The organism is Pseudomonas sp. RW409 (assembly GCF_003184125.1).
GTDB lineage: Bacteria > Pseudomonadota > Gammaproteobacteria > Pseudomonadales > Pseudomonadaceae > Aquipseudomonas > Aquipseudomonas chlororaphis_I.
This window is the reverse complement of sequence record NZ_QHHP01000021.1, coordinates 169569-225306: the sequence shown is the minus strand read 5'-3', so window position 1 is coordinate 225306 and position 55738 is coordinate 169569. Positions and strand designations below refer to the sequence as shown.

Below are 55738 nucleotides of genomic sequence, written 5' to 3'. Positions count from 1 at the left end.
GGCTGCCAGCTGGGCGGGCGTTTTTGCAGGAAGGCGCGCAGGCCTTCCTGGCCTTCGGGGCTGACGCGGATGCGGGCAATGGCGTTTTCGCAGTAGCGACGCAGGGCCGGGGTCAGGGCGCCGTTGCCGACTTCGCGCAGCAGGTCTTTGCTGGCGCGCATGGCGCACGGGCTGTTGAGCAACAGGTTGTCGATCCACGACGCCACTTGTTGCTCCAGCTCGGTTGCCGGGTAGCTTTCCGACAGTAGGCCGATTTCCCGGGCCCGCTGGCCGCTGAAGCGCTCGGCGGTCAGGGCATAGCGGCGTGCCGCGCGTTCGCCGATGGCCTGCACCACGAACGGGCTGATCACCGCCGGGGCCAGGCCGATGCGGACTTCCGACAGACAGAACTGCGCATCGTCGGCGCCGATCGCCATGTCGCAGCAACTGATCAGGCCCAGGGCGCCACCAAAGGCCGCGCCTTGCACCACGGCCAGGGTCGGGATCTTCAGCTTGGCCAGGTTGTACATCAGCTCGGCCAGCTCGCGGGCGTCGTCGAGGTTGGTGTGGTAGTCGAGTTCGGCCGACTGCTGCATCCAGGCCAGGTCGGCGCCGGCGCTGAAGTGCTTGCCGCGGCCGCGCACCAGCAAGAAGCGCAGGGCCGGATCGCTTTGCACCTGATCCAGGGCGAGGATCAGTTCGCGGATCATTTCGGCGTTGAAAGCGTTGTTCTTTTCTTCACGGCTGAGCCACAGGGTGGCGAAACCACGCGGGTCTTTCAGCAGTTCCAGGGTGTTGAAGTCGTTCATGTCGATTGCGCTCCGGGTCACATGCGGAACACGCCGAAGCGGCTCTGTTCGATAGGGGCGTTGAGGGACGCGGACAAGGCCAGCGCCAGCACGTCGCGGGTCTGCGCCGGGTCGATGACGCCGTCGTCCCACAGCCGGGCGCTGGAGTAATACGGATGGCCCTGGTGCTCGTACTGATCGAGGATCGGCTGTTTGATCTCGGCTTCCTGGGCGGCGCTGAAAGTCTGTCCGCCACGTTCGGCCTGCTCGCGCTTGACTTGCACCAGCACCCCGGCGGCCTGCTCGGCGCCCATCACGCCGATCCGCGCGTTGGGCCACATCCACAGGAAACGTGGGTCGTAGGCACGGCCGCACATGCCGTAGTTACCGGCGCCGAAGCTGCCGCCGATGATCACCGTGAACTTCGGCACCTTGGCGCAGGCCACCGCGGTCACTAGCTTGGCACCGTGCTTGGCGATGCCGCCGGCTTCGTATTTCTGCCCGACCATGAAGCCGGTGATGTTCTGCAGGAACAGCAGCGGGATGCCGCGCTGGCAGGCCAGCTCGATAAAGTGCGCGCCTTTCTGCGCGGCCTCGGCGAAGAGGATGCCGTTGTTGGCGAGGATGGCGATCGGATAGCCGTGCAAGTGAGCGAAGCCGCACACCAGGGTGGTGCCGAACAGTGCCTTGAACTCATCGAAGACCGAACCGTCCACCAGCCGCGCGATGACTTCGCGCACATCGAAGGGCTGCTTGGCGTCCGCCGGAATCACCCCGTACAGCTCGTCGCTGGCATACAGCGGGGCGATCGGCGTGCGTTGCTGCAACTCGCCCTGCTTGCGCCAGTTGAGGTTGGCGATGCTGCGCCGGGCCAGCGCCAGGGCGTGTTCGTCGCTGTCGGCGTAGTGGTCGGCGACACCTGAGATCTTGCAGTGCACATCGGCGCCGCCAAGGTCTTCGGCGCTGACCACTTCACCAGTGGCGGCCTTCACCAGCGGCGGGCCGGCGAGGAAGATGGTGGCCTGTTCGCGGACCATGATCGCTTCGTCGGCCATGGCCGGCACGTAGGCGCCACCGGCGGTGCAGGAACCCATGACCACGGCGATCTGCGGGATGCCCTGGGCGCTCATGTTGGCCTGGTTGAAGAAGATCCGCCCGAAGTGCTCGCGGTCGGGGAACACCTCGTCCTGGCGCGGCAGGTTGGCGCCACCGGAGTCCACCAGGTAGATGCAGGGCAGGCGGTTCTGCTGGGCGATGGCCTGGGCGCGCAGGTGTTTTTTCACGGTCAGCGGGTAGTAGGAGCCGCCTTTCACCGTGGCGTCGTTGGCCACGATCATGCATTCGACACCCTCTACCCGGCCGATGCCGGCAATCACCCCGGCGGCCGGCACGTCTTCGCCATACACCTCATACGCCGCCAGTTGGCTGATTTCGAGGAAGGGCGAGCCCGGGTCGAGCAGGCGGTTGATACGCTCGCGCGGCAGCAGCTTGCCGCGCGAGGTGTGCCGTTCCTGGGCCTTGGCGCCACCGCCTTGCTGGACCTGGGCGAGCAGGGTGTGCAGGGCATCGACCTGGGCCAGCATGCTGGCAGCGTTCTGCGCGAACTCTGGTGATTTCGGGTTGAGCTGAGACTTCAGAATCATTGGGGCTCCCAGCGCAGCTCGAAGCGACAAGCTTCAAGCTGCAAGAGTAAATCGGCGTTACGGCAGCTATGGCTTGCCGCTTGTAGCTCGCAACTTGCAGCTGCTCTTACTTCGTCTCGTTAAAGAGTTCGCGACCGATCAGCATGCGGCGGATCTCGCTGGTGCCAGCGCCGATTTCATACAGCTTGGCGTCGCGCAGCAGGCGGCCGGCGGGGAATTCGTTGATGTAGCCGTTACCGCCGAGGATCTGGATCGCGTCCAGGGCCATCTGGGTGGCGCGTTCGGCGCTGTAGAGGATCACCCCGGCGGCGTCCTTGCGCGTGGTCTCGCCACGTTCGCAGGCCTGGGCCACGGCATACAGGTAGGCGCGGCTGGCGTTGAGCTGGGTGTACATGTCGGCGACCTTGCCCTGGATCAGCTGGAACTCGCCGATGCTCTGGCCGAACTGCTTGCGGTCGTGGATGTAGGGCACCACCAGGTCCATGCAGGCCTGCATGATCCCGGTCGGGCCGCCGGAGAGCACCACGCGCTCGTAGTCCAGGCCGCTCATCAGTACCTTCACGCCGCCATTGAGCACGCCGAGGATGTTTTCTTCCGGCACTTGCACGTCATCGAAGAACAGCTCGCAGGTGTTGGAGCCGCGCATGCCCAGCTTGTCGAACTTGTTGCTGCGGCTGAAGCCTTTCCAGTCGCGCTCGACGATGAACGCGGTGATGCCGTGCGGACCCTTTTCCAGGTCGGTCTTGGCGTAGATCACGTAGGTGTTGGCGTCGGGACCGTTGGTGATCCAGGTCTTGCTGCCGTTGAGCACGTAGTGGTCGCCGCGCTTGTCGGCGCGCAGTTTCATCGAGACCACGTCGGAGCCGGCGTTGGGTTCGCTCATGGCCAGGGCGCCGATGTGCTCGCCGCTGATCAGCTTGGGCAGGTATCGGCTTTTCTGTTCGTGGTTGCCGTTGCGGTTGATCTGGTTGACGCAGAGGTTGGAGTGGGCGCCGTAGGAGAGGGCGACCGAGGCCGAGCCGCGGCTGATTTCTTCCATGGCCACCACGTGGGCCAGGTAGCCCAGGCCGGCACCGCCGTATTCTTCCGGCACGGTGATGCCCAAGAGGCCCATGTCGCCGAACTTGCGCCACATGTCGGCGGGGAACAGGTTGTCGATGTCGATCTGTGCCGCCCGTGGCGCCAGCTCGGCCTTGACGAAGGCCTGCACCTGGTCGCGGAGCATGTCGATGGTTTCGCCGAGGGCAAAGTTCAGGGTCGGATAGCTCATGGGGGCACCTTCAAACTTGTTTTTATGTAAGGGAGTCGGGCTGTGGAGAGCGGCTGATTCAGCTCTCACCTTTACGTTAACGTAAGCCTGCGACGGGTGGCTGTCAATCACCCTTTACGTAAACGTCAACTTGCGCGAATCTGTAGGAGCCGAGCTTGCTGGCGATGAAGGATCACGCGGTCGTATAGCGACATCGCGGCGCTCCAATCGCGGGCAAGCCTCGCTCCTACAATAAAGACAATAGGGGGTCATCATGGATCAACCCGCACCCGCGCCGGGGCGCAGCTACACTCGCGGCACCCAGGACAAAGCCTTGCTGGCGCTGACCATCGGTCAGGCGTTCGATCGCACGGTGGCGTCATACCCTCGGGGCGAAGCCCTGGTGGTGCGTCATCAGCAGCTGCGCTACAGCTGGCAGCTGCTGGCCGAAACCGTCGATTTGCATGCCCGGGCGCTGCTGGCCCTGGGGCTCAAGACCGGCGACCGGCTGGGCATCTGGGCCCCCAATTGTGCCCAGTGGTGCATCAGCCAGTTCGCCAGCGCCAAGATCGGCGCGATCCTGGTGAACATCAACCCGGCCTACCGCAGTTCCGAGCTGGAATACGTGCTCAAGCAGTCCGGTTGCCAGTGGCTGGTGTGCGCCGGTGCGTTCAAGACCTCCGACTACCACGCCATGTTGCAGGGCCTGGCACCCGAGCTGGCGCAGCAGTCCATCGGCCAGCTACAGAGCGAACGCCTGCCGGATTTGCGCGGCGTGATCAGCCTCGACGCGCAGCCGCCGTCGGGTTTTCTGCCCTGGTCGCAGCTGGCCGACCTGGGGGCCGGCGTCAGTGTCGAAGCGCTGCGCGAACGCCAGGACAGCCTGGACCCCGACCAGGCGGTGAATATCCAGTACACCTCCGGCACCACCGGTTTCCCCAAGGGCGCGACCCTCAGCCACTACAACATCCTCAACAACGGCTATATGGTCGGCGAGAGCCTGGGCCTGGGCCACGAGGACCGTCTGGTGATTCCGGTGCCGCTGTACCACTGCTTCGGCATGGTCATGGGCAATCTGGGCTGCGTGACCCACGGCACCACCATGATCTACCCCAACGATGCCTTCGATCCGCTGCTGACCCTGAGCGCCGTGGCCGAGGAAAAGGCCACCGGGCTGTACGGCGTGCCGACCATGTTCATCGCCATGCTCGACCAGCCACGGCGGGCCGAGTTCGACCTGTCGAGCCTGCGCACCGGGATCATGGCCGGGGCCACCTGTCCGATCGAGGTGATGCGCCGGGTGATCAGCGAGATGCACATGAGCGAAGTGCAGATCGCCTACGGCATGACCGAAACCAGCCCGGTGTCGTTGCAGACCGGCCCGGCGGACGACCTCGAACTGCGCGTGACCACGGTCGGCCGCACCCAGCCGCAGCTGGAAAGCAAAATCATCGACGAGGCGGGTAATATCGTGCCGCGCGGCACCATCGGCGAGCTGTGCACCCGCGGTTACAGCGTGATGCTGGGCTACTGGAACAACCCGCAGGGCACGGCTGAAGCCATCGACCAGGCCGGCTGGATGCACACCGGCGACCTGGCGACCATGAACGAGCAGGGTTACGTGTGCATCGCCGGGCGCAACAAGGACATGATCATCCGCGGCGGCGAAAACATTTATCCGCGCGAGCTGGAGGAGTTTTTCTTCACCCATCCGGCGGTGGCCGACGTGCAGGTGATCGGCATTCCATGCTCGAAGTACGGTGAAGAGATTGTCGCCTGGATCAAGTTCCACCCCGGCCACAGCGCCAGCGAGGAGGAGCTGCAGGCTTGGTGCAAGGAGCGTATCGCTCACTTCAAGACGCCGCGTTACTTCAAGTTCGTCGAGGAATTCCCGATGACCGTGACCGGCAAGATCCAGAAGTTCAGGATGCGCGAGATCAGCATCGAGGAGTTGCGCGGGCGTTCCTGAGCCTATTCGAGCAGGCTCCCGCAAATACGTGCGGGAGCGGCTCGCGAGCCGTTTTAGAGGCCGCGGTCGAATCAGCAGAGGGGAGGGAAGCAGGAAGGCCGGAAAGCACAAAGGGGAGCCGAAGCTCCCCTTTAATTTTGTCGTTGCGTGCTCTTTTTTTATTATTGAGGGGCGGTCTGTTGTTGTTTTTGGCAACCGTTACCCTTTACCGCTGTTTTTGGCGATCCCCATCCGGGATCAAGAGCAAACGTATTTTTTTGAGCGCTGATCTATTTTCTCGCTTGAGCGACCAACCAGTTCGGGAGCTACCTTGGGGTAGTTTTATTGTTCTCTGCCCGGTTGCGGGTGGCTCTTGTTGTTGAAGACACCCTGGAAAACACATCCTCTCCAAAAAAATCTGTTAGCTGCGTCTCTGCCGTGTTGTTTTTGTTATGTCAGAGTCGTTTCGTCTTATTTTTATTAGCTTTGCTGCTTTTTATTCTTGTTATGCCAGAGATATAGCAGAAGCCATGCCAACTTTTTAAAATCCTTTAAAATCAATGGCTTGATAAAAACGGCATTTCATCTGTACCGCTAGAAAATCGACAAACTGTTTCCGTGTTACCCGTTTCGAGCGTGCGCCAGAGCAGTCGGTAACACCCTGAAACAGGCAACCCCCTCAACCTGGGTAACGGGCCTTGGCGACGCGCGAGCCGGTGGGCCGCCCCAGCACGGAGCAGATCTGCTGGCCGGCGAGGATCAGGCGCTCCATGTCGATACCGGTTTTGATGCCCAGCCCATTGAGCAGGTACAGCACGTCCTCGCTGGCGACGTTACCGCTGGCGCCCTTGGCGTAGGGGCAGCCGCCGAGCCCGGCGATGGAGCTGTCGAACACCGCGATGCCTTCCAGCAGGCTGGCGTAGATATTGGCCAGGGCCTGGCCGTAGGTGTCGTGGAAGTGCCCGGCGAGCTTGTCCCGCGGGACATGGGCGGCCACCACCTCGAACATCCGCCGGGTAGCGCCGGCGGTGCCGGTGCCGATGGTGTCGCCCAGGGACACTTCGTAGCAGCCCATGCTGTACAGCTCGCGGGCGACCACGGCGACCTGTTCCGGCGCCACCTCGCCTTCGTAAGGGCAGCCCAGCACGCAGGACACGTAACCGCGCACGGTAACGCCATGCTGTTTCGCCGCCTCCATGATCGGCACGAAGCGCTCCAGGCTCTCGCTGATGGAGCAATTGATGTTGCGCTGGGAGAAGGACTCGGAGGCGGCGGCGAACACCGCGACCTCCTTGACCCCGGCGGCCACGGCATCTTCGAAGCCGCGCAGGTTCGGGGCGAGGGCGCCGTAGGTCACTCCCGGCTTGCGCTGGATCTGCGCGAACACCTCGGCGGACCCGGCCATCTGCGGCACCCATTTGGGCGAGACGAAACTGCCGACTTCTATATAGCCGAGCCCGGCCGCGCTCAGGGCATCCACCAGTTGCACCTTGTCGGCGACGCTGATGGGCTGGGCTTCGTTCTGCAAACCGTCGCGAGGACCGACTTCGACCAGGCGCACATGGGTGGGGAGGGACATGGGGCTTTACCTTTTATATGTAGGGCCGCTGATGTAGCCGCTGCCGCAGGCTGCGCTCGGCGACGAAGTCGACGCAAAACCAGGCGCTACGGTCTGTCTGGCGGATTGTCTGTGTTACTGGTGCGGCCGCTTTGCGGGCGATCGCAGCCTGGGGCGGTTACTGCACGGCGCTTTTCTGATTCTGGATGGTCTGCTCCAGCGCCTGGGTGCAGCGCTCTTCCGCGGTGTCCAGCTCCAGCTTCATCTGTTCGATGTCCAGCAGCTGTTGTTCCAGCTGCTCACGGCGCTCGGCGATTTTCGCCAGCATGCTGTGCAATTGCTTCAGATTGCCGCTGCTGGGGTCGTAGAGTTCGATCAGCTCGCGGCACTCGGCCAGGGAGAAGCCGATGCGCTTGCCGCGCAGGATCAGCTTCAGGCTGACCTTGTCCCGTGGCGAGTAGATGCGTTCCTGGCCACGGCGTTCGGGGGCGAGCAGGCCTTGTTCTTCATAAAAGCGGATGGCCCGGGTGGTGATGTCGAGCTCGCGGGCGAGGTCGGAAATGCTGTAGGTCTGGCTGCTCATGGGGGCACTCGAAAAAGGTCTTGGCGTTAAGCTAATTCGAGGTTGACGTATACGTCAAGCAAGATGAAACCCTATCCGTAGGAGCGAGGCTTGCCCGCGATGGGTACGCTGAGGTTTCCCTGAACCACCACGTTCTTCCTTATCGCGGGCAAGCCTCGCTCCTACAGATTACTTTTCGAGTTTTTTCTCGTGGGCCGTCACCTGCTGGCACAACTCGATCATCTGCTCGCGCATCCAGCGGTTGGCCGGGTCCTGGTCGGTGCTTTCGTGCCAGTAGAGGTGGGTTTCCAGCGGCGGCACGTCGTTGACCGGCAGGTTGAACGCCTGCAGGTCATGGCGCCGGGCGAAGCGCTCGGGCACGGTCATGACCATGTCGGTCTGTTGCAGCACTTGCGAGGCCATCAGGTAATGCTGGGAGCGCAGGGCGATCTTGCGCTGGATGCCCATCTTGCCCAACGCCAGGTCGACATAACCCAGGCCGCTGCGGCGACTGGAAATGTGGATATGGGTCAGCGACAGGTAGTCGTCGAGGCTGAGTTTTTCCTTGTTCGCCAGCGGGTGGCTCTTGCGCATGGCGCAGACGTAGCGGTCTTCCATCAGCTTGACGTGGCGGACCTGCGGGTCGGTGTTGAGCGGGGCATCGACGGCGAAATCCAGGCGGCCGGCGGCCAGTTCCTTGGTGGTTTCCCGGCGCTTGGACAGGAAGCTCTCGATGATCACCGTCGGGGCCAGGCGCCGCAGGCGCTGGAACAGCGGCGGCAGGATCACCGCCTCGGTCAGGTCGGTCATGCTGATGCGGTAGGTCTTGACCGCCTGCAAGGGATTGAAGATGCGGCTTTCCTGCACCGACACCCGCAGCAGCGACAGGGCGTTGCGCACCGGGCCGATGATGTTCTGCGCCATGGGCGTGGGCACCATGCCCTGGGCGGTCCGCACGAACAGCGGGTCGTTGAAGGTCTCGCGCAGGCGGGCCAGGGCGTTGGAGACAGCAGGCTGAGTGATGCCGACGATCTGCCCGGCGCGGGTCAGGTTGGCTTCGGTGTAGATCGCGTCGAAGACGATGAAAAGGTTGAGGTCGACCTTGCTCAGATTCATTGCGCTGCACTCTTATTGTTAGGGTCGGGAGGGATGGGTTGATGGCCTGCCTGATCAGTCAATCATATATCGGTGATGAATGTTAATACACGCCGAGAATAGGCTAGGTAAATTTTCGTAAGCTGTTCTAGCATCGGTTCCATGCCCTCAACCACCTTGCCAAGAAGGTAGCTGCCCATGGATTTCGCCTATTCACCCAAGGTTCAGGAACTGCGTGAGCGCGTGACCGCGTTCATGGACACTTATGTCTATCCGGCTGAAGCCGTGTTCGAGCGCCAGGTCGCCGAAGGCGATCGCTGGCAGCCGACGGCGATCATGGAAGAGCTCAAACTCAAGGCCAAGGCCGAGGGCCTGTGGAATCTGTTCTTGCCCGAGTCGGAACTCGGCGCCGGCCTGACCAACCTCGAATACGCGCCGCTGGCGGAAATCATGGGCCGTTCCCTGCTGGGGCCGGAACCCTTCAACTGCTCGGCACCGGACACCGGCAACATGGAAGTGCTGGTGCGTTACGCCAATGAAGAGCAGAAGCAACGCTGGCTGGAGCCGCTGCTGCGCGGCGAGATCCGCTCCGCCTTCGCCATGACCGAGCCGGACGTGGCATCGTCCGACGCCACCAACATGGCCGCCCGCGCCGTGCGTGATGGCGACGAATGGGTGATCAACGGCAAGAAGTGGTGGACCTCGGGGGCCTGCGACCCGCGCTGCAAGATCCTGATCTTCATGGGCCTGAGCAACCCGGACGCACCGCGCCACCAGCAGCACTCGATGATCCTGGTGCCGGTCGACACCCCCGGGGTGAAGATTGTCCGGCCGCTGCCGGTGTTCGGTTACGACGACGCCCCCCACGGCCATGCCGAAGTGCTGTTCGACAACGTGCGGGTGCCGTACGAGAACGTGCTGCTGGGCGAGGGTCGTGGCTTCGAGATCGCCCAGGGCCGCCTTGGCCCGGGCCGGATTCACCACTGCATGCGCTCGATCGGCATGGCCGAGCGCGCACTGGAGTTGATGTGCAAGCGTGCGGTGAGCCGCACCGCGTTCGGCAAGCCGCTGGCGCGCCTGGGCGGTAACGTCGACAAGATCGCCGATTCGCGGATGGAGATCGACATGGCGCGCCTGCTGACCCTGAAGGCGGCGTACATGATGGACACCGTCGGCAACAAAGTGGCGAAAAGCGAAATCGCCCAGATCAAGGTGGTGGCGCCGAACGTGGCCTTGAAGGTGATCGACCGGGCCATCCAGATTCATGGCGGGGCCGGGGTCTCCAACGATTTCCCGCTGGCCTACATGTACGCCATGCAACGCACCCTGCGCCTGGCCGACGGCCCGGACGAAGTGCACCGCGCGGCTATCGGCAAGTTCGAAATCGGCAAGTACGTGCCCAAGGAAATGCTGCGCAGCGGGCATTAAAAACGATCGCGGGCAAGCTCCCGTAGGAGCGAGGCTTGCCCGCGATAACGTCCCCGGTTAGGCCGCGAACTTCCCCCTCAATACACCCAGACCTCCACCCGCCGATTCTTGATCCGTCCCTCGTCCGCGGTATTGGCCGCGACCGGCATCTGCGCGCCAAAACCGCGGATCTCGCGCAGCACCACACCGTTTCTCACCAGTTCCCGGCGCACGGTCATCGCCCTCAGCTTGGACAGCAGCGCCGCGCGTGCCGGATCGTTCTTGGCGTCGCCGAAGCCGACCAGGGTCACGCGCTTGGCTAGTTTGTCGTGGCGCTTGAGAAAATCCAGGACCCGTGTCAGATCCTGGTGCGCCTTGTTGTCGAGGGTGGCGCTGCCTTCCTCGAAGCGAAAGTTCACGGTCAGGCGCTGCGCCTGCCGGGCGATGGCCTGGTACCCCTCGGGCATCTGCGGGGCGGGGGTGACGCTCATGGCCAGCACCGTCTGCGCAATAAAACCGTTGGCCGCGACTATCGCCTGGCCCCTGGCGCTCTGGGCGAAACGCACCAGGGCGCGGGCCCAGGGGTTTTGCTCGTCGGGTGGCAGGTAGAAGTACAGGCGCCGTGACAGCGGGTAGTCCTCGGTGGCGATCAGGCTGTCGAGGGGCAACATCGGTTGCGAGCCGCCGTCGACGATCGCCACGGCCTTGGCCTGGCGCACATAAGGCAGGCCGATAAAACCGATACCCTGGGGATCGTGGCTGACCGCGTCGGAGAGCTGCTCGCTGGACTCGAAGCGTTGCGCCGTGGCGCTGAGGTTCTTGCCGCGGTGGGCCAGCACCAACTCCTTGAAGGTGTCGTAGGTGCCGGAGCGGTCATCGCGGGCGTACAGGTGAATGGCGCCATCGATGCTGCCCAGTTCTTCCCAGGTTTTCACCTCGCCGCTGAAGACCCGCGCCAGTTGTTCGGTGTCCAGCCGCGTCAGCGGGTTTTGCGGGTGGAGGATGATCGCCAGGCCGTCGATGGCGATCACCTGTTCGGCGTCGGGGTCTTTCAGGTCGCCGAGGGCTTCCAGTTCCACCAGTTCGCTGTCCTTGATCGGTCGTGACGCGGCAGCGAGGTCGGCGCTGGCGTTCTTCAACGCGGCGAAGCCGGTACTGGAGCCATGGGCGGCGATCTCGACGAAAACGCGCCGGCCCTGGGCATCCTGGCCGGTCACCCGACGCTCGTTGTCTTTGCTTGAGGCCTCGATCCGGATGTCGAGCAAACCCTGTTCCTGCATCAGGCCCTTGACCAGGGCCGGGACCAGCGCGGCACCGATGGTGTTGGAACCCTGGATGCGCAGCACCGGCTGGTCGCCGCCGGCCAGGGGCAGGGCGGCGAACACCGACCAGGGCAGGGCGTAGCAAACGAAGCCGACCAGCAGCAGGCAGAGGGTTCGGCACCAGAGGTCCCGTTCACTGACGGTACAAACGCGTGACATGCGGCAATGGCCTTCTATGGCGGGAGCGAGTGCGGCGAGATTAAGTCAGGGAGGTGACGGAGATATGACGGTTGATGCGGGTAATCAGAGTCTTCTCGTGGCTTTTCGGAATGCTCTTAAAGACCCGGCACGGCTGGCTCAGTACAGTTGAAAACTTTGTCTGGAGGGGAATTGGCGCAAGCCGATTCTCGTCTTCACCAGGCGTCGATGCAGCCCTGGCTGCAATTTGCTTGTGTCAAAGGAGTATGAAATGAGTGGCTGGTTCGAGCTGAAGCAATATGGCAGCGGAGGTTTCAGGTTCTTGCTGAAGTCCAAGGACGCGCAGACCATGCTTCAAAGCGACCGTTACCCTTGTCGTGAGAGTGTCGAGGCAGCCATTGCGCTGTTGCGCAAGCACTGCACGTCCCCGGGTAGTTACGAAAAGAAGATCGCCCCTGGTGGCAAATCCTACTTCAATCTCAAGGCCGGCAAGGAGGTGATCCTGGTCAGCCACCTGTATGACTCGGAGCCGACCCGTGAGTCCGCCATCGAGGCCATCATGCAGGCCGGCACCAGCACCCGGGTCGAGTTGTGTTGAGACGCTGAAGCCATAAAAAAGCCCATCGCAGGATGGGCTTTTTTGTGCCTGGCGATCAGCTCAGTTCGAGCCAGATCGGTGCGTGGTCGGAAGGCTTTTCCATGCCGCGCAGGTCGTAGTCGACCCCGGCATCCTTGATCCGTGGCAGCAGGCCGCGGGAGGCCATGATCAGGTCGATGCGCAGGCCGCGCTTGGGCTCGTCCTCGAAACCGCGGCTGCGGTAGTCGAACCAGCTGAAGCGATCGACCACCTCGGGATTGAGGTGACGGAAACTGTCGACCAGGCCCCAGTTCTTCAGGCGGTCCATCCACTCGCGCTCTTCCGGCAGGAAGCTGCACTTGCCGGTTTTCAGCCAGCGTTTCATGTTGTCCGGGCCGATGCCGATGTCGCAGTCTTCCGGGGAAATGTTCACATCACCCATGACCACCAGCGGCTGCTCGTTGCTGAAACGGGTTTCCAGCAGGTGCTGCAGGTCGCTGTAGAAACGCTGCTTGGCCGGGAACTTGGTGGGGTGGTCGCGGCTTTCGCCCTGGGGGAAGTAGCCGTTCATGATGGTTACCTGGGCGCCGTTGGCGTCGACGAAGGTGCCCCAGATAAAACGCCGCTGGGCGTCTTCATCGTCACCGTCGAAGCCTTTGTACAGGTCCAGTGGCGCCTGGCGCGAAAGCAGGGCGACGCCGTAGTGGCCTTTCTGCCCGTGGAAATTCACGTGATAGCCCAGCGCCTGGACTTCGGCCAGGGGGAACTGGTCGTCTGATACCTTGGTTTCCTGCAGGCCGATGATGTCCGGTTGATGCTTTTCGATCAGCGCCGCCAGCTGATGAGGGCGGGCGCGCAGCCCGTTGATGTTGAACGAGACGATCTTCATGGTCGGCAGTCCTGGCAAAACTGCGATGCTAGCCGACAAGTCGCGCGGCGGCCAGCGTGGCGGCGTGGCGGCTGCGCTGCTAAGGTCCATGAGCAGCGCAGCGTAGTGGAACGATCGCGGGCCTGGAAGGCTCGTAGCTATGAAGCGCATCAAGAACTGGCACATGTTCGCCGCCATTCAGCGCGGCCACTTCAAGCCGGCCCCAGGGGGGAGACCCATCGCCATGCCTGAAACCTCGACTGCCATCGCCGACATTCATATGCTCGACAGCGGCTACGCGCGCGAAGCCCGTTCCCTGCTGTACCAGGCTTATCGCCACGAGCCGACCTTCGCCTATCTGTTCGAGTCCGAACGCCCGGGTTACGAGCAGCGGGTGCGGGCCACGGTGCGGGAGCTGGTCAAGCAGCACTTTATTCAGGACCTGCCGGCCATTGGCCTGCTGGTCAACGACCGGCTGATCGGCATCGCCCTGATCGCGCCACCCCAGCGTCGCCTGGGCATTACCGAGAGCTGGGCCTGGCGCTTGCGCATGGTGCTCAGTACCGGTTTCCGTTGCACCCGGCGTTACCTGGACTATCACGCGGCAGTGCTGGGTTGCCTGCCCACCGACTCGGTGCACGTCCTGCCATTGCTGGGCGTGCACCCGCAGTTCCAGGGCAGGCATTTCGGTGAGCAGTTGCTGCAGGCGGTGCACAACTGGTGCGCGGTGGACGAGCATTCCCAGGGCGTGGTGCTGGACACCGGCAATCCGCGTTACCTGGCGTTCTATGAGCGCCAGGGTTACGAAGAGATTGGCGAGATCGCTGTCGGTCCGATCCGTGAGCACGTTTTCTTTCACGCCAACCCGCAGGTTCTGCAAAGCGCGACCGGCTGAACAGAACTTTCCTCACATTTGTGCGCTCTATCGGGCTCCCTGCTCGTGATAGCATTCGCGCCTATGAAGTTTTCAGGAAGATTCACCAGCGGCTTGTTGCTGCTGTTCACAAGCTGTGCGGTACTGGCGCAAAGCGAATTGGACGTCAGGGTCAAACCCTCCAACGATGAACTCAAGGCCAATGTGGAAGGCTACATTGGCGGGGTGGGCGATCGCGACGAGGAGGCGCTGCTGCGCTTCAGTCGTGGCGCCGAGGAGCAGGCCCGCAAGGCCGCCCAGGCCCTGGGCTACTACCAGCCGCAGATCAGCAGCGAAGTCAAAGGCGGCGAAAAGCCGCGTTTGGTGCTGAATATCGATCCTGGCGAGCCGGTGCACCTGCGCAACGTCACCATCCGGGTCGACGGCCCAGCGGCCTCCCTCAAGGGCTTTCGTGTGCCCAAAAGTGATCAGCTGAAAAGCGGCGCGGTCCTCAATCACGGTCATTACGAAGACGCCAAGCGGCTGATCCAGAACCAGGCGTCGCGCTACGGCTTTTTCAGCGGGCGTTTCACCCGACAGAAGCTGGCCGTGGACCCCCAGGCCGGGGTGGCGGACATCGAACTGGTGTACGAAAGCGGTCCGCGCTACGCCCTGGGCAAGGTCAGTTTTGCTGGCGATACGCCGTTCGACGAAGACCTGCTGCAACGCATGGTGCCGTTCAAGGCCGGCACGCCCTACGATTCCGAACTGATCGCCGAACTCAACCAGGCGCTGCAATCGAGCGGCTACTTCGAAGGCGTGCGGGTCGACGCGGCGCCGACCGCGGCCGCCGCCGAGGTGATTCCGGTGGCGGTCCAGCTGGAAACCCGCAAGCCGCGCACCATGGGCCTGGGCCTGGGGTTTTCCACCGACGTCGGGCCGCGGGCCAAGGCCAACTGGACCCGGCACTGGGTCAATGCCCAAGGCCACAGCTATGGCTGGGAGGCGGAAATCTCCGCGCCGCGGCAGAACGTCGGCCTGTTCTACGACATACCGCTGGACCCGCCGCTGACCGACAAGCTGCGTTTTGCCGGCGGCTACCAGAACGAAGAAATCTCCAATACCGACACCCTGAGTAAACTGCTCACCCTCGGTCCCGAGTGGCACAGCAAGTTGCCCAGCGGCTGGCAGCGGGTCATCTCGCTGAAGTGGCAGCGCGAGGAATACCGCCTTGGCGACGACTCGGGCCTGAGTACCCTGTTGATGCCCGGCATCAGTTATTCCTACCTGCGCAGCGATAACCGCATCGACCCGCACAATGGCTATCGCCTGCAATTCGACAGCAAGGTGGCCAAGGAAGGGCTGGGCTCGGACACCAACCTGCTGTATGGCACCGTGCTGCTCAAGGGCCTGACCACGGTGTGGGACAACCACCGGTTTCTTGGCCGGGTGCAGTTCGGTGGCAGCGCCACCAACGGTTACAAGAAGGTCCCGCCATCGCTGCGCTTTTTCGCCGGTGGCGATCAGAGCGTGCGTGGTTACGATTACCAGAGCCTGTCGCCGGAGAACTCCGACGGCGACCGGATCGGCGGGCGCTACATGGTGGCCGGCAGCGTCGAGTACCAGTACTCCATCGCGGAAAAATGGCGCCTGGCGACCTTTGTCGACCAGGGCAACTCCTTCGACAAACTTGAACTGCCGAACCTCAAGACCGGGGTCGGCGTCGGTGTGCGCTGGATCTCCCCGGTGGGGCCGATCCGTCTCGACCTGGCCCGTGCGCTGGACGACGACGGCGGCATTCGCTTGCACTTTTCCATGGGGCCAGAGCTGTGAAGCGTGGTTTGAAGATCGCGGCGCTGGCGCTGCTTGTACTGGTGGCGGTGCTGATACTGGCGCTGGCTTCGATACTCGGCACCCAGGCCGGCAGTCGCTGGGCCCTGGGCCTGGTGCCGGGCTTGACGGTGGAGAACTTCGCCGGCCGCCTGGGCGGGCAGTGGAGCGCCGATCACCTGTTGTGGCAGCAAGACAGCAGCCGGGTCGAACTCCAGGCGCCGAAATTCGCCTGGTCGCCGGCGTGCCTGATGCGCATGACCCTGTGCATCGAGCAACTGGACGTGGAGCAGGTCAGCCTGCAATTCCCGCCGGGTGCGGAAGAAGAAAGCAGCGGCCCGATCAGCCTGCCGGATCTGCAACTGCCCCTGGCTATCGAGCTGGGTCAGGTGCGGGTCGGCAGCCTGCAGTTCAATGGCGCCGAGGAGCTCAAGGGCCTGCAACTGGCGGCGCAGTGGACGGCCAAGGGCTTGCAGATCGACTCGGTGAGCCTGCAACGCGACGACCTCAGCCTCAAACTTTCGGGCTTGTTGTCGCCCAGCGGCGACTGGCCATTGAGCGCCACCGGTACCCTGACCCTGCCGGCGCCCGGCAGCGAACCCTGGGCGCTGGCGCTGAAGGTCGACGGCGACCTGTTGAAGACCCTCAAGCTTGCGGCCGACAGCAGCGGTTATCTGCAAGGCCGGTTGAGCGGTGAGCTGCAACCGCTGGCGGAGAACCTGCCGGCCGAGGTGCGGATCACCGCCGATGGCTTCAAGGCCAGCGCCGATCTGCCCGATACCCTGATGCTCAATCAGCTGGAACTGACCGGCAAAGGTGATCTCAAGGCGGGTTACCAACTGCTGGGCAAGGCCACCTTGCCGGCCGAGCAGGGGCCGGTGGCACTGGCGCTGCAAGGCAAGGTCGACGCCAAGGGCGCGCAGATCGCCGCGCTGGACCTGACCGCCAACGACAAGCAAAACCTCAAGTTGACCGGCCAGCTGGACTGGAGCCAGGGCCTGAACGCCGAAGCCAAGCTCGACTGGCTGGATTTCCCCTGGCATCGCCTGTACCCGCTGATCGAAGAACCCGCGGTGGCGGTGCGCCGTTTCAATGCTGAAGTCGCCTACCGCGATGGCAACTACCTGGGCAACTTCAAGGGCGACCTCGATGGCCCGGCGGGGGCGTTCAGCCTCAGCAGCCCGTTCAGCGGCGACCTGACGAAAATCTTCCTGCCCCAGTTCAAGCTGGCGGCCGGCCAGGGCAAGGCCGAAGGCCACCTGAACCTGCAATTCGCCGACGGCATCGCCTGGGATACCGCGCTGGATCTGTCGGCGATCAACCCGGCGTACTGGGTCGCCGAGCTGCCGGGTACGTTAGCTGGACCGCTGCGCAGCCAGGGCGAAATGAAGAACGAGCAACTCAAGCTCAACGCCGACCTCGACCTCAAGGGCAAGTTGCGCGGCCAGCCCGTGGTGCTGCAGGCCAAGGCCGATGGCGCTGGAGAGCAGTGGAACCTGAGCGCCCTGGACATCCGCCTGGGCGACAACCACATCAACGGTTCCGGCCGCCTGCAACAACGCCTGGCCGGGCAGCTCGATATCAAGCTGCCACGCCTTGGCCAGCTGTGGCCCGAGCTGCGTGGCCAGCTCAACGGCCGCCTCGATGTGGCCGGCACCCTGAAGGCGCCGCAGGGCAAGCTCGACCTGCAAGGCCAGCAGTTGGTATTCGCCGACAATCGCCTGCAGAGCCTCAAGCTCGATGCCAACCTGGATAGCGCGCAACGGGCGCGGATCGACCTCAAGGGGGCCGGCATCCAGGTCGGCGAAACCTCGCTGGGGACGCTGACGGCCAGCGGCCAGGGCGATATCAAGAGCCAGAAGTTGCAACTGGACCTGCAAGGCCCGCAGCTCAAGCTGGCGCTGGGCCTGGACGGCAAGCTGGACCAGGGCAACTGGCGCGGACGCCTGGCCAGCGGCGATATCCAGACTGGTGGCCAGGACTGGAGGCTGCAAGCCCCGGCGAAGCTCGAATACCTGGCCGACGGCAAGCTCAATTTCGGCGCCCATTGCTGGGCCAGCGGCGATGCCAGCCTGTGTGGCGAGGATCAGCGGCTGATGCCCGAGCCCAAGTTGCGCTACCACCTCAAGCAGTTCCCGATCGACAGCCTTGCGCAGTGGCTGCCCAAGGACTTCGCCTGGAAGGGCCGGCTCAATGCCGATATCCAGCTGGACGTACCGGCCGGCGGCCCGCAGGGGCGGATCCTGCTGGACGCCAGCGGCGGCACCTTGCGGGTCAAGGAAAAGCAGCAGTGGCTGGACTTCCCGTACCAGACGCTGAAACTCGACACCACCCTCAACCCCAAGCGTATCGACACGCAGCTGGCGTTCAGTGGCGGCAAGCTCGGTGAGCTGATGCTGCAGGCGCAGATCAATCCGTTGCCGAAAAACAAGCCGCTGTCCGGCGAGTTCCGCCTCAGCGGCCTGGACCTGGCGGTGGCGCGGCCGTTCGTGCCGATGGTCGAGAAGCTCGCCGGCACCCTCAATGGCAGCGGGCGCATCTCCGGTGGACTGCTGGCGCCGCAGGTCAACGGCAGCCTGGCGCTCAGCGGTGGCGAAGTCTCCGGTCCCGAATTGCCCATCAGCCTCCAGGACCTGCAATTGCAGGCGCTGATCGCCGGTGAAAATGTGCAGTTGAGCGGTGGCTGGAAGAGCGGCAAGGCCGGGCAGGGCAGCCTGAACGGCAATATCGCCTGGGGCCAGGCGCTGGTGGTGGACCTGAGCCTGAAAGGCTCGCAGCTGCCGGTCACCGTCGAGCCCTATGCGGTGCTGGACGTGGCGCCGGACCTGAAGATCTCGATGAAGGACGACAAGCTGGCGATCGCCGGCAAGGTCCACGTGCCCAAGGGCGAAATCACCGTTCGCGAATTGCCGCCATCGACGGTCAAGGTGTCGGACGACACGGTGATCATCGGCCACCAGACCGAGGAGGGCAAAGCGCCGATGGCCATGGCGATGGACATCGACGTGGTGGTCGGCGAAGACAAGCTCAGCTTCACCGGTTTCGGCCTGACCGCCAACCTGCAAGGCCACGTGCACATCGGCGACAACATGGACACCCGTGGCGAACTGTGGCTCAACGACGGCCGCTACCGCGCCTACGGCCAGCGCCTGACCGTGCGCCGGGCGCGCCTGCTGTTCGCCGGGCCGATCGACCAGCCGTACCTGGACATCGAGGCGATCCGCCAGACCGATGACGTGATCGCCGGGATCCGCCTCAGTGGCAGCGCCGAACAGCCGACCACGCAGATCTTCTCGGAGCCGGCGATGAGCCAGGAACAGGCGCTGTCCTACCTGGTGCTCGGGCGTCCCTTGAGCACCACCGGCGAGGACAACAACATGCTGGCGCAAGCCGCCCTGGGCCTTGGCCTGATGGGCAGCTCGAACATCACCGGCGGGCTGGCCAAGAACCTGGGGATCGAAGACTTCCAGCTCGACACCCAGGGCAGTGGCAACACCACCAGCGTGGTGGCCAGCGGCAATATCTCCGAGCGCCTCAGCCTGCGGTACGGGGTGGGGGTCTTCGAACCGGCCAACACCATCGCCCTGCGCTACAAACTGAGCAAAAAGGTCTACCTGGAAGCGGCCAGCGGCGTCGCCAGCTCGCTGGACATCTTCTACAAGCGCGACTTCTGATAGCGGTCGGCAAGCCCGTCCCCTTTGGCGAGGGGACGGGCTTTCGCCACCCCTCCAACCGGTATTCCTCCCCCCGATTTTCGACGTCAAGGCTTTCCCATTAATTAGCTTGATAGTGAGCATGCTAATTATTGTTTGGATATTGGCTGCCTAGGCAGTAACATCTCGACATACTTTCGCTGCCTAGGCAGCTAACAGGTGGTCAGATGAAGCACTTCACCCCAGACGATTTCCACAATTGCCACCTTGGGCTCTTGCTGGGCCGCGCGGCCCTGCTCAAGGACCGGATCATCGACACCCACATGGAACCCCACGGCATCACCGCCGCGCAGTTCAAGGTGCTGATCATCATGGCCCAGTTCGGCGTCGACACCCCGGCCGAGCTGTGCCGCTACCTGTCCCTCGACAGCGGTTCCATGACCCGCATGCTCGATCGCCTGGAGCAGAAGGACTTCCTCGCCCGCCAACGTTCGGAGCACGACCGCCGCCAGGTGCGCCTGGTGCTCACCGAGGAGGGCCAGAAGCTCGCCGACTGCCTGCCGCACATCGGCGCCAACGCCATGAACGAACTGGCGGGCGCCATCACCCCCGAAGAGTTGAAAACCCTGGAACAGATCCTCAAGAAAATTTTGCTGGCGGCCGGTGACCCGATCACCGTGTTGCGGGTAGGTGATAAGTAAATGAGCAGTAAAACCTTGCGTACCCGTTTCAGCCTGGTACTGCTGGCCATGAGCCTGGCCGGATGTGCCAACTACAGCGGCCTGACAACCGAAGGGGTGAGCCTCGATGCCAAATCCCTCAAGGCCGGACAATCCCTGAGTGGCGTGACCCTGTCGCCGGCGGCCTGGCCGAAGAGCGACTGGTGGAAGAGCCTGGGCGATCCACAGCTCGATGGCCTGATCCGCGAAGCCCTGCACGACAGCCCCGACATGCAGATCGCCAGCGCCCGCGCGCACCAGGCCAGCGCGGCGGCCTATGCCGCGGATGCGGCACGCATGCCGACCCTGGATGCCAGCGGCAGTGTCAGCCGCTCGCGCCTGTCTCGCTCGCAGGACCCGAGGGGGCAGGGCGACAACTACAGCACCCTGCGCAGCCTGACGGGCACCTTCAATTACACCTTCGACCTCTGGGGCGGCCAGCGCGATACCTGGGAAGCCGCCCTGGGCCAGGCGCGCGCCGCCGAGATCGATCGCCAGGCCGCGCAACTGACCCTGGCCGCCGACGTGGCCCGGGCCTACAGCGACCTGGGGCAGGCGCATATCGTCCATGACCTGGCCACTGAAGACCTCAAGCGCACCCGGCAGATGCTCGAGCTGAGCCAGAAGCGCCTGAGCTCGGGCATCGACAGCCAGTATCAGTACCAGCAGACCGAAAGCCTGGAGGCCAGCTCCGAAGCCAGCCTGATCGACGCCGAGAAAAACCTGCAGAGCGCCAAGATCGCCCTGGCGGTATTGCTCGGCAAAGGCCCCGACCGGGGCAACGAAATCGCCCGGCCGAAAGTCCTCCAGGCCAGCGCGGTGGCGTTGCCATCGGTGCTGCCGGCGGAACTGCTGGGCCGCCGTCCGGACCTGGTGGCCGCGCGCTGGCGGGTCGAGGCGGCGAGCAAGAGCATCGACGCCGGCAAGACCAACTTCTACCCCAACCTCAACCTGAGCGCTGCCGCCGGCACTCAAGCGTTGCTGGGGGATGCGATGTTCGGATCGGCCAGCCGCTTCTTCAACATCGCCCCGACCGTGTCGCTGCCGATCTTCGACGGTGGCCGCCTGCGCGCCGACCTGGATGCCCGGGACGCCGACTACGACCTGGCCGTGGCGCAGTACAACAAGAGCCTGGTGAATGCCCTGGGGGATGTCAGCGACACCATTTTCCAGCTGCGTGACATCGGTCGGCAGATCGCCGCCCAGCAACACGCCACCGACATCGCCCAGGACTCCTACGACACCGTGGTCCAGCGCTACGGCTCGGGGATCGGCAATTACCTGGACGTGCTCAGCATCGAGCAGCAATTACTGCAGGCCCAGCGTCAGCTGGCGACCCTGAATGCCCAGCAGATCGACCTGTCGATCCAGCTGATGCAAGCCCTGGGCGGTGGTTTCCAGACCGACAATCTGGCCGCGGCCACCCCGACCCCAGCCTCGCGCAATCAATAATTCAAGGTACTCATCATGGCCACTGTCGAAACCAACAACGCTCCTGAAAATACGCCGGACAGCGCCAACCCGCGCAAACGCAAGGTCATGCTGCTGGGCCTGGTGGCGCTGATCGCCCTGGGCGGGCTGGGGGTCTTTGCCTGGTATGAACTCTACGGACGCTGGAATGAAAGCACCGACGACGCCTATGTGAACGGCAACGTGGTGGAAATCACCCCGCTGGTCACCGGCACGGTGGTCAGCATCGGCGCCGACGATGGCGACCTGGTTCATGAAGGCCAGGTGCTGATCAACTTCGACCCCAACGATGCCGAGGTCGGCCTGCAAAGCGCCGAGGCCAACCTGGCCCGCACCGTGCGCCAGGTGCGCGGTTTGTACAGCAACGTCGACGGCATGCGCGCCCAGGTGGCGGCGCAGAAGGCCGAAGTGCAGAAAGCCCAGGACAACTTCAACCGTCGCCGGACCCTCGCCACCAGCGGGGCGATTTCCCAGGAAGAACTGTCCCACGCCCGCGATGACCTGACCTCGGCGCAGAACGCCCTGGCCAATGCCCAGCAGCAGCTCAACACCACCAACGCGCTGGTGGACGACACCGTGGTCTCCAACCATCCGGACGTGCAGTCGGCCGCCGCGCAACTGCGCCAGGCCTACCTGACCAACGCCCGCAGCACGCTGATCGCCCCGGTGACCGGTTATGTCGCCAAGCGCACCGTGCAACTGGGCCAGCGGGTACAGCCGGGCACCGCGTTGATGGCGGTGATCCCCCTGGACCAGCTGTGGATCGACGCCAACTTCAAGGAAACCCAGCTGCGTGACATGCGCATCGGCCAGCCAGTGGACATCGAGGCCGATATCTACGGCAGCGAGGTCAAGTACAGCGGCACCATCGACAGCCTGGGCGCCGGTACCGGCAGCGCCTTCGCCCTGTTGCCGGCGCAGAACGCCACCGGCAACTGGATCAAGATCGTGCAGCGGGTGCCGGTGCGCATCCACGTGAATGCCGAAGAACTGGCCAGGCACCCACTGCGGGTCGGCCTGTCGACGGTGGTCAACGTCGACCTGCACGACCAGAGCGGCCCGGTGCTGGCCCAGCAATCGCCACAAAAGGCGTCGTTCAGTACCAACGTCTACGACCGCCAGTTGAGCGAGGCCGATGCCCTGATCGCCCGCCTGATCCACGACAACAGCGCCGCCATCGGCAAGACCGCGCAGCGTTGATTCGCCGATCCCTCTGCTGCGGCCGTTAGCGGCCGCGGCGCCAGCCTCGCTTCATAGGATTCGCGATGAGCAATAACGCCTCTTTCACGCCGCCCAGCCTGTTGCTCAGCACCATCGGCCTGTCGCTGGCGACCTTCATGCAGGTGCTCGACACCACCATCGCCAACGTGGCCTTGCCGACCATCTCCGGCAACCTCGGGGTGAGTTCGGAGCAGGGCACCTGGGTGATCACCTCGTTTGCCGTGAGCAACGCCATCGCCTTGCCGCTGACCGGCTGGCTGAGCCGGCGTTTCGGCGAAGTGAAGCTGTTTATCTGGGCCACCCTGCTGTTCGTGCTGGCCTCGTTCCTCTGCGGGATTTCCACTTCCATGCCCGAGCTGGTGGGCTTTCGGGTGCTGCAAGGGGTGGTGGCCGGGCCGTTGTACCCGATGACCCAGACCCTGTTGATCGCGGTCTACCCGCCAGCGAAAAGGGGCATGGCCCTGGCGCTGCTGGCGATGGTCACGGTGGTGGCGCCGATTGCCGGGCCGATTCTCGGCGGCTGGATCACCGACAGTTACAGCTGGCCGTGGATCTTCTTCATCAACGTACCGATCGGCCTGTTCGCCGCCTGGGTGGTCAAGCAACAGCTGAAGGCACGGCCGGTGGTGACCAGTCGCCAGCCGATGGACTACATCGGCCTGCTGAGCCTGATCGTCGGTGTCGGCGCCTTGCAGATCGTGCTCGACAAGGGCAACGACCTGGACTGGTTCGAATCCAATTTCATCATTATCGGTACGCTGATTTCGGTGATTGCCCTGGCGGTGTTCGTGATCTGGGAAATGACCGACCGCCATCCGGTGGTCAACCTGCGGCTGTTCGCCCACCGCAACTTCCGCATCGGCACCATCGTGCTGGTGGGCGGTTATGCCGGCTTCTTCGGCATCAACCTGATCCTGCCGCAGTGGTTGCAGACCCAGATGGGCTATACCGCGACCTGGGCCGGCCTGGCGGTGGCGCCGATCGGTATCCTGCCGGTGCTGATGTCGCCTTTCGTCGGCAAGTACGCGCACAAGTTCGACCTGCGCTTGCTGGCCGGGCTGGCGTTCCTGGCGATCGGCCTGAGCTGCTTCATGCGCGCCGGGTTCACCAACGAAGTGGACTTCCAGCACATCGCCCTGGTGCAGCTGTTCATGGGCATCGGCGTGGCGCTGTTCTTCATGCCGACCCTGAGCATCCTGATGTCGGACCTGCCACCGCACCAGATCGCCGATGGCGCCGGCCTGGCCACCTTCCTGCGGACCCTCGGTGGCAGCTTCGCCGCTTCGCTGACCACCTGGATCTGGATCCGCCGGGCGAACGAGCACCATGCCTACATGAGTGAACACATCAGCACCTTCGAGCCGGCCACCCGCGATGCCCTGGGCACCCTGGGCGGTGCCAGCAACCAGGCCTACGCGCAGCTGGACCAGGTGCTGACCGGCCAGGCGTACATGATGTCCACCGTGGACTACTTCACGCTGCTGGGCTGGAGCTTCATGGGCCTGATTCTGCTGGTGTGGCTGGCCAAGCCGCCGTTCACGGCCAAGGCCGGGCCGGCGTCGGCGGGGCATTGATATCGCGGTGGGGCAGAGGCGTTATCGCGAGCAAGCTCGCTCCTACAAAAAGGTACGTCCCTCTGTAGGAGCGAGCTTGCTCGCGATAGAACGTGCAGCGTTCGCCTGGAAGGCCCCGGAAGACCCTCCGGGCCTTATCGCAGCCTGCGGCAGCGGCTACAGGCTCGAGCGGGGCAACGCCAACGGCGACGGGACGAAGTCGAAAGCTGCCAGCTGGAAGCCCTGTTCATCCACCTGCAAGGCCCAGCCCTGGCGGTCCCAGTCGCCCAGCACGATGCGCTTGGCGGCCTGGTCGCCGATCTGCAACTTGTGGATGGCCGGGCGGTGGGTGTGGCCGTGGACCAGGGTCCGCACTTTGAACTCCTGCATGATCCGCGGCACTTCGTCCGGGGTCACGTCGACGATGTCGTTGGCCTTCATGCGGGTTTGCGCGCGGCTTTCGTTGCGCAGCTTGCGCGCCAGCTTGTGCCGGGTGCGCAGCGGCAGGTGCCTGAGGATCCACAGCGAAACCGGGTTGCGCAGGTAGCGGCGCATGCGCATATAGGCTTCGTCACGGGTGCACAGGCTGTCGCCGTGCATCAGCAGCACCGGCTCGCCGTAGAAGTCGACCACGCTCGGGTCCTTGAGCAGGGTCGCGCCCGCGGCCTTGCAGAAGGCCTTGCCGAGCATGAAGTCGCGGTTGCCATGCATCAGGAAAACCTGCGTGCCGCTGTCGCTGAGCTCGCGCAGTGCCTGGCAAATGGAAAGCTGGTAGGGGGTCATGGCGTCGTCGCCGATCCAGACCTCGAAGAAATCTCCCAGGATGTACAGCGCTTGCGCCGAGCGGGCACGCCCGCCCAGTAAATCCAGAAACGCCCGGGTAATGTCCGGGCGTTCCTCTTCCAGATGCAAATCTGAAATCAGCAGTATCACTCAACGATCTCGGCTTTCTCGATGATCACGTCTTCTGCCGGTACGTCCTGGTGGCCGGCCTTCATGGTGGTGGCCACGCCTTTGATCTTGTCGACCACTTCGGTGCCGGCGACCACTTTGCCGAATACCGCGTAGCCCCAGCCCTGGACGGTCTTGCCGCTGTGGTTGAGGAAGCTGTTGTCGGCGACGTTGATGAAGAACTGCGCGGAAGCCGAATGCGGCTCCATGGTGCGGGCCATGGCGACGGTGTACTTGTCGTTGGAAAGACCGTTGTCGGCTTCGTTCTGGATGCTTGGACGCTTGTCTTTCTTCTCTTTCATGCCTGGCTCGAAACCGCCGCCCTGGATCATGAAGTTACCGATGACGCGGTGGAATACGGTGTTTTCGTAATGACCGGCTTTAACGTATTCGACGAAGTTGGCCACGGTGACCGGGGCTTTCTCGGCGTTCAGTTCCAGCACGATGTCGCCGTGGTTGGTGGTCAGTTTGACTTGAGTCATGATCGGTACTCTTTATAAGGAGGAGCGTTTTCAAGGAATTCCCGGGTTCCGGGAGGCGGGCCTGGGGCCCGCGGGTCGGAACCGCGCTGGCAAAAATCCGCCAAGGTGCGCAGTTTAGCGTGCCGGGCGTGAAATTCGAGGCTGTTTTTTCATTTGCGACGGATTAATCGCGGCAGATTTAAAGCCCGCTCTGTCAGGGGCTTGACCGCATCGGCTATGATATCCGTTTTGATTTATCAGGCCGCACCGGCCGCGCACTTGTACGTTCAAGGATCCTATGAGCAAGCCCACTGTCGACCCTACCTCGAATTCCAAGACCGGACCGGCCGTGCCGGTCAACTTCCTGCGCCCGATCATCCAGGCGGACCTGGACTCGGGTAAGCACACACAGATCGTGACCCGCTTCCCGCCGGAGCCCAACGGCTACCTGCACATCGGTCACGCCAAGTCGATCTGCGTGAACTTCGGGCTGGCCCAGGAATTCGGCGGCGTCACCCACCTGCGCTTCGACGACACCAACCCGGCCAAGGAAGACCAGGAATACATCGATGCCATCGAAAGCGACGTCAAGTGGCTGGGCTTCGAGTGGGCCGGTGAAGTGCGCTACGCCTCGCAATACTTCGACCAGTTGCACGAATGGGCGGTGGAGCTGATCAAGGCGGGCAAGGCCTATGTCGACGACCTGACCCCCGAGCAGGCCAAGGAATACCGTGGCAGCCTGACCGAACCGGGCAAGAACAGCCCGTTCCGCGACCGTTCGGTGGAAGAGAACCTGGACCTGTTCGCCCGCATGAAGGCGGGTGAATTCCCGGATGGCGCACGCGTGCTGCGGGCCAAGATCGACATGGCCTCGCCGAACATGAACCTGCGCGACCCGATCATGTACCGCATCCGCCATGCGCATCACCACCAGACCGGCGACAAGTGGTGCATCTACCCGAACTACGACTTCACCCACGGCCAGTCGGACGCCATCGAAGGCATTACCCACTCGATCTGCACCCTGGAGTTCGAAAGCCACCGTCCGCTGTACGAGTGGTTCCTCGAGAACCTGCCGGTGCCGGCGCAGCCGCGCCAATACGAGTTCAGCCGCCTGAACCTGAACTACACCATCACCAGCAAGCGCAAGCTCAAGCAACTGGTGGACGAGAAGCACGTCAACGGCTGGGACGACCCGCGCATGTCGACCCTGTCGGGCTTCCGGCGTCGTGGCTACACGCCGAAATCCATCCGCAACTTCTGCGAGATGGTCGGCACCAACCGTTCCGACGGCGTGGTGGACTTCGGCATGCTCGAATTCAGCATCCGTGACGACCTCGACCACAGCGCCCCGCGCGCCATGTGCGTGCTGCGTCCGCTGAAGGTGGTGATCACCAACTACCCGGAAGGCCAGGTCGAGAACCTCGAACTGCCGCGCCACCCGAAAGAAGACATGGGAGTGCGGGTACTGCCGTTCGCCCGTGAAATCTACATCGACCGCGACGACTTCATGGAAGAGCCGCCAAAGGGCTACAAGCGCCTGGAGCCGGCCGGCGAAGTGCGCCTGCGCGGCAGCTACGTGATCCGCGCCGACGAGGCGATCAAGGATGCCGACGGCAACATCGTCGAGCTGCGTTGCTCGTACGATCCGGACACCCTGGGCAAGAACCCGGAAGGCCGCAAGGTCAAGGGCGTGATCCACTGGGTGCCGGCCGCCGCCAGCGTCGAGTGCGAAGTGCGCCTGTACGACCGTCTGTTCCGTTCGCCGAACCCGGAGAAGGCCGAAGACAGCGCAAGTTTCCTGGACAACATCAACCCTGACTCCCTGCAGGTCCTCACTGGTTGTCGTGCCGAACCCTCGCTGGGCAACGCACAGCCGGAAGACCGTTTCCAGTTCGAGCGCGAAGGTTACTTCTGCGCGGATATCAAGGACTCGAAACCGGGCGCACCGGTATTCAACCGTACCGTGACCCTGCGCGACTCCTGGGGTCAGTGATCAGTTAAGGAACTCCTTGTGCTAACGATCTACAACACGCTCACCAAGAGCAAAGAAGTCTTCAAGCCGCTCGATGGCAACAAGGTGCGCATGTACGTGTGCGGCATGACCGTGTACGACTACTGCCACCTGGGCCACGGTCGCAGCATGGTCGCCTTCGACCTGGTGACCCGCTGGCTGCGTTTCAGCGGTTACGACCTGACCTATGTGCGCAACATCACCGACATCGACGACAAGATCATCAATCGGGCCAACGAGAACGGCGAGTCGTTCGAAGCGCTGACCGAGCGCATGATCACGGCGATGCACGAAGACGAAGCGCGCCTGAACATCAAGAAGCCGGACATGGAGCCGCGTGCCACCGACCATATTGCCGGCATGCACGCGATGATCCAGACCCTGATCGACAAGGGCTACGCCTACGCGCCGGGCAACGGCGACGTGTACTACCGCGTGGCCAAGTTCATGGGTTACGGCAAGCTGTCGCGCAAGAAGATCGAAGACTTGCGCATTGGCGCGCGCATCGAAGTCGACGAGTCGAAACAGGACCCGCTGGACTTCGTGCTGTGGAAAGCCGCCAAACCGGGCGAGCCGAGCTGGGAATCGCCATGGGGCGCCGGGCGTCCGGGCTGGCACATCGAATGCTCGGTGATGTCGACCTGCTGCCTGGGCGAGACCTTCGACATTCACGGCGGCGGCAGCGACCTCGAGTTCCCGCACCATGAAAACGAGATCGCCCAGAGCGAGGCGGCCACCGGCAAGACCTACGCCAATGCCTGGATGCACTGCGGCATGATCCGCATCAATGGCGAGAAGATGTCCAAGTCCTTGAACAACTTCTTCACCATTCGCGACGTGCTCGACAAGTACCATCCGGAAGTGGTGCGTTACCTGCTGGTGTCGAGCCACTACCGCAGCGCGATCAACTACTCGGAAGACAACCTCAAGGACGCCAAGGGCGCCCTGGAGCGTTTCTACCACGCCCTCAAGGGCCTGCCGAGCGTGCCGGCCGCCGGTGGCGAAGCCTTCGTCGAGCGTTTCACCGAGGTGATGAACGACGACTTCGGCACCCCGGAAGCCTGTGCGGTGCTGTTCGAGATGGTGCGCGAGATCAACCGTCTGCGTGAGAGCGATCTCAATGCGGCGGCCGGTCTGGCGGCGCGCCTGCGGGAACTGGCGGATGTGCTGGGTGTGCTGCAACTGGAAGCCGACGACTTCCTGCAGGCCGGTGCCGCCGGCCGGGTCGACGCGGCGCAGGTCGAATCGCTGATCCAGGCGCGCCTGGCGGCCCGTGCCAACAAGGACTGGGCCGAGTCCGACCGCATCCGCGACCAGATCACCGCCATGGGCGTGGTGCTGGAAGACGGCAAGGGTGGGACTACTTGGCGTCTGGCTGACTGATCGCGGTACTGGCTACAAACAGAAACCCGCCTTGTGCGGGTTTTTGTTTGCTTGCCATTTGGGGATGGAGGGGGCGGGGGATCAATCCTCCTGCTGACGCAATCTTTTATAGAGGGTATTGCGACTCACCCCCAGCCGTCGCGCCAGCTGGGAAATGTTGCCGCCCACGGCCTTGAGCTGGCGGTGCAGGTCGGTGCTGTCTTCCAGGGCGATGTCGCCGGGCGGTTCGTGGCTGGCGGCTGGCTCCATGTCCAGGTCGACAAAAAAGTCGTCCGGCAGGTGCTCGGCGCGGATCGGCTGGTCTTCGGCCATGGCCAGCGCCACCTGCATCACGCTGCTGACCTGGCGCAGATTGCCCGGCCAGGAGTGGCGCTCGAACAGGTCCTGGACTTCGCGGCTGAGCCCGGCCCATTGGCCGGGCTCGCGGTGCTGCTCCCAGATGCGCTTGAACAGCGCCTGCTTGTCGCTGCGTTCGCGCAGGGGCGGCAACTCCAGGGTCAGGCCGCCGATGCGGTAATACAGGTCCTCGCGGAAGCGCCCGAGTTGCACCTGTTCGCGCAGGGAGCGGTTGGTCGCCGAGATGATGCGGATGTCCACCGGGAACAGTTCGCTGCTGCCCACCGGCTGCACGCAGCGCTCCTGCAGCACCCGCAACAGGCGGGCCTGGGTAGGCAGGGGCATGTCGCCGATTTCGTCGAGGAACAGCGTGCCTTTGTCAGCCTTGCGGATCAGGCCGATGCTGCCTTTCTGGTTGGCGCCGGTGAAGGCGCCTTTTTCATAGCCGAACAACTCGGACTCCACCAGTTCGGCGGGGATCGCCGCGCAGTTGACGGCGATGAATGCCTGTTTGCTCCGCGAGCTGGCCTGGTGCAGCGCCTTGACGAAGACTTCCTTGCCGACGCCGGTTTCGCCGTGGATCAACAACGGAATGTCCTTTTCCAGCAGCCGTTCGGCCTGGCGCACGGCTTTCTCTACGCGGCTGTCGCCGAAGTGCAGGGTGTTCAGGCCGATGGCATCGGCGTTGGCGGGGGCCGGGCGGGCAGGCGCTTCGGCGAAGACCCGGGCCTGGATCGGCACCTGCCTTGGACGCTTGAGCAGGCAATGGAAGCGGTTGCGTCCGGCGGCCTGCAGGGCGAAGGGCAGGCCTTCCGGCTGGTTGAGCAATTCCAGCAGGGACACCTTGAACAGGCTTTCGATGCCGACCCGCGACAGGCTGATGCCCAGCAGGTTGTCGGCGCGGCGGTTGGCCGAGAGCACCTGGCCGCTTTCATCGAAGATCAGCAAGCCGGCCCACTGGCTGTCGAGGTTGTTCAGGCCGGTGTTGAAGGTCAGCTGGAAATGCCGGCCTTCGAACAGGTTGAGGATCAGCCGGTTCTCCACCGTCTGGCTCATCATCTTGACCATGCCCAGGGTGTGGGAGGGCGGCAGGTAGCTGTCGCTGGAGACATCCAGCACCGCGATCACCCGGCGCTCGGCATCGAAGATCGGCGCGGCCGAGCCGGTCATGAAGCGGTTGGCCTTGAGAAAGTGTTCATCGTGCTCGATATGCACCGCCTGCTCGCAGGCCAGGGCGGTGCCGATGGCATTGGTCCCGCTGCAGTGTTCCAGCCAGCTGGCGCCGGCACTGAAACCACGGGCCAGGCTCGGCTCGATAAAACGCTGGGTGCCCCAGGAGGTCAGCACCTGGCCCTGGTTGTCGGCGAGCATGATCAGGCAATTGGAGTTGCTGAGGATGTTCTCGTAGTAGGGCAGGACTTCCTGGTGGGTGGTCTGCACCAGGGCATGCTGGCTCTCCAGTAGCTGGGCGATACGCTCGGCGGGCAGTTGATCGAAAGCGGGGGCGCTCTGGTGGCTGAGGCCAAAGGCCCGGCAGCGGCTCCAGGAGTCCTTGATGATGGTCTCGTGAGACAGCGGTGAGGCAGGTGCGCTCATGGCGGTAGGTCTCTGAAAACGCTTTTATTGTTGTTATTGGCGTATGGCCTGGCCTTTGTAGTTGCAGCCCGCGGCAGCGGCTACAAGAAGCAATCTTGCCGGCAAAAACGTCCATCCAGTGTTGTTCACTCTTGTTCATTGTCAACCGCCGGACTGTTCAGTTGTTCAGTGCGGGTTGTTCATTTCTGTTCAGCTATGAACCCGCGGATAACCTGTCTTGGAATAAATATCAGGCTTATCAGTGGCTTGGTTTGCTGCCGCGGTTCTGGCACGAAAGTCGCTCTGCTGCTCCGGTCGCTTGACTCCAATAATAAAAAAGGCCGAGCCATGTCATTAACGCTGGAACACGTCAGCCGTGTCGTCGAGGGCCAGACCTGGATCGATGACATCTCGCTGCGCTTTGAACCCGGTTCCTTCAATGTTCTGCTGGGACGTACGCTGTCCGGCAAGACCAGCCTGATGCGCTTGATCGCCGGGCTCGACAAGCCCGCCAGCGGACGCATCCTGATGAATGGCGTGGACGTCACCGGGCGCCCGGTGCGGCTGCGCAACGTGTCGATGGTCTATCAGCAGTTCATCAACTACCCGACCATGACCGTGTTCGAGAACATCGCCTCGCCGCTGCGCCAGGCCGGTGTCGCCGCGCAACTGATCGAGAGCAAGGTGCTGGAGACGGCGAAGATGCTGCGGATCGAGAAGTTCCTGCAGCGCCATCCGCTGGAGCTGTCCGGCGGCCAGCAGCAGCGCACGGCGATGGCCCGGGCGCTGGTCAAGGATGCCGAGCTGATCCTGTTCGACGAGCCGCTGGTCAACCTCGACTACAAGCTGCGTGAAGAGCTGCGTCAGGAGATGCGCGAGCTGTTCCAGGCCCGCCACACCATCGCCATCTACGCCACCACCGAGCCCAACGAGGCGCTGGCTTTGGGCGGCACTACCACCATTCTCCATGAGGGGCGCCTGGTGCAGAGCGGCAAGACCGCCGAGGTCTATCACCAGCCGCAGACGGTGCTGGCCGCCGAGCTGTTCTCCGAACCGCCGATCAACCTGATGCCGGGGCGCATCGCGGGCAATGAAGTGAGCTTCGCCAACTTCGTGCACTTTCCGCTGAACGTCGATTTGCGCCCGGTCGGCGAGGGTGAGTTCCGCTTTGGCGTGCGTCCCAGCCATATCTCCCTGGTGCCGAGCAACGACGACGACCTGGAGCTGGCGGTGACCGTCGAGGTCGCGGAAATCAGCGGCTCGGAAACCTTCCTGCATGTGCGCAACGAACAATTCCTGTTGGTGCTGCACTTGCCCGGCGTGCACGAATATGACGTCGACGCGCCGATCCGCATTTATATCCCCACCCACAAACTGTTCGTCTTCGATGCCCAGGGCCGTCTGGTCCAGGCGCCGGGGCGACGCGTCGCGAGGGTTGCCTGATGGCCGAGATCCGTTTGCACAACCTCGCCCACAGTTACACCAGCACTCCGGCTGGTCCCGAGGACTATGCGATCCGCGAGATGAACCACATCTGGGAGCAGGGCGGCGCCTATGCCTTGCTCGGGCCGTCCGGCTGCGGCAAGTCGACCTTGCTCAATATCATTTCCGGGCTGCTCAGCCCGTCCCAGGGGCAGGTGCTGTTCGACACCCGGGTGGTCAACGAGCTGACTCCCGAGAAGCGCAATATCGCCCAGGTTTTCCAGTTCCCGGTGGTCTACGACACCATGACGGTGTTCGACAACCTGGCCTTCCCGCTGCGCAACCAGGGCATGGCCGAGGCCAAGGTGCACAGCAAGGTGCAGGAGATCGCCGAGGTCCTCGACCTGCAGGCGCTGTTGAGCAAGAAGGCGCGCAACCTCAGTGCCGACGAAAAGCAGAAGGTCTCGATGGGCCGCGGCCTGGTGCGCGACGACGTGTCGGCGATCCTGTTCGACGAGCCGCTGACAGTGATCGACCCGCACCTGAAGTGGAAGCTGCGGCGCAAGCTCAAGCAGATCCACGAGCAGTTCAACATCACCATGGTCTACGTCACCCACGACCAGCTCGAAGCCTCGACCTTCGCCGACAAGATCGCGGTGATGTACGGCGGGCAGATCGTCCAGTTCGGCACCCCGCGGGAGCTGTTCGAGCGACCGAGCCACACCTTCGTCGGCTACTTCATCGGCAGCCCGGGGATGAACCTGATCGAGGTCCGGGCAGAGGCCGGCGGTGTCAGGTTCGCCGGCACCCATCTGGCACTGCCCGAGGCCTTGCAGCAGCGGATCGCCGAGAGCGATTACCAGAGCCTGAAAGTCGGCATCCGCCCGGAATTCATCCATGTCTGGGACGAGCCTTACGAGGAGGCGCTGCAGGCCGACGTGGTCCACATCGAGGACCTGGGCACCTACAAGATCATGACCCTGAACCTCGACGGCGCGGTGTTAAAAGTGCGCCTGGCCGAAGACAAGCCAGTGCCGCAGGGCAGGGCCTGCATCAGCTTCCCCGCGCAGTGGCTGATGGTCTACGCCGACGAATACCTGCTGGAGGCCCACGCCACGAACGAGGTTCAGCCATGAACAAAGTGCAGAACAACAAGGCCTGGTGGCTGGTATTGCCGGTGTTCCTGCTGGTGGCCTTCAGTGCGGTGATCCCGATGATGACCGTGGTCAACTACTCGGTGCAGGACATCTTCGACCAGTCCAGCCGCTATTTCGTCGGCGCCGACTGGTACCGCCAGGTGCTGCTCGACCCGCGCCTGCACGACTCGTTGCTGCGCCAGTTCATCTATTCGGCCTGCGTGTTGCTGATCGAGATTCCCTTGGGAATAGCCATCGCCCTGACCATGCCGAGCAAGGGGCGCTGGTCGTCGGTGGTGCTGATCATCCTCGCCATTCCGTTGCTGATCCCGTGGAACGTGGTGGGCACCATCTGGCAGATCTTCGGCCGCGCCGACATCGGCCTGATGGGCTCGGCGCTGAATGCCCTGGGCATCAATTACAACTATGCGGCCAACACCATGGATGCCTGGGTCACGGTGCTGGTGATGGACGTGTGGCACTGGACCTCGCTGGTGGCGCTGCTGTGCTACTCGGGGCTGCGGGCGATCCCGGACGTGTACTACCAGGCGGCGCGCATTGACCGGGCGTCGAACTGGGCAGTGTTCCGGCATATCCAGTTGCCGAAGATGAAAAGCGTGCTGCTGATCGCGGTGATGCTGCGCTTCATGGACAGCTTCATGATCTACACCGAGCCGTTCGTGCTCACCGGCGGCGGGCCGGGCAACGCCACCACCTTCCTCAGCCAGACCCTGACCCAGATGGCGATCGGTCAGTTCGACCTGGGCCCGGCCGCGGCGTTTTCCCTGGTGTATTTCCTGATCATCCTGCTGGTGTCCTGGCTGTTCTACACCGCCATGACCCACTCCGACGCCAATCGCTGAGGACGGCCGCCATGACCAAGCGCAAGCTGATACCGCTGCTGATCTACATCCTGTTCCTGCTGGTGCCGATCTACTGGTTGCTGAACATGTCGTTCAAGAGCAACAACGAGATCCTCGGCAGCCTGACCCTGTGGCCACAGGACTTCACCTGGCACAACTACAAGGTGATCTTCACCGACCCCAGCTGGTACACCGGCTACCTCAACTCGCTGTATTACGTCAGCCTGAACACGGTGATTTCCCTGAGCGTGGCGCTGCCGGCGGCCTATGCGTTCTCGCGCTACCGCTTCCTCGGCGACAAGCACCTATTCTTCTGGCTGTTGACCAACCGCATGGCGCCGCCGGCGGTGTTCCTGCTGCCGTTCTTCCAGCTGTATTCGTCCATCGGCCTGTTCGATACGCACATTGCCGTGGCCCTGGCCCACTGCCTGTTCAACGTGCCGCTGGCGGTGTGGATTCTCGAAGGCTTCATGTCCGGGGTGCCGAAGGAAATCGACGAGACCGCCTACATCGACGGCTACAGCTTTCCCAAGTTCTTCGTGAAGATCTTCGTCCCGCTGATCGGCTCGGGGATCGGCGTGACGGCGTTCTTCTGCTTCATGTTTTCCTGGGTCGAGCTTCTGCTGGCGCGGACCCTGACCTCGGTGAACGCCAAGCCGATCGCCGCGGTGATGACCCGCACCGTGTCCGCCTCCGGTATCGACTGGGGTGTGCTGGCGGCGGCCGGGGTGCTGACCATCCTGCCGGGCATGCTGGTGATCTGGTTTGTTCGCAACCATGTGGCCAAGGGCTTCGCCCTGGGCCGGGTATGAGGATCCGTTGATGGAATGGATGAACTGGACCGCCCCGACGGCGGCATTCTTCGGTGTCATTGCCTTGATCCTGCTGGGCATGACCACGTGGGAATTACGTTCGCCGAGCATCCCTCGGCGCGGCTTCCTGCCGATTGCCACCACCCGTGGCGATCGTCTGTTTATCGGTCTTCTCGGCAGCGCCTACCTGCATCTGCTGGTAATCGGCGTCACCGACTGGAGCATCTGGGTGGCGTTCGTGCTGTCCCTGGTGTGGCTGTTGGCTGTGATGCGTTGGGGCTAATGCTGATACCCATTCCTGTAGGAGCGAGCTTGCTCGCGAAGAATTCCAGCGCGCCGCGTACAGGCTGGTTCTACGCGTCATCGTTAGCGACCTTCGCGAGCAAGCTCGCTCCTACAGGGAGGTATTGGTATCGGTCCTCTTTGAACTTAACCGGGAGGTCTCTATGTTCGACAAAAACAATAAGCTGCGACATAGCGTTTCATTGGCGGCCATGCTGGCTCTGAGCGGCTTGAGCGCGACGGCCTGGGCCGACGCCTATGAGGACGCCGCGAAAAAATGGATCGGCAGCGAGTTCAAGCCATCCACCCTGACTGCGGAACAACAGCTGGAAGAGCTGAAGTGGTTTATCAAGGCGTCCGAGCCGTTTCGCGGGATGAAGATCAACGTGGTCTCTGAGACCATCGCCACCCATGAATACGAGTCCAAGGTGCTGGCCAAGGCCTTCAGTGAAATCACCGGGATCAAGCTGACCCACGACCTGCTGCAGGAAGGCGACGTGGTGGAGAAGCTGCAGACCCAGATGCAGTCGGACAAGAACATCTATGACGGCTGGGTCAACGACTCCGACCTGATCGGCACGCATTTTCGTTATGGCAAGACCGAATCCATCACCGACCTGATGGCCAACGAAGGCAAGGACTACACCTCGCCGACCCTGGACATCAAGGACTTCATCGGCATCTCCTTCACCACCGCGCCGGACGGCAAGATCTACCAGTTGCCCGACCAGCAGTTCGCCAACCTGTACTGGTTCCGCGCCGACTGGTTCGAGCGGGCCGACCTGAAAGCCAAGTTCAAGGAGAAGTACGGCTACGAGCTGGGTGTGCCGGTGAACTGGTCGGCCTATGAGGACATCGCCAAGTTCTTCAGCGAAGACGTCAAGGAGATCGACGGCAAGCGGGTCTACGGGCATATGGACTACGGCAAGAAGGACCCGTCCCTGGGGTGGCGCTTCACCGATGCCTGGTTCTCCATGGCCGGCGGCGGCGACAAGGGCTTGCCCAACGGTTTGCCGGTGGACGAGTGGGGGATCCGCGTCGAGGATTGCCATCCGGTGGGCTCCAGCGTGACCCGCGGCGGCGACACCAACGGCCCGGCGGCGGTGTTCGCCACCACCAAGTACGTCGACTGGATGAAAAAGTACGCGCCACCGGAAGCGGCGGGCATGACCTTCTCCGAATCCGGGCCGGTGCCGTCCCAGGGCAATATCGCCCAGCAGATCTTCTGGTACACCGCCTTCACCGCCGACATGACCAAGCCGGGCCTGCCGGTGATGAACGCCGACGGCACGCCGAAATGGCGCATGGCGCCGTCGCCCAAGGGGCCGTACTGGGAGGAGGGCATGAAGCTGGGGTATCAGGACGCCGGTTCCTGGACCTTCCTCAAGTCCACTCCGGAGAAACAGAAACTCGCGGCCTGGCTCTATGCCCAGTTCGTGACCTCGAAAACCGTGTCGCTGAAGAAAACCATCGTCGGCCTGACACCGATCCGCGAGTCGGACATCAACTCCCAGGCGATGACCGACCTGGCGCCGAAACTCGGTGGCCTGGTGGAGTTCTATCGCAGTCCGGCCCGCGTGCAGTGGACGCCGACCGGCACCAACGTGCCGGACTATCCACGCCTGGCACAGCTGTGGTGGAGCCATATCGCCGAAGCGGCCAGCGGCGAGAAAACCCCGCAACAGGCACTCGATGGCCTGGCCAAGGACCAGGACGCAATCATGACCCGGCTCGAGCGCTCGAAAGCCCAGGCCACCTGCGCCCCGAAAATGAACCCCGAGCGCGACGCGCAATACTGGTTCGACCAACCGGGCGCGCCGAAACCGAAACTGGCCAACGAGAAACCCCAGGGCGAGACCGTGAGCTACAACGAACTGCTCAAGTCGTGGGAGGCGGCGCGCAAGTAAGGTTGTGGATCGGTAATGCGCAACGGCACCTTCGGGTGCCGTTCTGTTTTGGGAGCTGTAGTGCCCGGACCATTGTTATCGCGGGCAAGCCTCGCTCCTACAGAAGAAGGTGATCCGTCGGAGCGAGGCTTGCCCGCGATGACGTCCTGCGAACCAGTGCAGACCTTCAGGCCAATGCTGCCAGCCGCTCCACCGTATCGGGAAAACGCTGTACCAGGCGGATCAGGGTAGTGGCCTGAGCGTTGGGTTTTGCCCGTCCTTGCTCCCAGTTCTCCAGGGTCCGAGTATTGGTGCGCAGGTACATGGCAAATACCGATCTGGACAGGTTCAACTGCTCGCGCACGGCCAGCACTTCTTCAGCGGTGATCGGGAGCAGCGCGTTCAGCTTGACCTTGTAGGTGCGCAGCGTGAGCTTGCCTTGGCGCTCTTTGGCCAGGGCGTCGAAACCTTCGACCAGTTCGGAAAAGATGTCACGTTTCATGATGGGTTCTCGCCTCGACTTCTCTGTTGAGCAGTTGCTTGAGCAGTTTTTTCTGATGGGGTGTCAGGTCGTTCTGCTCGTTCTTTGCGTAAAGGGTGAAGAGCCAGAATTGGGCGCCTCCGGACCACCAGTAATAAATCACCCGGATCCCGCCGCGTTTGCCCTTGTGCCGTCGCTCATCGACAAAGCGGATCTTGCGCAAGCCATCGGTTCTCTCGATGAGATCTCCGGCTTCGGGGGCTTTCAGCAACTCAAGCTGCAAATTACGAAAAAGCTCGTCGTCCAGGTAGTCCTGTCGATGGCGTTGGAACGGGGGCAGCTCAATAAAAAGTGCGCCCATGATCTGTACGTGATCTGCGTATATTTTTGGTTGAATGGGTCGAGAGGTCAAGGCGTTGCGCATGGCGCTCGTCGCCTTTTAATGACCTTAGACTTGGCAATCAGGATGAGACGTAGGACGCGTCTTTAAATCCTGAAAGGCAATTCCTTTCAGGTGGCAGGAGGAAGGGCAGGGCGGTTTTTCTTCGGAAAACAAAACGGCGCCCGAAGGCGCCGTCTTGTTTTGCTGCGGATCGTTCTTGAGCGATCAGCCCGCCAGACCGGATTGCTGGACCAGGATCAGCAGCGGTTGTGGGTAGACGCCGAGGAAGAACGCCAGGACCGCGATGGCCAGCAGCATCACGCCGCCGGCTTTCTGTTCCCAGTGCAGCTGGGCGTCGACGCGGCGCAGGTTCGGCTCGATCAGGTACAGGGTGACCATGACGCGCAGGTAGTAGAACACGCCGATGGCGCTGCCCAGGACCAGGGAACCGACCAGCCACCATTGGTGCGCTTCGACACCGGTGGCGATGATGTAGAACTTGCCAATGAAGCCCGCGGTCAGCGGGATACCGGCCAGGGACAGCATCATCACGGTCAGTACGGCGGTCAGGTACGGACGACGCCAGAACAGGCCGCGGTACTCGTACAGGGCATCCGCATCGCGACCCTTGTAAGGCGAGGACATCAGGGTGATCACGCCGAAGGCGCCGAGGCTGGTGATCACGTAGGTGACCAGGTAGACGCCGATGGCCTCCATCGCCAGGCCCTTGCTCGCCACCAGGGCGATCAGCAGGTAACCGAAGTGGGCGATGGACGAGTAACCCAGCAGACGCTTGAGGTTGCTCTGGGTCAGCGCCAGCAGGTTGCCGAACAGGATCGAGGCAATCGCGATCAGGGTCAGCACGGTGTTCAGGACACCGCTGCTGGCTACCGGCGAGATCTGGAACAGACGCACCATCACCGCGAATACCGCCACCTTGCTCGCGGTGGCCAGGAAGGCCGCCACAGGCGCTGGAGCCCCTTCGTAGACGTCCGGGGTCCACAGGTGGAAGGGTACCAGCGACAGCTTGAACGCCAGGCCGATCAGCATCATGCCCAGGCCCAGTTGGGCCATTGGGCTAGGCAGGCCGGTCGCGGCCAGGGCCTGACCGATGCCGTTGAAGCTCAGGCTGCCGGCTTCGGCGTAGAGCAGGGCCATGCCGAACAGCAGGAACGCGGAACCGGCGGCCGACAGCACCATGTACTTGATGCCGGCTTCCAGCGAACGCTTGTTGAAGAAGGCATAAGCCACCAGGCCGTAGACCGGTACCGAGAGCAGTTCCAGGCCGATGAACAAGCCGGCCAGGTGTTGCGCGCTGACCAGGACCAGGCCGCCGGCGGCGGCCATCAGGATCAGCAGGTACAGCTCTTCGCGGTTGCCCGGGTAACCGGTGCCGCCGTCGCCTAGGTAGGCGTGGGCGAGGGTGACGCAGGCCAGGGTGGCCACCAGGATCAGCGCCATGTACAGGCAGGCGAACTGGTCGATCTGCAGCAATGGAGTCACCGCCAGAGGGGTGACTTTCAGGGCCGGCAGGATCGACAGCAACGCCAGGTTCAGACCGGCGACCGACAGCAGGAAGGTTTGCGAATGGTTGCGACGCCAGGCGATAGCCAGCATCACCACAATGATGGTGAGGCTGGTGATCAACAGCGGCGCAAGCGCGATAAAGTGTTGAATCGTAAAGTCCATAGCGCTCTTACCGGGCCGAAGCGAGTTGAGTGAAGGCGGTGCCGAGCCATTGCTGCACGCCACTCATCGTGGCGGCAGAGGTATCGAGGAACGGTTGCGGGTAGATGCCGATGTAGATCAGCAGCGCCGCCAGTCCGACCACCATGATCAGTTCGCGAGCGTCCATGCCGTGCAGGACCGCGTCCGACTTGGCCGGGCCGAAGTAGGCGCGGTGAATCATGATCAGCGAGTAGACCGAACCGAACACCAGGCCGGAAGTCGCGAGCACGGTGACCCATGGTGCGCTGGCGAAGGTACCGATCAGGATCAGGAATTCGCCGACGAAGTTACCGGTCGCCGGCAAGCCCAGCGAGGCTGCTGCGAAGAACAGGCTGATGGCTGGCAGGTAGGCGATCTTCGACCACAGGCCACCCATTTCACGCATGTCGCGGGTGTGGGTGCGTTCGTACAGCTGGCCGCACAGGATAAAGAGTGCTGCCGCCGACAGACCGTGAGCCAGCATCTGGATCACCGCGCCCTGCAGGGCCAGCTGGCTGCCGGAGTAGATACCGATCAGCACGAAGCCCATGTGCGAAACGCTGGAGAATGCCACCAGGCGCTTGATGTCGGTCTGGGCGAAAGCCAGGAAGGCACCGTAGAAGATGCCGATCAGACCCAGGGTCATGGCGATCGGCGCGAACTCGGCCGAGGCATTCGGGAACAGCGGCAGGGCGAAGCGCAGCAGGCCGTAGGCCGCAGTCTTCAGCAGGATCCCCGCCAGGTCCACGGAACCCGCTGTCGGTGCCTGGGCGTGGGCATCGGGCAGCCAGGAGTGGAACGGCACCACTGGCAGCTTCACTGCGAAGGCGATGAAGAAGCCGAGCATCAGCACGTACTCGGTGGTGGTCGACATCTTGGTCTTCAACAGGTCGGCGTAGTTGAAGGTAATCACGCCGGTGTCGTTGAAGTTGACCAGCACCAGACCGAGGATCGCCACCAGCATGATCAGGCCGGAAGCCTGAGTGAAGATGAAGAACTTGGTCGCGGCGTAGATCCGGGTTTTCTTGCCGTCCGAAGAACTGTGACCCCAGAGCGCGATGAGGAAGTACATCGGCACCAGCATCATTTCCCAGAAGAAGAAGAACATGAACAGGTCGAGGGCGAGGAACACGCCGACGACACCGCCTAGGATCCACATCAGGTTCAGGTGGAAGAAGCCCACGTGACGCTGGATCTCTTTCCAGGAACAGAGGACGGAAAGCACGCCCAGGAGGCCGGTCAGCAGGATCATCAACAGCGACAGGCCGTCGAGGGCCAGGTGCACGTTGATGCCGAAGCGCTCGATCCAGACGTGCTTGAACTCCAGGGTCCAGGTCGGATCGGCGCCAGGCGCCGGAGCGAGTGAATAGTCGCCGTGGGCCCACAGCCAGAGGCCGAGGCTGAGCAACAGGGACATGGTGATCAGCGCAATCCAGCGGGGGAGGGTGGCGCCGAAGCGCTCACCCATCCAGCACAGCAGGCCGCCGATGAAGGGGATCAGGATTAGCCAAGGCAGAATCATGACGGGCTCAATTCCTTTCGCAAGTTCGCAAGGTTCATATCAGACCGCTACCAGCACGACGGCGCCGATAACCAGCACGGCACCAGCAGCCATCGAGGCGGCGTACCAACGCAGTTGACCGGTTTCCGTACGGCTCAGGGAGTTGTGGCCCCCTTTGGCCAGGCGCGGGATCAGACCGATGGTCTGGTCGAGCGGGTCTTTGCGCAGTACATGGCTGATCGCCAGATATGGCTTGACGAACAGTTTGTCGTAGATCCAGTCGAAGCCCCAGGCAGCGAACCACCAGGCCGAGAGGAGGCGGCCGATGCCGCTGTTGGCGATGGCGGTAACGAAGCGACGCTTGCCGAGGAACAGCAGCGCGGCCAGCAGGATACCGGCGATGGCGATGGCGCCGGACGCGAGTTCCAGGCTGTGCTTGGCTTCGCCGCCGGCATGGCCGACGCTGAGTGGCAGCACACCGTGCAGCGGTGGGGTGATCATGGCGCCGACGGCGGTCGACAGAACGATCAGCACCGACAGCGGCAGCCAGTGGCTGATGCCGTGGCCGGCGTGGGCTTCGGTCTTGGCTTCACCGTGGAAGGTGATGAAGATCAGGCGGAAGGTGTACAGCGAGGTCATGAAAGCCCCCACCAGACCGGCATACAGCAGGCCATGGTTACCGCTGGCGAAGGCTTCCCAGAGGATCTCGTCCTTGGAGTAGAAACCGGCGGTGACCAGTGGCAGGGCCGCCAGGGCCGCGCCGCCGACGATGAAGCTGGCGTAGGCCAGCGGCAGTTTCTTCCACAGGCCGCCCATCTTGAAGATGTTCTGCTCGTGGTGGCAGGCAACGATCACCGCACCGGAGGCAAGGAACAGCAGGGCCTTGAAGAAGGCGTGGGTCATCAGGTGGAAGATCGCGCCGTCCCAGGCGCCAACGCCCAGGGCCAGGAACATGTAGCCGATCTGGCTCATGGTCGAGTAGGCGAGGATCCGCTTGATGTCGGTCTGTACCAGCGCGGCGAAGCCGGCCAGAACCAGGGTCACGCCACCGACGACGCCCACCAGGTGCAGGATGTCCGGCGCCAGGGCGAACAGGCCGTGGGTACGGGCGATCAGGTAGACACCGGCGGTCACCATGGTTGCGGCGTGGATCAGTGCCGAAACCGGGGTAGGACCGGCCATCGCATCCGCCAGCCAGGTCTGCAGCGGCAGCTGGGCGGATTTACCGACCGCGCCACCCAGCAGCATCAGGGTCGCCAGGACGATCCAGAAGTCGCCGGCCTGGAACTTCGCAGGCGCCGCGACCAGCAGTTGCTGGATGTTCAGCGTACCCAGCTGCTGGAACAGGATGAACAGGCCGATGGCCATGAACACGTCGCCGATGCGGGTGACGATGAAGGCCTTGAGTGCCGCGTTACCGTTGTTGCGGTTGCTGTAGTAGAAACCGATCAGCAGGTACGAACACAGGCCCACGCCTTCCCAGCCGAAGTACAGGAACAACAGGTCGTCGCCGAGCACCAGGAACAGCATGCTGGCGATGAACAGGTTGGTGTAGGCGAAGAAGCGCGAGTAACCGTCTTCACCGCGCATGTACCAGGACGCGAACAGGTGGATCAGGAAACCCACGCCCACCACCACGCCGAGCATGGTCACGGACAGGCCGTCCAGGTACAGGGCGAAGGTTGGCTTGAAGTCGCCAACGGTCATCCACTGCCACAGCACCTGGGTGTAGTGGCCACCTTCCGGCGGAGCGACATTGAATTGCCAGATCACATAAGCCGCGACAATCGCCGACAGGCCAACGGAGCCGACACCGATCAGGGCGGCGAGGTTTTCCGAGAGGCGTCCACGGGAGAACGACAGCAGCAGAAAACCGATCAGGGGGAACAGGAAAGTCAGATAGAGAAGGTTCATCCGCGCATCTCGCTGGCAGCGTCGATATCGAGAGTGTGGAAGCGGCGATACAGCTGCAACAGGATCGCCAGGCCAATACTGGCCTCGGCGGCTGCCAGGCTGATCACCAGGATGAACATGACCTGTCCATCCGGCTGCGCCCAGCGGCTACCGGCGACGATGAAGGCCAGGGCGGAGGCGTTCATCATCACCTCCAGGCTCATCAGCACGAAGAGAATGTTGCGGCGCACCATCAGGCCGACCAGGCCGAGGCAGAACAGGATGCCGGCAACGGCCATGCCATGCTCCAGAGGGATAGTTCCGATAGTAGGCATGGTCTTACTCCTTCGCCTCGTTGCGGCCCAGGTGGAACGCCGTGACGGCTGCGGCGAGCAGCAGCATCGAGGCGAGTTCGACCACCAGCAGATAAGGACCGAACAGGCTGATGCCCACGGCCTTGGCGTCTACGGTGGTGTGGCCGATACCGGTACCGCTCTGGTGGCTGAACAGCACGTACAGCAGTTCCACCAGCAGCAGGGCGGCGAGCACCACCGGCCCGAGCCAGATCCCCGGCTTGAGCCAGATGCGTTCCTGCTGAACCGAGGCGGGGCCCAGGTTCAGCATCATCACCACGAACACGAACAGCACCATGATGGCGCCGGCATAGGCGATCACTTCCAGCACGCCGGCGAACGGTGCGCCGAGGCTGAAGAACGTCATCGCCACGGCGATCAGCGAAATGATCAGGTAGAGCAGGGCGTGCACAGGGTTGGTGTTGGTCACCACGCGTAGCGTGGAGACAACGGCGACACCTGACGCGAAATAGAAAGCGAATTCCATCTTTCTTCCTTAAGGCAGCAAGCTCTTCACGTTGATCGGCTCGGCTTCGTTTTGCGCGGAGCCTTTTGGCTTACCGGCAATGGCCATACCTGCAACACGATAGAAGTTGTAATCAGGGTTCTTTCCGGGACCGGAGATCAGCAGATCTTCTTTCTCGTAAACCAGGTCCTGACGTTTGAACTCGGCCATCTCGAAATCCGGGGTCAGCTGGATCGCGGTGGTCGGGCAGGCTTCCTCGCAGAGGCCGCAGAAGATGCAACGCGAGAAGTTGATGCGGAAGAAGTCCGGGTACCAGCGACCGTCTTCGGTTTCAGCTTTCTGCAGCGAGATGCAACCCACCGGGCACGCCACGGCGCACAGGTTGCAGGCTACGCAACGCTCTTCGCCATCGGGGTCGCGGGTCAGTACGATGCGGCCACGGTAGCGGGGCGGCAGGTAGACCGGCTCTTCCGGGTATTGCAGGGTGTCGCGCTTGCGAAAGCCATGGCCGAAGACCATCACCAGGCTGCGCAGTTGGGTACCAGTACCCTTAACGATGTCGCCAATATATTTGAACATGGGTCAAATCCTCACTGAACCGCGCCCGCTGGCGTGTTCAACAACACAAGCGCAGCAGTCACCAGCAAATTGATCAGGGTCAGCGGCAGGCAGAATTTCCAGCTGAAGTCCATCACCTGGTCATAACGCGGACGCGGGATGGAAGCCCGCAGCAGGATGAACAGCATGATGAAGAATGCGGTCTTCAGGGCGAACCAGACGAAGGACAGTTGCGGCAGGATGCCGAACGGACCGTGCCAGCCACCGAAGAACAGGGTGACCAGCAGTGCCGAGATCAGGATGATGCCGATGTACTCGCCAACGAAGAACATGCCCCATTTCATGCCGGCGTATTCAATGTGGTAACCGTCGGCCAGTTCCTGTTCCGCTTCCGGCTGGTCGAACGGGTGACGGTGAGTCACGGCCACGCCAGCGATGAAGAAGGTACAGAAGCCGAAGAACTGCGGAATGATGAACCACAGGTTCTGCGCCTGGTAGTCGACGATGTCGCGCATGTTGAACGAACCGACCTGGGCCACGATGCCCATCAGCGCCAGGCCCATGAACACTTCATAGGACACGGTCTGGGCCGAGGCCCGCAGGCTGCCGAGCAGGGCGAACTTGTTGTTGCTCGACCAGCCGGCGAACAGCACCGCGTAGACCGACAGGCCGGCCATGGCGAAGAAGAACAGCAGGCCGATGTTCAGGTCCGCCACGCCCCAGGTCGGGGTGATTGGGATGATCGCGAACGCGATCAGCAAGGCGCTCATGGCCACGACCGGTGCCAGGGTGAAGATCACCTTGTCGGCAAACGGCGGGGTCCAGTCTTCCTTGAAGAACATCTTCAGCATGTCGGCGGCGATCTGGAACATGCCGAACGGGCCAACGCGGTTCGGACCGTAACGGTCCTGCCACCAGCCCAGCAGGCGACGCTCGACAAAGCTGAGCAGGGCACCGGCGACCACCACGGCCAGCATGATGACCAGGGCTTTGACGACCGCCAGGATCACGTCGATCACTTCAGGGGTGAACCAGGTCATTGCGCTGCCTCCTGCAGACCGTCAACGGATTTGCCAAAGAACGCCGGAGGAATGCCCGCCAGGCCGGCTGGCAGGGCCACGAGGCCAGCGCCCAGCTCGTCGTTGATGCGCAGCGGCAGACGCAGGGTCTGGCCCGCCACGTTCACGGCGAGCAGCGCGCCATCGTTGACACCCAGGCGATCGGCTTCGGACTTGGCCAGGGAAACGTAGGCGGCCGGGATGCGTTCCTGGACCGGAGCGGCTTTCGAAGAGTTCTCTTCGCTGCCGAACAGGTGGTAGAACGGCACCGCCTGCCAGGTGCCCTGGGCCGGGGAGAAGGCGCGCGGCACGCTGGCGAACCAGCCGAGGCTGTCGCCCTGGCTTTCGATCAGGCGGGTGCCCGGATCACCGGCACGCAGGTGACCACCGACTTCGTCCTGGAACTTGTTCCAGGCTTGCGGTGAGTTCCAGCCCGGCGACCAGGCGAACGGCACCTGGGAGCGTGGCTCCACGGAGCCCGAGTAACCTTCCATGGAGAAGGAGAACGCGGTGTCCTGGTCCTGCGGGGTACGTGGCTCGTGCACGCTGATGTCGGCGCGCATGGCGGTACGGCCGCTGTAACGCAGCGGTTCGCGGGCCAGCTTCAGGCCCTTGATGCGGAACGACGCCGATGGCGCGGCATCGACGATGCGCGCCAGTTGCGGGTTGCTCTGGGCGCAGGCGGCGGTCACGTGGTCCAGCTGGGTCCAGTCCACCGGCTTGTTCAGCAGGGTAGAGCGCAGGGCATGCAGCCAGCGCCAGCCTTCGTGAACCAGGATGCTGGCATCCATATAGGTCGGATCGAACACCTGGAAGAAGCGCTGGGCACGGCCTTCCTGGCTGACCAGGGTGCCGTCGCCTTCGGCGAAGCTGGCCGCTGGCAGGACCAGGTGCGCGCGATCGCTGGTGGCGGTCTTCTGGTGGTCGGCGACGATCACCACTTTCGCGGCGTTCAGCGCGGCATCGACCTTGGCGGCGTCGGTGCGGGTGTACAGATCGTTTTCCAGCACGACCAGGGCGTCGGCCTTACCGTCGATCACCGCTTGCAGCGCGGCGTCCACCGATTCGCCACCGAGCATGGCCAGGCCGAGGCTGTTGGCCTCAGGCACGATCAGGCTGATGGAGCCGTTCTTCTCGCGCAGCTTCAGGGCCTTGGCAATGTTCGCCGCGGCTTCGACCAGCGCCTTGGAACCCAGGGAGGTGCCGGCGATGATCAGTGGACGCTTGGCGGCGAGGAGGGCGTCGGCGATGCGCTTGGCCAGTTCCTGGGCTTCGGTGTCCAGGCCTTCGACGGCCGGGGCGCTGGCGTCCAGGGCGTGGGCCACGGCGAAACCGATGCGCGCCAGGTCGTCGGGAGCGGCGTGTACACACTCCTCGGCAACGTCGTCGAGCTTGGTTTCAGCCAGGCTGGCGATGAACAGCGGGTTCAGCGCGTGCTGGCCGATGTTTTTCACCGCGGCGTCGAGCCATGGCTGGACGCGCATGGCGTCGGCCATTTCTTCGGCCTTGCCCTTGACCGACTGGCGCAGGGCCAGGGCCATGCGGGCGGCGGTCTGGGTCAGGTCTTCGCCGAGGACGAACACTGCATCGTGGTCTTCGATGTCGCGCATGGTCGGCACGGGCAGCGGGCTGCTTTTCAGCACTTGCAGTACCAGGCGGATGCGCTCCAGTTCGGCGGCTTCGATACCGCTGTAGAAGTGCTCGGCACCTACCAGTTCACGCAGGGCGTAGTTGCTTTCCAGGCTGGCGCGAGGCGAACCGATACCGACGATATTGCGGCCGCGCAGCAGGTCGGCGGCCTTGTCCAGCGCCTGGTCCAGGCTCAGCTTGGTGCCGTCGTTCAGCAGCGGCTGGCGTGGACGGTCTGTGCGGTTGACGTAGCCATAGCCGAAACGGCCACGGTCGCACAGGAAGTACTGGTTCACCGAACCGTTGTAGCGGTTCTCGATGCGGCGCAGTTCGCCGTAGCGCTCGCCCGGGGAGATGTTGCAACCGCTGGAGCAGCCATGGCAGATGCTCGGCGAGAACTGCATGTCCCATTTGCGGTTGTAGCGCTCGGAGTGAGTCTTGTCGGTGAACACACCGGTCGGGCAGACCTCGGTGAGGTTGCCGGAGAACTCGCTTTCCAGGGTGCCGTCTTCAACGCGACCGAAGTACACGTTGTCGTGGGCACCGAACACGCCGAGGTCGGTGCCGCCGGCATAGTCCTTGTAGAAACGCACGCAACGGTAGCAGGCGATGCAGCGGTTCATCTCGTGAGCGATGAACGGGCCGAGTTCCTGGTTCTGGTGGGTACGCTTGGTGAAGCGATAACGGCGCTCGTTGTGGCCGGTCATCACGGTCATGTCTTGCAGGTGGCAGTGACCGCCTTCCTCGCAGACCGGGCAGTCGTGCGGGTGGTTGGTCATCAGCCATTCGACGACACTGGCGCGGAAGGCCTTGGATTCTTCATCGTCGATGGAGATCCAGGTGTTGTCGGTGGCGGGCGTCATGCAGGACATGACGATGCGACCACGGGTGTCGTTCTCGTCGGTGTATTGCTTGACCGCGCACTGGCGACAGGCACCGACGCTACCGAGAGCGGGGTGCCAGCAGAAATAAGGGATGTCGAGGCCTAGTGACAGACATGCCTGTAACAGGTTGTCCGCCCCATCGACTTCGAGCGCTTTGCCGTCTACGTGGATAGTGGCCATGGTTCAAAGTTCTTCGTTGGCCCGGTGTCAGCGGGCGTGGCTAATGGAATCTTGGTGCTCGCCTGGCGCGTCGCGGCGTCTTCAGGCGATACGAGGGCGGCACGGACCACCCTCGTTCGATACGTTTACGCGCCGACTACGATCGGCCGGGCCAGGGGCGGGACGACGGCAGCACTGGTGGCTGCGATGCCGGCCTCGAACTCTGGACGGAAATACTTGATGGCACTGCCCAATGGCTCCACGGCGCCCGGTGCGTGAGCACAGAAGGTCTTGCCTGGGCCGAGGAAACCGACCAGACCCAGCAGGGTCTCGATATCGCCGGCTTGCCCTTCGCCTTTCTCGAGGGCGCGCAGCAGCTTGACGCTCCATGGCAGGCCATCGCGGCAAGGGGTGCAGAAGCCGCAGGATTCGCGGGCAAAGAACTCTTCCATGTTGCGCAGCAGCGACACCATGTTGATGCTGTCGTCGACCGCCATGGCCAGGCCGGTACCCATGCGGGTGCCTACCTTGGCGATGCCGCCGGCGTACATCTGCGCATCCAGGTGTTCGGGCAACAGGAAGCCGGTACCGGCGCCGCCTGGCTGCCAGCACTTGAGCTTGAAGCCGTCGCGCATGCCGCCAGCGTAGTCTTCGAACAGCTCGCGCGCGGTCACGCCGAACGGCAGTTCCCACAGGCCAGGGTTCTTCACTTTGCCGGAGAAGCCCATCAGCTTGGTGCCATGGTCTTCACTGCCTTCGCGAGCGAGGGATTTGTACCATTCCACGCCATCGCCGATGATCGCTGGCACGTTGCACAGGGTCTCGACGTTGTTCACGCAGGTCGGCTTGCCCCACACGCCGACGGCGGCAGGGAAGGGCGGCTTGGAGCGCGGGTTGGCGCGACGGCCTTCGAGGGAGTTGATCAGTGCGGTTTCTTCACCGCAGATGTAACGCCCGGCGCCGGTGTGGACGAACAGCTCGAAGTCGAAGCCGCTGCCCAGGATGTTCTTGCCCAGCAGGCCCGCGGCCTTGGCCTCTTCCACAGCACGGTTGAGGTGCTTGGCGGCGGTGGTGTACTCGCCCCGCAGGAAGATGTAGCCACGGTAGGTTTTCAGCGCGCGGGCGCTGATCAGCATGCCTTCGATCAGCAGATGGGGCAGTTGCTCCATCAGCATGCGGTCTTTCCAGGTGTTGGGTTCCATTTCGTCCGCGTTGCACAGCAGGTAGCGGATGTTCATGGATTCGTCTTTGGGCATCAGGCCCCACTTCACGCCAGTGGGGAAGCCTGCGCCGCCGCGGCCCTTGAGGCCGGCGTCCTTGACGGTCTGGACGATGTCGTCCTGGGACAGGTCGGCGAAAGCCTTGCGCGCAGCGGCGTAGCCGTTCTTGGCCTGGTACTCGTCGAGCCATACCGGCTCGCCGTCGTCGCGCAGGCGCCAGGTCAGCGGATGGGTTTCGGGGCTGCGCTGGATGCGGTTGGCAGGGCCGAAGGATGTCAGGGTCATACGTAGCCCTCCAACAGTTTGGCCACGCCAGCAGGCTGCACGTCGCCGAAAGTGTCGTCGTCGATCATCAGCGCCGGGGCCTTGTCGCAGTTGCCCAGGCAGCATACCGGCAGCAGGGTGAAGCGGCCGTCGGCGGTGGTCTGGCCGAGGCCGATGCCCAGCTGGCTCTGGATCTGGCTGACCACGGACTCGTGGCCGCCGATGTAGCAGACCATGCTGTCGCAGACACGGATGATGTGACGGCCGACCGGCTGGCGGAAGATCTGGCTATAGAACGTCGCCACGCCTTCTACGTCGCTGGCCGGGATGCCGAGGATCTCGCCGATGGCGTAGAGGGCGCCATCGGGCACCCAGCCACGTTCCTTCTGGACGATCTTCAGGGCTTCGATAGACGCCGCGCGCGGGTCTTCGTAGTGATGCAGCTCGTGCTCGATGGCCGAGCGCTCGGTTTCGCTGAGGGCGAAACGGTCTGTCTGGATAAGCGGGCTGTTCATGCTTAGCGGTCCACGTCGGCCATAACGAAGTCGATACTACCCAGGTACGCGATCAAGTCCGCGACCATGCTGCCGCGGATCACCGAAGGGATCTGCTGCAGGTGGGCGAAGCTCGGGGTGCGGATCCGGGTGCGGTAGCTCATGGTGCCGCCATCGCTCGTCAGGTAATAACTGTTGATGCCCTTGGTCGCTTCGATCATCTGGAAGGACTCGTTGGCCGGCATGACCGGGCCCCACGAAACCTGCAGGAAGTGCGTGATCAGGGTCTCGATGTGCTGCAGCGTGCGCTCTTTCGGCGGCGGCGTGGTCAGCGGGTGGTCCGCCTTGTACGGGCCTTCCGGCATGTTGCGCAGGCACTGGTCGATGATCTTGATGCTCTGGCGCATCTCTTCGACGCGGACCATGCAGCGGTCGTAGGCATCGCCGTTGGCCGCCAGCGGGACTTCGAACTCGAAGTTCTCGTAGCCGGAATAGGGACGCGCTTTACGCAGGTCGAAATCGCAACCGGTGGAACGCAGGCCGGCACCGGTGACACCCCATTCCAGGGCTTGCTTGGTGTTGTAGGCGGCGACGCCGATGGTACGACCCTTGAGGATGCTGTTCTGCAGGGCGGCCTTGGTGTATTCGTCGAGGCGCTTGGGCAGCCAGTCGACGAAGTCTTTCACCAGCTTTTCCCAGCCGCGTGGCAGGTCGTGGGCGACGCCGCCGATGCGGTACCAGGCCGGGTGCAGACGGAAGCCGGTGATGGCTTCGATCACGGTGTAGGCGCGCTGACGGTCGGTGAAGGTGAAGAACACCGGGGTCATGGCGCCGACGTCCTGGATGTAGGTACCCAGGAACAGCAAGTGGCTGGTGATCCGGAAGAACTCGGCCAGCATGATGCGGATGACGTCGACCTTCTCCGGCACCTTGATGCCGGCCAGCTTCTCGACCGAGAGCACGTACGGCAGGTTGTTCATCACGCCGCCGAGGTAGTCGATACGGTCGGTGTACGGAATGAAGCTGTGCCAGGACTGACGCTCGGCCATTTTCTCGGCACCACGGTGGTGGTAGCCGATGTCCGGTACGCAGTCGACGATCTCTTCGCCGTCCAGCTGCAGGATGATGCGGAAGGCACCGTGAGCCGAAGGGTGGTTCGGGCCCAGGTTGAGGAACATGTAGTCCTCGTTGGCGCCGGAACGCTTCATGCCCCAGTCTTCCGGCTTGAAGCGCGCGGCTTCTTCTTCCAGTTGTTGCTTGGCCAGGGTCAGGCTGAACGGATCGAATTCGGTGGCGCGCGCCGGGAAGTCCTTGCGCAGCGGGTGACCTTCCCAGGTCGGCGGCATCATGATGCGCGACAGGTGAGGGTGGCCGGCGAAGTCGATGCCGAACATGTCCCAGACTTCACGCTCGTACCAGTTGGCGTTCGGCCAGATACCGGTCACGGTCGGCAAGCTGAGGTCGCTCTCGGACAAGGCGACCTTGATCATTACGTCACTATTACGTTCGATCGACAGCAGGTGGTAGAACACGCTGAAGTCGGCGCCTGGCAGCCCTTGGCGCTTGGTGCGCAGACGCTCGTCCACGCCGTGCAGGTCATAGAGCATGACGTACGGCTTGGGCAGGTTGCGCAGGAAGGTCAGGACTTCGACGAGTTTGGCACGGGTAACCCACAGCACCGGCATGCCGGTGCGGGTGGCCTGGGCGGTGAACGCCTCAGGGCCAAAACGGTTATTGAGTTCGACGACCACATCCTGGTCGTCTGCCTTATAAGGCGGGATGTACAGAGCACTGCCTGTAGTCATGGTTTTTTATCGCTTTCGGTCAACGTAAAGAATGAAGCCAGTTTTTCGTTCTTTGTAAGAAGCGCTCTGGAATCAGACTTCGTCGGGGCTGCGCAGGTTGGTTACCTGAATACGCTGTTCGCGGCGCTGTTCCTTTTGCGACGGCATTTCGGCGCGATACACGCCTTGGTCACCGACGACCCAGGAAAGTGGGCGACGCTCCTGGCCAATCGACTCCTGCAAGAGCATCAGGCCTTGCAGAAAAGCTTCAGGGCGGGGCGGGCAGCCAGGCACGTAGACGTCCACGGGCAGGAACTTGTCCACCCCTTGAACGACGGAATAGATGTCGTACATGCCACCGGAGTTGGCGCACGAACCCATGGAGATGACCCACTTCGGTTCGAGCATTTGCTCGTAGAGACGCTGAATGATCGGCGCCATCTTGATGAAGCAGGTTCCGGCAATAACCATGAAATCCGCCTGGCGCGGTGATGCCCGGATAACTTCGGCGCCGAAGCGCGCGATGTCGTGGGGCGCCGTGAAGGCGGTGGTCATTTCCACGTAGCAGCAGGACAAGCCGAAGTTGTACGGCCACAGGGAGTTCTTGCGCCCCCAGTTGACCGCGCCGCTCAGCACGTCTTCCAGCTTGCCCATGAAGATGTTTTTGTGGACTTGATCTTCTAACGGATCGGAAACGGTTTCCCGTTCGCCGATCGGATACTGCTCGTTAGGAGCATCGGGGTCGATCCTGGTGAGATTGTATTGCATCGCCAAAGCCTCATTGTTTTAGCTTCGCCTGCCGCTTACGGCGACCTTCCGGAGCCCAATCAAGAGCCCCCACCCGCCAAAGGTAGACAAGACCTGCCAACAGAATTGCTATGAAAACGAGAGCTTCGACGAATCCGGTCCAGCCGCTTTCGCGGACGGACACAGACCAGGCAAAGAGAAAGAGGGCTTCGATATCGAAGATCACGAAGAGCATCGCGACCAGATAGAATTTGGCTGAGAGCCGCAAGCGGGCGCCACCGGTAGGTAGCATGCCGGACTCGAACGGTTCGTTTTTGCTGCGGCCCCAGGCTTTTGACCCGAGGAGGCTGGAGACGCCGAGCATGAAGGCGCAGAGGCCGCCTACACCCAGAAGGAAAATGGCAAAGCCCCAGTTGTGGGCCATGAGTCCTGTCGCTTCGGGCATGCTGGTAATCCTTAACAGAGAGCAAAGGTCTCTGAGCTTGATAAAGAAATAAAGCAGTGACGATATGTCGCAGTGCAATCAATCGCCGTGATTTTATGGCTAAACACCGGGCAAGTAAATTTTCATGGCGAAATTATTTAGCGGAATAAGGACATGGCTCCTCTTGCAAGCCCCGTAAGCCACGGCCTGTGGGCATTAGCGGGTGTTTTGTTAATTATGTTTTGTCCTCGCTGTAACGAATATCGCCATCTCTAAATGATAATCAATATTATTTGGCGCTGCTTTTAAACAATGATTCCCATGAAGAGCCGCTAAGTTGTCTTTTATATGCTCGTTACTGCAAGTTGCGAGCGGCCCCTTTTACCCGCTTTTTCCTCCACACATACCGCTCTGGATCAATGTTTTGCCTGATTGGCAGGAGGCTCGGGCGAGGTCATCGCGAGTTGGTTCGTTCCTCCTGGAGCTTGGGGTTGGTCGGTGACGCTGCAAAAGTCGCAGGCAAAAAAACGCCCCGAACCAGTCGGGGCGTCAGATGTGCGGCACTGCAGTTAGCTTTTACCGGGTCTGCAATGGCCGTTTTTCAGCGTGAAGTCGAATCAGTGGAACTGTTCTTCTTCGGTGGAGCCGGTCAGTGCGGTGACCGAAGACGAGCCACCCTGGATCACGGTGGTCATGTCGTCGAAGTAGCCGGTGCCCACTTCCTGCTGGTGAGCCACGAAGGTGTAGCCCTTGGCGGCGTCAGCGAATTCCTGCTCCTGCAGCTTCACGTAGGCGGTCATGTCGTTGCGGGCGTAGTCGTGCGCCAGGTTGAACATGCTGTGCCACATGTTGTGAATGCCGGCCAGGGTGATGAACTGGTGCTTGTAGCCCATGGCGGACAGTTCGCGCTGGAACTTGGCGATGGTCGCGTCGTCCAGGTTCTTCTTCCAGTTGAAGGAAGGCGAGCAGTTGTACGACAGGATCTGGTCCGGGTATTCCTTCTTGATCGCTTCGGCGAAGCGACGGGCCTCGTCCAGGTCCGGCTTGGCGGTTTCGCACCAGATCAGGTCGGCGTACGGCGCGTAGGCCAGGCCGCGAGCGATGGCCTGGTCGAGGCCGGCGCGCACTTTATAGAAGCCTTCCTGGGTGCGGGTGCCAGTCACGAACGGCTGGTCGTACGGGTCGCAGTCGGAAGTCAGCAGGTCGGCAGCGTTGGCGTCGGTACGGGCCAGGATGATGGTCGGTACGCCGGCAACGTCGGCCGCCAGACGGGCAGCGGTCAGCTTCTGTACGGCTTCCTGGGTCGGAACCAGTACCTTGCCGCCCATGTGGCCGCATTTTTTCACGGAAGCCAGCTGGTCTTCGAAGTGAACGCCGGCAGCGCCTGCTTCGATCATGCTCTTCATCAGCTCGTAGGCGTTCAGCACGCCGCCGAAACCGGCTTCGGCGTCAGCCACGATTGGCGCGAAGTAGTCGATGTAGCCTTCGTCGCCCGGGTTCTTGCCGGATTTCCACTGGATCTGGTCGGCGCGGCGGAACGAGTTGTTGATGCGCTTGACCACGGTCGGCACGGAGTCCACCGGGTACAGCGACTGGTCCGGGTACATCGATTCGGCGGAGTTGTTGTCCGCGGCAACCTGCCAGCCCGACAGGTAGATAGCCTGGATGCCGGCTTTGACTTGCTGTACCGCCTGGCCGCCGGTCAGGGCGCCCATGCAGTTGACGAAATCTTTCTCAGGGCGGAAGGACGGTTTGGCACCCTGGGTCACCAGGTTCCAGAGCTTCTCGGCGCCCATGCGTGCCAGGGTGTGCTCAGGTTGAACCGAGCCACGCAGACGGACAACGTCGGCAGCGGAATAAGTGCGAGTCACGCCTTTCCAGCGCGGGTTTTCAGCCCAGTCTTTTTCAAGGGCTGCAATTTGCTGTTCGCGTGTCAGTGCCATGGAGATAAACCTCGTCGCATAGGTCTGGGGTGGAAAATTCTTGCTCCACCAGATACGCAGGATCAAAGGTGCGTAATTGGCTGCTCGCTGACCAGAAGTCTAGGCGGTCAAGTCGGCTATGGCGCAGATGGCGACGGGTGAACGATGGGCTCAAGGGGAAAGTGAGCAGGTGAGGGCCAGCTGTCGGGCGCATTCGGGCGTCGTGGGCCTTCATACGAACCATCAGTGTGTTGCCGA

45 protein-coding genes are annotated in these 55738 nt (G+C 62.9%); 18 read left to right on the top strand and 27 right to left on the bottom strand.

Annotated elements, in window-relative coordinates; all coding sequences use genetic code 11:
• The 3 genes from DK261_RS33515 to DK261_RS09795 form a co-directional block, all read right to left on the bottom strand.
• The coding region (locus DK261_RS33515) for a gamma-carboxygeranoyl-CoA hydratase (protein ID WP_256597561.1) at window positions 1-788 on the bottom strand (788 nt) is incomplete at its 3' end.
• Between the two features lie 17 nt (window positions 789-805).
• Window positions 806-2410, bottom strand: coding sequence for a carboxyl transferase domain-containing protein (locus DK261_RS09800; protein WP_110175652.1), 1605 nt, complete (start codon window positions 2408-2410; stop codon window positions 806-808).
• A gap of 106 nt (window positions 2411-2516) precedes the next feature.
• Window positions 2517-3680 carry an isovaleryl-CoA dehydrogenase gene (locus DK261_RS09795; RefSeq protein ID WP_110175651.1) on the bottom strand — a complete coding sequence of 388 codons (1164 nt, stop codon included), beginning with the start codon at window positions 3678-3680 and terminating at the stop codon, window positions 2517-2519.
• A gap of 253 nt (window positions 3681-3933) precedes the next feature.
• On the opposite strand from DK261_RS09795, the gene DK261_RS09790 reads away from it, so the two are divergent.
• Window positions 3934-5628 (top strand): AMP-binding protein, encoded by a 1695-nt coding sequence (locus tag DK261_RS09790; protein ID WP_110175650.1) that lies wholly within the window; start codon window positions 3934-3936, stop codon window positions 5626-5628.
• Window positions 5629-6286: 658 nt separating this feature from the next.
• On the opposite strand, the gene DK261_RS09785 is transcribed toward DK261_RS09790, so the two are convergent.
• The 3 genes from DK261_RS09785 to DK261_RS09775 form a co-directional block, all read right to left on the bottom strand.
• Complete coding sequence (locus DK261_RS09785; RefSeq protein ID WP_009049814.1) at window positions 6287-7186, bottom strand: hydroxymethylglutaryl-CoA lyase; 900 nt, start codon at window positions 7184-7186, stop codon at window positions 6287-6289.
• Between the two features lie 157 nt (window positions 7187-7343).
• Window positions 7344-7748, bottom strand: coding sequence for a MerR family DNA-binding transcriptional regulator (locus DK261_RS09780; protein ID WP_007929654.1), 405 nt, complete (start codon window positions 7746-7748; stop codon window positions 7344-7346).
• Window positions 7749-7916: 168 nt separating this feature from the next.
• Window positions 7917-8843 carry a LysR family transcriptional regulator gene (locus DK261_RS09775; RefSeq protein WP_009044615.1) on the bottom strand — a complete coding sequence of 309 codons (927 nt, stop codon included), beginning with the start codon at window positions 8841-8843 and terminating at the stop codon, window positions 7917-7919.
• A gap of 177 nt (window positions 8844-9020) precedes the next feature.
• On the opposite strand from DK261_RS09775, the gene DK261_RS09770 reads away from it, so the two are divergent.
• Complete coding sequence (locus tag DK261_RS09770; RefSeq protein WP_009049813.1) at window positions 9021-10250, top strand: acyl-CoA dehydrogenase; 1230 nt, start codon at window positions 9021-9023, stop codon at window positions 10248-10250.
• A 77-nt stretch (window positions 10251-10327) separates the two neighbouring features.
• Here the strand turns inward: DK261_RS09770 and DK261_RS09765 are convergent, their stop codons facing one another.
• A complete protein-coding gene (locus DK261_RS09765) occupies window positions 10328-11710 on the bottom strand; it encodes a substrate-binding domain-containing protein (protein WP_110175649.1) in 1383 nt (460 codons plus the stop codon).
• Between the two features lie 250 nt (window positions 11711-11960).
• Here DK261_RS09765 and DK261_RS09760 point away from each other — a divergent pair, with 250 nt between their 5' ends.
• The gene (locus DK261_RS09760) at window positions 11961-12287 is read left to right on the top strand and encodes a YegP family protein (RefSeq protein WP_009049811.1); all 327 of its coding nucleotides are present in this window, start codon (window positions 11961-11963) and stop codon (window positions 12285-12287) included.
• A 55-nt stretch (window positions 12288-12342) separates the two neighbouring features.
• Here the strand turns inward: DK261_RS09760 and xthA are convergent, their stop codons facing one another.
• Window positions 12343-13155: an exodeoxyribonuclease III gene (gene xthA / locus DK261_RS09755; protein ID WP_110175648.1), complete on the bottom strand. Its 813-nt coding sequence runs from the start codon at window positions 13153-13155 to the stop codon at window positions 12343-12345.
• A gap of 223 nt (window positions 13156-13378) precedes the next feature.
• Between xthA and DK261_RS09750 the strand changes: the two genes are divergently transcribed.
• The 7 genes from DK261_RS09750 (at window position 13379) to DK261_RS09720 (ending at window position 24454) form a co-directional block, all read left to right on the top strand.
• A complete protein-coding gene (locus DK261_RS09750; RefSeq protein WP_009049809.1) occupies window positions 13379-14029 on the top strand; it encodes an N-acetyltransferase in 651 nt (216 codons plus the stop codon).
• A gap of 63 nt (window positions 14030-14092) precedes the next feature.
• A complete protein-coding gene (locus tag DK261_RS09745) occupies window positions 14093-15820 on the top strand; it encodes an autotransporter assembly complex family protein (RefSeq protein ID WP_110175647.1) in 1728 nt (575 codons plus the stop codon).
• Window positions 15817-19491 carry a translocation/assembly module TamB domain-containing protein gene (locus DK261_RS09740; RefSeq protein WP_009049807.1) on the top strand — a complete coding sequence of 1225 codons (3675 nt, stop codon included), beginning with the start codon at window positions 15817-15819 and terminating at the stop codon, window positions 19489-19491. Before DK261_RS09745 ends, DK261_RS09740 begins: the two co-directional genes overlap by 4 nt.
• 206 nt (window positions 19492-19697) lie before the next feature.
• A complete protein-coding gene (locus tag DK261_RS09735; RefSeq protein ID WP_009049806.1) occupies window positions 19698-20171 on the top strand; it encodes a MarR family winged helix-turn-helix transcriptional regulator in 474 nt (157 codons plus the stop codon).
• Window positions 20172-21641, top strand: coding sequence for an efflux transporter outer membrane subunit (locus DK261_RS09730; protein ID WP_110175646.1), 1470 nt, complete (start codon window positions 20172-20174; stop codon window positions 21639-21641).
• 15 nt (window positions 21642-21656) lie between these two features.
• Window positions 21657-22859 (top strand): efflux RND transporter periplasmic adaptor subunit, encoded by a 1203-nt coding sequence (locus DK261_RS09725; protein WP_110175645.1) that lies wholly within the window; start codon window positions 21657-21659, stop codon window positions 22857-22859.
• Between the two features lie 65 nt (window positions 22860-22924).
• Window positions 22925-24454, top strand: a complete 1530-nt coding sequence (locus tag DK261_RS09720) for a DHA2 family efflux MFS transporter permease subunit (protein ID WP_110175644.1) — start codon at window positions 22925-22927, stop codon at window positions 24452-24454.
• 156 nt (window positions 24455-24610) lie between these two features.
• Here DK261_RS09720 and lpxH read toward each other — a convergent pair whose 3' ends face one another.
• Both lpxH and DK261_RS09710 read right to left on the bottom strand, forming a co-directional pair.
• Window positions 24611-25366, bottom strand: a complete 756-nt coding sequence (gene lpxH / locus DK261_RS09715) for a UDP-2,3-diacylglucosamine diphosphatase (RefSeq protein WP_038633659.1) — start codon at window positions 25364-25366, stop codon at window positions 24611-24613.
• Complete coding sequence (locus DK261_RS09710; RefSeq protein WP_007929634.1) at window positions 25363-25866, bottom strand: peptidylprolyl isomerase; 504 nt, start codon at window positions 25864-25866, stop codon at window positions 25363-25365. Before DK261_RS09710 ends, lpxH begins: the two co-directional genes overlap by 4 nt.
• 277 nt (window positions 25867-26143) lie before the next feature.
• On the opposite strand from DK261_RS09710, the gene DK261_RS09705 reads away from it, so the two are divergent.
• A complete protein-coding gene (locus DK261_RS09705) occupies window positions 26144-27841 on the top strand; it encodes a glutamine--tRNA ligase/YqeY domain fusion protein (protein WP_009049801.1) in 1698 nt (565 codons plus the stop codon).
• Window positions 27842-27859: 18 nt separating this feature from the next.
• Window positions 27860-29242, top strand: coding sequence for a cysteine--tRNA ligase (cysS, locus tag DK261_RS09700; RefSeq protein WP_009049800.1), 1383 nt, complete (start codon window positions 27860-27862; stop codon window positions 29240-29242).
• 81 nt (window positions 29243-29323) lie between these two features.
• Here cysS and DK261_RS09695 read toward each other — a convergent pair whose 3' ends face one another.
• Window positions 29324-31174 (bottom strand): sigma-54-dependent Fis family transcriptional regulator, encoded by a 1851-nt coding sequence (locus DK261_RS09695; RefSeq protein WP_110175643.1) that lies wholly within the window; start codon window positions 31172-31174, stop codon window positions 29324-29326.
• Between the two features lie 327 nt (window positions 31175-31501).
• Between DK261_RS09695 and DK261_RS09690 the strand changes: the two genes are divergently transcribed.
• The 6 genes from DK261_RS09690 (at window position 31502) to DK261_RS09660 (ending at window position 37575) form a co-directional block, all read left to right on the top strand.
• Entirely contained in the window at window positions 31502-32596 is a 1095-nt protein-coding gene (locus tag DK261_RS09690) for an ABC transporter ATP-binding protein (protein ID WP_009049798.1), read from the top strand.
• The gene (locus DK261_RS09685) at window positions 32596-33711 is read left to right on the top strand and encodes an ABC transporter ATP-binding protein (protein ID WP_016701904.1); all 1116 of its coding nucleotides are present in this window, start codon (window positions 32596-32598) and stop codon (window positions 33709-33711) included. The genes DK261_RS09690 and DK261_RS09685 overlap by 1 nt, the downstream gene beginning before the upstream one ends.
• Window positions 33708-34574, top strand: a complete 867-nt coding sequence (locus tag DK261_RS09680; protein ID WP_009049796.1) for a carbohydrate ABC transporter permease — start codon at window positions 33708-33710, stop codon at window positions 34572-34574. The genes DK261_RS09685 and DK261_RS09680 overlap by 4 nt, the downstream gene beginning before the upstream one ends.
• Before the next feature lie 11 nt (window positions 34575-34585).
• Window positions 34586-35386 (top strand): carbohydrate ABC transporter permease, encoded by an 801-nt coding sequence (locus DK261_RS09675; protein ID WP_007929618.1) that lies wholly within the window; start codon window positions 34586-34588, stop codon window positions 35384-35386.
• Between the two features lie 10 nt (window positions 35387-35396).
• A complete protein-coding gene (locus DK261_RS09670) occupies window positions 35397-35669 on the top strand; it encodes a DUF2160 domain-containing protein (protein WP_009049795.1) in 273 nt (90 codons plus the stop codon).
• A gap of 163 nt (window positions 35670-35832) precedes the next feature.
• Window positions 35833-37575 carry an ABC transporter substrate-binding protein gene (locus tag DK261_RS09660; RefSeq protein ID WP_023964376.1) on the top strand — a complete coding sequence of 581 codons (1743 nt, stop codon included), beginning with the start codon at window positions 35833-35835 and terminating at the stop codon, window positions 37573-37575.
• A gap of 166 nt (window positions 37576-37741) precedes the next feature.
• On the opposite strand, the gene DK261_RS09655 is transcribed toward DK261_RS09660, so the two are convergent.
• From DK261_RS09655 to aceA, 16 genes are all read right to left on the bottom strand, one after another.
• Window positions 37742-38056, bottom strand: a complete 315-nt coding sequence (locus DK261_RS09655; RefSeq protein ID WP_009049793.1) for a DNA-binding transcriptional regulator — start codon at window positions 38054-38056, stop codon at window positions 37742-37744.
• On the bottom strand, window positions 38046-38396 hold the full coding sequence (locus tag DK261_RS09650) for a toxin (protein ID WP_110175823.1): 351 nt from the start codon (window positions 38394-38396) through the stop codon (window positions 38046-38048). Before DK261_RS09650 ends, DK261_RS09655 begins: the two co-directional genes overlap by 11 nt.
• 246 nt (window positions 38397-38642) lie before the next feature.
• The gene (gene nuoN / locus DK261_RS09645) at window positions 38643-40106 is read right to left on the bottom strand and encodes an NADH-quinone oxidoreductase subunit NuoN (protein WP_009049791.1); all 1464 of its coding nucleotides are present in this window, start codon (window positions 40104-40106) and stop codon (window positions 38643-38645) included.
• A 7-nt stretch (window positions 40107-40113) separates the two neighbouring features.
• Window positions 40114-41646 carry an NADH-quinone oxidoreductase subunit M gene (gene nuoM / locus DK261_RS09640; protein WP_009049790.1) on the bottom strand — a complete coding sequence of 511 codons (1533 nt, stop codon included), beginning with the start codon at window positions 41644-41646 and terminating at the stop codon, window positions 40114-40116.
• 39 nt (window positions 41647-41685) lie between these two features.
• Window positions 41686-43539: an NADH-quinone oxidoreductase subunit L gene (gene nuoL / locus DK261_RS09635; protein ID WP_009049789.1), complete on the bottom strand. Its 1854-nt coding sequence runs from the start codon at window positions 43537-43539 to the stop codon at window positions 41686-41688.
• A complete protein-coding gene (gene nuoK / locus DK261_RS09630; RefSeq protein ID WP_023964387.1) occupies window positions 43536-43844 on the bottom strand; it encodes an NADH-quinone oxidoreductase subunit NuoK in 309 nt (102 codons plus the stop codon). The genes nuoL and nuoK overlap by 4 nt, the downstream gene beginning before the upstream one ends.
• A 13-nt stretch (window positions 43845-43857) precedes the next feature.
• The gene (gene nuoJ, locus DK261_RS09625) at window positions 43858-44358 is read right to left on the bottom strand and encodes an NADH-quinone oxidoreductase subunit J (protein ID WP_009049787.1); all 501 of its coding nucleotides are present in this window, start codon (window positions 44356-44358) and stop codon (window positions 43858-43860) included.
• A 9-nt stretch (window positions 44359-44367) separates the two neighbouring features.
• Window positions 44368-44916 (bottom strand): NADH-quinone oxidoreductase subunit NuoI, encoded by a 549-nt coding sequence (gene nuoI / locus DK261_RS09620; protein ID WP_003223795.1) that lies wholly within the window; start codon window positions 44914-44916, stop codon window positions 44368-44370.
• Between the two features lie 11 nt (window positions 44917-44927).
• Entirely contained in the window at window positions 44928-45935 is a 1008-nt protein-coding gene (gene nuoH, locus DK261_RS09615; protein ID WP_007929607.1) for an NADH-quinone oxidoreductase subunit NuoH, read from the bottom strand.
• Window positions 45932-48646 (bottom strand): NADH-quinone oxidoreductase subunit NuoG, encoded by a 2715-nt coding sequence (nuoG, locus tag DK261_RS09610; protein WP_110175642.1) that lies wholly within the window; start codon window positions 48644-48646, stop codon window positions 45932-45934. The genes nuoH and nuoG overlap by 4 nt, the downstream gene beginning before the upstream one ends.
• A gap of 125 nt (window positions 48647-48771) precedes the next feature.
• Entirely contained in the window at window positions 48772-50130 is a 1359-nt protein-coding gene (nuoF, locus tag DK261_RS09605) for an NADH-quinone oxidoreductase subunit NuoF (RefSeq protein WP_009049785.1), read from the bottom strand.
• Window positions 50127-50624, bottom strand: coding sequence for an NADH-quinone oxidoreductase subunit NuoE (nuoE, locus tag DK261_RS09600; protein ID WP_110175641.1), 498 nt, complete (start codon window positions 50622-50624; stop codon window positions 50127-50129). The genes nuoF and nuoE overlap by 4 nt, the downstream gene beginning before the upstream one ends.
• A 2-nt stretch (window positions 50625-50626) precedes the next feature.
• Complete coding sequence (gene nuoC, locus DK261_RS09595; RefSeq protein WP_009049783.1) at window positions 50627-52408, bottom strand: NADH-quinone oxidoreductase subunit C/D; 1782 nt, start codon at window positions 52406-52408, stop codon at window positions 50627-50629.
• A gap of 72 nt (window positions 52409-52480) precedes the next feature.
• Complete coding sequence (locus tag DK261_RS09590) at window positions 52481-53155, bottom strand: NADH-quinone oxidoreductase subunit B family protein (protein ID WP_007929186.1); 675 nt, start codon at window positions 53153-53155, stop codon at window positions 52481-52483.
• Between the two features lie 10 nt (window positions 53156-53165).
• Window positions 53166-53579 (bottom strand): NADH-quinone oxidoreductase subunit A, encoded by a 414-nt coding sequence (locus DK261_RS09585; protein ID WP_007929187.1) that lies wholly within the window; start codon window positions 53577-53579, stop codon window positions 53166-53168.
• A gap of 596 nt (window positions 53580-54175) precedes the next feature.
• On the bottom strand, window positions 54176-55501 hold the full coding sequence (aceA, locus tag DK261_RS09580; protein WP_007929188.1) for an isocitrate lyase: 1326 nt from the start codon (window positions 55499-55501) through the stop codon (window positions 54176-54178).
• Window positions 55502-55738 lie beyond the last annotated feature (237 nt).

Bases quoted from the DNA above. Each gene is read 5' to 3' on its own strand.
- DK261_RS09800 (WP_110175652.1), bottom strand. From the start codon at position 2,410: ATGATTCTGAAGTCTCAGCTCAACCCGAAATCACCAGAGTTCGCGCAG.
- DK261_RS09795 (WP_110175651.1), bottom strand. From the start codon at position 3,680: ATGAGCTATCCGACCCTGAACTTTGCCCTCGGCGAAACCATCGACATG.
- DK261_RS09790 (WP_110175650.1), top strand. From the start codon at position 3,934: ATGGATCAACCCGCACCCGCGCCGGGGCGCAGCTACACTCGCGGCACC.
- DK261_RS09785 (WP_009049814.1), bottom strand. From the start codon at position 7,186: ATGTCCCTCCCCACCCATGTGCGCCTGGTCGAAGTCGGTCCTCGCGAC.
- DK261_RS09780 (WP_007929654.1), bottom strand. From the start codon at position 7,748: ATGAGCAGCCAGACCTACAGCATTTCCGACCTCGCCCGCGAGCTCGAC.
- DK261_RS09775 (WP_009044615.1), bottom strand. From the start codon at position 8,843: ATGAATCTGAGCAAGGTCGACCTCAACCTTTTCATCGTCTTCGACGCG.
- DK261_RS09770 (WP_009049813.1), top strand. From the start codon at position 9,021: ATGGATTTCGCCTATTCACCCAAGGTTCAGGAACTGCGTGAGCGCGTG.
- DK261_RS09765 (WP_110175649.1), bottom strand. From the start codon at position 11,710: ATGTCACGCGTTTGTACCGTCAGTGAACGGGACCTCTGGTGCCGAACC.
- DK261_RS09760 (WP_009049811.1), top strand. From the start codon at position 11,961: ATGAGTGGCTGGTTCGAGCTGAAGCAATATGGCAGCGGAGGTTTCAGG.
- xthA (WP_110175648.1), bottom strand. From the start codon at position 13,155: ATGAAGATCGTCTCGTTCAACATCAACGGGCTGCGCGCCCGCCCTCAT.
- DK261_RS09750 (WP_009049809.1), top strand. From the start codon at position 13,379: ATGCCTGAAACCTCGACTGCCATCGCCGACATTCATATGCTCGACAGC.
- DK261_RS09745 (WP_110175647.1), top strand. From the start codon at position 14,093: ATGAAGTTTTCAGGAAGATTCACCAGCGGCTTGTTGCTGCTGTTCACA.
- DK261_RS09735 (WP_009049806.1), top strand. From the start codon at position 19,698: ATGAAGCACTTCACCCCAGACGATTTCCACAATTGCCACCTTGGGCTC.
- DK261_RS09730 (WP_110175646.1), top strand. From the start codon at position 20,172: ATGAGCAGTAAAACCTTGCGTACCCGTTTCAGCCTGGTACTGCTGGCC.
- DK261_RS09725 (WP_110175645.1), top strand. From the start codon at position 21,657: ATGGCCACTGTCGAAACCAACAACGCTCCTGAAAATACGCCGGACAGC.
- DK261_RS09720 (WP_110175644.1), top strand. From the start codon at position 22,925: ATGAGCAATAACGCCTCTTTCACGCCGCCCAGCCTGTTGCTCAGCACC.
- DK261_RS09710 (WP_007929634.1), bottom strand. From the start codon at position 25,866: ATGACTCAAGTCAAACTGACCACCAACCACGGCGACATCGTGCTGGAA.
- DK261_RS09705 (WP_009049801.1), top strand. From the start codon at position 26,144: ATGAGCAAGCCCACTGTCGACCCTACCTCGAATTCCAAGACCGGACCG.
- DK261_RS09695 (WP_110175643.1), bottom strand. From the start codon at position 31,174: ATGAGCGCACCTGCCTCACCGCTGTCTCACGAGACCATCATCAAGGAC.
- DK261_RS09690 (WP_009049798.1), top strand. From the start codon at position 31,502: ATGTCATTAACGCTGGAACACGTCAGCCGTGTCGTCGAGGGCCAGACC.
- DK261_RS09685 (WP_016701904.1), top strand. From the start codon at position 32,596: ATGGCCGAGATCCGTTTGCACAACCTCGCCCACAGTTACACCAGCACT.
- DK261_RS09680 (WP_009049796.1), top strand. From the start codon at position 33,708: ATGAACAAAGTGCAGAACAACAAGGCCTGGTGGCTGGTATTGCCGGTG.
- DK261_RS09675 (WP_007929618.1), top strand. From the start codon at position 34,586: ATGACCAAGCGCAAGCTGATACCGCTGCTGATCTACATCCTGTTCCTG.
- DK261_RS09670 (WP_009049795.1), top strand. From the start codon at position 35,397: ATGGAATGGATGAACTGGACCGCCCCGACGGCGGCATTCTTCGGTGTC.
- DK261_RS09660 (WP_023964376.1), top strand. From the start codon at position 35,833: ATGTTCGACAAAAACAATAAGCTGCGACATAGCGTTTCATTGGCGGCC.
- DK261_RS09655 (WP_009049793.1), bottom strand. From the start codon at position 38,056: ATGAAACGTGACATCTTTTCCGAACTGGTCGAAGGTTTCGACGCCCTG.
- DK261_RS09650 (WP_110175823.1), bottom strand. From the start codon at position 38,396: ATGGGCGCACTTTTTATTGAGCTGCCCCCGTTCCAACGCCATCGACAG.
- nuoN (WP_009049791.1), bottom strand. From the start codon at position 40,106: ATGGACTTTACGATTCAACACTTTATCGCGCTTGCGCCGCTGTTGATC.
- nuoM (WP_009049790.1), bottom strand. From the start codon at position 41,646: ATGATTCTGCCTTGGCTAATCCTGATCCCCTTCATCGGCGGCCTGCTG.
- nuoL (WP_009049789.1), bottom strand. From the start codon at position 43,539: ATGAACCTTCTCTATCTGACTTTCCTGTTCCCCCTGATCGGTTTTCTG.
- nuoJ (WP_009049787.1), bottom strand. From the start codon at position 44,358: ATGGAATTCGCTTTCTATTTCGCGTCAGGTGTCGCCGTTGTCTCCACG.
- nuoI (WP_003223795.1), bottom strand. From the start codon at position 44,916: ATGTTCAAATATATTGGCGACATCGTTAAGGGTACTGGTACCCAACTG.
- nuoH (WP_007929607.1), bottom strand. From the start codon at position 45,935: ATGACCTGGTTCACCCCTGAAGTGATCGACGTGATCCTGGCGGTCGTC.
- nuoG (WP_110175642.1), bottom strand. From the start codon at position 48,646: ATGGCCACTATCCACGTAGACGGCAAAGCGCTCGAAGTCGATGGGGCG.
- nuoF (WP_009049785.1), bottom strand. From the start codon at position 50,130: ATGACCCTGACATCCTTCGGCCCTGCCAACCGCATCCAGCGCAGCCCC.
- nuoE (WP_110175641.1), bottom strand. From the start codon at position 50,624: ATGAACAGCCCGCTTATCCAGACAGACCGTTTCGCCCTCAGCGAAACC.
- nuoC (WP_009049783.1), bottom strand. From the start codon at position 52,408: ATGACTACAGGCAGTGCTCTGTACATCCCGCCTTATAAGGCAGACGAC.
- DK261_RS09590 (WP_007929186.1), bottom strand. From the start codon at position 53,155: ATGCAATACAATCTCACCAGGATCGACCCCGATGCTCCTAACGAGCAG.
- DK261_RS09585 (WP_007929187.1), bottom strand. From the start codon at position 53,579: ATGCCCGAAGCGACAGGACTCATGGCCCACAACTGGGGCTTTGCCATT.
- aceA (WP_007929188.1), bottom strand. From the start codon at position 55,501: ATGGCACTGACACGCGAACAGCAAATTGCAGCCCTTGAAAAAGACTGG.